Genomic DNA, 57,671 nt, shown 5'->3' with positions numbered 1-57,671 from the left:
ATATGTATAACGTTTTCAGAAAACGCTATAAGGAAAGAAGCGAGTACATTCAGGCGTTGCTGAAAGAGGAGAAGCCTTTCGACTTTACAGCGGACGAATCTATCAATACAGATCGTGAAAAAGCACCGTGGGCCAAGACCGATGAAGAGCTCAATGATACATGGCGGAAGTATCTTAAAAGTGAGGCGCTTGACCTGAAGCTATCAGGAAAGGCAGATTCATCTATTACAACAACACTTCGTGATCGTTACAAAAACAGAGATAGGGCGTTGGCGAGAATTCGTACCGAGCAGGTATTTCAAATGTTCATGAATTCGTATGCCGAAGCACTGGATCCACATACATCTTACCTGGCACCAACTGCGGCAGACCGCTTCAAGCAGGATATGAGTCAGTCATTGGAAGGTATTGGAGCATTACTTCAGGAAGAAGATAATTACATCAAGATTAAGGAAGTAATTCCTGGCGGTCCTGCTTTTAAAGGCAAACAACTTAAGAAAGAAGACAAGATCATTGGTGTAGCGCAGGGTGACGATGGCAAAATCGTGGACATCGTAGGGTGGTTTGTGGATGATGCCGTGAAGCTGATCAAAGGTCCTAAGGGAACTGTTGTTCGTTTGCAGATTAACTCAGCAGATGCTTTGCCTGGAACACCTCCGAAAGAATACCGTTTGGTGCGTGAGAAAATCAAAATTGAAGAGCAACGTGCTAAAAAAGAGATCGTATCCATTACTTCCGGCAAGAAGGATTATAAGGTGGGTGTGATAGATATTCCGCTTTTCTATCGTGATTTTGAAGGTGCGCAGCAGCGTGAGAAAGAGTTTTCGAGTACTACCCGAGACGTACAGAAGCTGATCACTGAACTGCAGGGCGAGAATGTGGATGGAATTGTGATTGATTTGCGAAACAACGGAGGCGGTTCACTAACAGAAGCAATTTCACTTACTGGTTTGTTTATTAACAGAGGTCCGGTGGTACAGGTGAAAGAAAGTAGGGGAGAAATCGATGTACAGTCGGATAATGATCCCATGATAGCCTATAACGGTCCGATGGCAGTTATGGTGAATCGCTTTAGTGCTTCGGCATCAGAAATCTTTGCTGCGGCTATTCAGGATTACAAACGCGGGATTATCGTAGGAGAACAAACATATGGTAAAGGAACCGTTCAGACGCTTATTAATCTGAATCAGTATGATACCAAATATCCTGAACCATTGGGTGAGGCGAAGTTAACAGTTGCCAAATTCTATAGAATCAATGGAAGCAGTACACAGCTGAAAGGTGTAATGCCTGACCTGGAACTGCCTACTGCATTCAAAGTAAACGAGTATGGAGAAGGTTCTCAACCAAGTGCTTTGCCATGGGATCAGATCGCATCATCCAGATATGAGACAACTAATGATGTCAATGAGAAAATTATTTCTCAGCTTAAAGACAAATACAATCACCGTCTGAAATCGGATGAAGAATTAAAGACATTGGTAAAAACACTAGATGACTTTAAAAAAGCACGCGAAAATAAGATTGTATCTCTGCAGGAAACAAAACGTAAAGTTGAACGCGAGGAAGCTGAGAAAAAACGTGCTGCCATGAAGCAACTGGGTGAACCTGATGAAGAAGAGGAAGAAACAGACGGAAAGGCGGTAGAGGCACCGAAAGAAGCGAAGAAGAAAAAGGATATTTATCTTAATGAAACTGGCAGAATGCTGGTAGATCTTATTCAGATATCCAAAGAACCAAGTTTGGCAGGAACTAAGAAGAAATAGTTTTGACCGACTTAAACAAAAAACCGGATAAGGTAAAACTTGTCCGGTTTTTTGTTGCTCTGATAGGGGTTGATTACTTCCAGCCACCACCTACCGAGCGATATAACTCAATCAATGCAAGGTATTGATCCGTCTGTACATTAGCAAGCGTTAATTCAGCCTCTAATACGCTTTTCTGAGCTGTTATGATCTCCAGGTAGGTGGCATAACCCGTTACGAATAAATCGCGGGACGTAGTTACCGCTTGTTGTAGCATTGCCACTTCTTCACGCTTTAATTCTGTAATCTTTCTGGAGTTTTCAATACGATTTAAACTCGTACTCACTTCCTGGAAGCCGGTCAGTATTGATTTATTATAATTGTATAACGATTCTTTAGTGGTAGCTTCAGCTCTCTTCTGTCCTGCTTTTAGTGCTTTCCGATTCAATAAAGGTGCAGTTAGTCCGCCCAGTGCATTGTATGCGATAGAGCCGGGATTGAAGATCAGGCTACTTTTAAAAGCGTTGAATCCAAGCATGGCCGTTATGTTTAACGACGGCATAAATGCCAGCCGGGCAACGTGTTGATCTTCGTAATTGGCTAGCATTTCAAGTTCTGCCTGTTTTACGTCAGGGCGGTTAAGCAGCATCTGAGTGGGAATACCGGCACGTATCTGCTGTGGAAATGACTGTTCAACCACTGTACTACGTGTGATTTTCTGAGGAAAACGACCCAGTAGTAAATTCAGCTGATTTTCGGCAGCAATAATGCGCTGGTTCACATCTATTTCCAGGCTTTGTGTATTTAATAACTGTGCTTTAAACTGGCGTACCGCTAGCTCATTAGCACGTCCTGCCTCTTTTTGAACACCGATTGTTTCTACAGCGGTCTGCTGTAAAGTGATGTTCTTTTTAATAATATTAAGTTCTGTGTCGAGATTGATCAGCTCAAAATACAAGCTCGCCACATTGGCAACAATACTTGTGGTGATTGCCTGCCGCGCCTTTTCAGAAGCCAGAAATCGCGTAAAGGCTGCTTTACGCTGAGTCCTTAATTTTCCCCATATATCTATTTCCCAGGAGCTACGTACTCCGGCAAAATAATCGGGTAGGAAAGGAGCGGGCAGTTTACGCTTATCGTCCAGGTTAGGAGAGAAATTGGTGTCATAGTTACCAACGCCATCCATGGTATAATCACCGAATTTTCTTCCTCCACCGGATACTTCCACATCCACCACAGGTAGCAACGCGCCTTTTGCAAACAACACATTTGTCTGCGCCATTTCAATTCTCTGTATGGCCATCTTGAGATCCAGATTGTTTTGGATGGCGGTGTCAATAATGGCAACCAGGTTTTGGTCTGTAAAAAAGGTCTTCCAAGGAATACTCCCAATGCCGGTTGTGTCTTTTAGTCCTGCAAATGTTTCGGGTGTTTGAATCCGAACCTGCGGCACGGGCTTAGATAGACGGCAGCTGCTCACTATCAGGGCCGAGGCAATCAGTACCGGATATACTTTAAATGTTCTCATTAATGTCTTTTTCTGATGTAAAATGTAGTTCAGCCTTCCGGATGCCGGAGGGCTGAACCCGGGAGTTTAATGCAATACTTTTTCCTGAGTTGCTACAGTAGGCTTTGGTGGCTTGGTTCCTCTTACCATACTGGCGAAAAGCACATAAAGCCCGGGGATTATAATTACTCCGAACAGGGTTCCGATAAGCATACCACCAGCTGCTGCCGTACCGATTGATCGGTTACCAATAGCACCAGCTCCTGAGGCTACTACCAACGGGATAAGTCCGGCAACAAATGCAAAGGAAGTCATCAGGATAGGCCGTAACCTTTCGGTAGCTCCTTCCAATACGGCGTCTACAACTGTTCGGCCTTCCTTCTGACGAAGTATTGCGTACTCGACAATCAAAATGGCATTTTTACCCAACAAACCTATGAGCATGACGAGCGAAACCTGCGCGTAGATATTGTTTTGCAGCCCCATCAGTTTCAGTGCAAGGAATGCTCCGAAGACACCTGTAGGAAGAGATAAAATTACCGGAAGTGGAAGCAGGAAGCTTTCATACTGAGCTGCCAGTAACAGATAAACGAAAATCAGACATATGGCAAAAATATAGATGGCCTGGTTACCAGACAGAATTTCTTCCCGTGTCATACCTGACCATTCATAGGTAAATCCTCTTGGAAGACTTGTAGCTGCTACTCTTTCAACGGCTTTGATCGCATCGCCGCTACTAAATCCGGGAGCAGCATCCCCATTAATCATAGCAGATGTAAACATGTTATACCTCGTCAAAAGCTCAGGTCCATACACTCGTTCCAGTGTAATAAAGGTAGAGAAGGGCACCATTTCACCACGATTGTTCTTCACATACAGTTTGAGGATATCTTCCGGGTTTTTTCGGAAATCCGGATCGGCTTGCACCATCACTTTATACATTTGTCCGAAACGGATAAAGTTGGAAGCGTACAAACTACCAATCAGCGTTTGAAGTGTACTCATAGCCATATCAACAGACACGCCTTTTTTAGAAGCAATATCGGCATCAACATGGATCATGTACTGAGGGAAACTTGCATCGAAACTGCTGAAAGCACTGGCAATCTCAGGAGTGTCCATCAGATCCTTTACGAATTTATTAGTGATATCGGCTGTTTTTTGCAGGTCATCACTTCCCGTTTTATCCTGAACCCTCAATTCAAAACCACTTGAGTTACCAAATCCGGGTACTGTCGGTGGTGGAAAAAACTGAATATCTGCATCGGTAATATGTTTGGTTTTACGCTCCATCTCAGAAATAATGTCCTGAACTGAGGCTTCACGTTCATCCCATGCTTTCAGGTTGATCATGGCCATACCATAAGAAGAACCAGCAGATTCGGTAATCAAGCTATATCCGGAAAGGGAAGAAACAGACTCTACGGGTTCCAGAGACTGAGCCACTTTTTGAATTTCATCTAATACAGCTTCTGTTCTTTCAACCGTAGATGCAACAGGAGTAGTAACGTTGACATTGATTACACCCTGATCTTCTGTCGGGATAAAGCCGGTAGGAAGGACAGTATTGATTCCATAAGTTCCTATGCAAAACGCCAGAAGTAAACCAATTGTGATCATCCGTCGGCTAACGATCATCGAAAGCAACTTACGGTACTTGCCGGAAATTTTATCATATCCATTGTTAAACCCTCTGAAAAACCGGTCAAGAGGAGTGTTTTTGGAGGGTTGACCATGGGTGTTTTTCAACATCAGCGCACAAAGGGCCGGTGTAAGCGTGAGCGCATTGATACCCGAAATAACAATCGAAATGGCGAGTGTAATGGAGAACTGTCGGTAGAAGATACCTACCGGTCCGGACATAAATGCTACGGGTACGAATACTGCCGACATCACAAGCGTTATAGCGATAATGGCACCACTCATCTCTTTCATGGATTCAATCGTAGCCTCTCGTGCATCCAGATGTTTCTCTGCCATCTTCGCATGGACGGCCTCGACGACGACAATGGCATTATCTACCACAATACCAATCGCAAGCACGAGTGCAAATAATGTAAGCAGGTTGATCGAAAATCCAAATAACTGCATAAATGCAAAGGTACCAACGAGTGCAACAGGAACTGCCAAAGCGGGAATGACCGTCGATCGGAAGTCCTGCAGGAAAAGATATACAATGATGATAACGAGGATAAATGCCTCAATCAGTGTACGCACCACTTCATGTATCGATGCATCAAGGAAGCGTGAGACATCATAAGATACGAAATAATCCATTCCCGGAGGGAAGGTGGTACCTTTCAGTTCAGCCACTTTGGCCTTGATGTTGGCAATTACCTCCTGCGCATTAGATCCAGGCCGCTGTTTGATCATGATGGAAGCAGATGGCTTTCCATTTGATTTGGAGGCCATATCGTATTCCAAGGTACCAAACTCAATGTCGGCAACATCTTTGAGTTTGAGCATGGAACCATCCGGATTAGATCGGATTATTATATTCTCATACTGCTGAGGCTGAAAAAGCTTACCCGTATATTTCAGTACATATTGCAATGCCTGTGTCTCTCTGCCCGAACTTACGCCGGTTTTTCCGGGAGCCGCTACAACGTTCTGATCGCGAATAGCCTGGACGACTTCGTCTGCAGAAACTTCATAACTATTCATGCGGTCGGGCTTAAGCCATACGCGCATAGAGTAGTCTTTGCTACCCATAATCTGTGCACGTCCTACACCGTCAATTCTTTTGAGTTCTTTCAGGATATTGATGTCGGCAAAGTTGTACACGAAATCTTCTCCAACTGTTGAATCTGAACTCATAATGTCCAGATACATCAACATACTGTTTACTTCTTTTTCAGTAGTAACCCCGGCTTTGATTACCTCTTCCGGCAGTTCGTCAATCACGGTCTGAACCCTGTTCTGCACATTAACCGCAGCAAGATCCGGGTCAATTCCTACATTAAAAGAAACTGTAATGGTAGTAACTCCATCATTACCGGATACACTGGTCATGTAAGTCATACCAGGTACACCGTTGATCGCTCTTTCAAGCGGAACAGCTACTGCATCCACACAAACCTCGGAGTTAGCTCCTGTATATGTGGCAGTTACAACGACAGAGGGAGGGACGATATCAGGAAACTGTGACACTGGCAGATCCAGAAAAGCCAGCAGTCCGAGCAAAGTAATAAAGATTGAGATGACCAGTGATAAGACCGGTCGTTCTATAAATTTTTGAAACATGATTGTTTATTCAGGTGGAACGAAAAGAGCTTAGCGGGCAGATAGTTCTACCTTTCCTGCTGGAGCTTTAAGACTGTCGAGTGAAATGGCTTTAGGATTGATGGTAGCACCATCCTTTAAGCCCTGCAATCCTTCATAGACAATCTTTTCACCAGGTTCCAATCCTGACTTCACTATATAATAATCACCCAGACGTGACTGCGGAGTAAATACGCGTGTTTTGATTTTATTATCCTCCTGAACTACGTATACAAAGCTCTTATCCTGTATTTCAAATGCAGCTTTCTGAGGAATAAGGATAGCATTATCCACTGAATTGGTTAGGCGTACTGTACCTGTAGAGCCATGTTTCAATAATTTGTCAGGATTTGAGAAACGTGCACGAAAAGCTATAGAGCCTGTACCTTCATCAAATGCGCCTTCCATGGTTTCGATAGTTCCTTTATGTTTAAAATAGGAACCATCAGCTAACTCAAGTTCTACCAATGAATGCTGACTTTCTGATTTTCCCCTGGCTTTCACATATTCCAGATATTCGTTCTCGGATACATTGAAATAGGCAAAAACATGCTTCGTATCGGAAAGCGTTGTCAGTAGCGTTCCTTCATTAATCAGACTTCCGGTTTTGGAAGGAATACGGTCGATAATTCCATCAAAAGGAGCGCGGATCTGCGTTTGGGCCAGCTGAAGAGCTGCATTTGCTTTTTCTGAGCGTGCCTCTTCAATTTTAGCGTTGACAGCTGCAAGTTTTGCTTCTGCTACTTCGACTTCGGTTTTGGAGATGACATTCTTTTCTACAAGCAATTTCACCCTCTTCAATTCCAACTCAGCTCCTTTAGCTTCAGCCACGGCACTTTGCAGTGTTGCTTTTGCTTTGGCAAGGTTAGCTTCGTATTCTTCATTGTTAATTCTGAAAAGAACCTGACCTTTTCTTACTTCCTTGCCTTCATCAACATATACCTCTTCGAGGTAACCTTTTACACGGGCGTAAATCTCAACATTTTTCACTGCGTGAATATCACCCACATATTCTCTATGGAGCTTCGTGCTTTGCGTTTTAAGCTCAGTCACAGGAATCGTCCTGATGCTGTCGCTGCTATCTGATGTATCCTTACTTTGCGTAGCGCAACCTGTAACGAATGCGCTGGCTAAAAGCAATACCGGCCAAATGTAATTTTTCATGATGAGTTGGTAATATTGATAATATTTTCTTGGTAATATCGAATAGGGGAGAGCAGACCGTTATGTATCAAGACGTTAAAAAACGAATGCCAGTTGAGGTAAGTGGCATGTATACAAACGGTTACAATGTATGCATGACGATACATAGTAATACTCAAATCAGAAAAGTGAAGTTGGCCTTAGAATGGGCAGAGACGGTGGAGAAAGCTGTAATAGTCGGGCAGAATATTTCTGCTCAGGTATACAGAAAATAGTGGTTTATGGACTTTAGCAAGTCCCTTGTGATTGGGAAGAAAGTCTATAAAGGCTGAAGGAGCAGACTCAAAAAGGGAAAATCTGTAGGAAGAGTGTCTGTGTCGAAGTAAATCCGTCAGATTCTCTTTCCATTCACATTCGTCCGCTTGGATAATAGGTGCATCTATCAATTCTTCCTCCTCACAGATCTCGAAATCTTCCAATACTTCCTGGTTCGCCGGCATGTAGGAAATGAACCTGGCTGTAAGACCATCTGGCTTGTACGATGCCCTTGACTGTCCTGAGAACAGCGATAAGACCACGGTATGTACCAGGAATAAAAACAATACAAAAGTTCTTTTTGTCATGATGCTGATTGGTATCAGTACATTAAAAAATTCATACTTTTATAATGAATTCAAGAATGATTGGAATTATTGGAGCGGAAATTTGATAAATGCCTGCTATATGTCAAATATAATAATTCAAATGAAGATTGCAAATTTTTAAGAATGTTAATAACTGTTAAGTGAGGCACGGTTGCAATGATCCCGGATTCTCCTATGTATAAAAAACAGCATAAAATTGAGTCATCGGGCGTGAAATGTTAACGTAAACTTCATTGTAATTTTGATTTTAAAAGGTTTTTGAGTTATTTAAACAGGATGAGAAGTAATAAGTATATTCTTCTGAAGAACATCGAGACACGGATATTTTATAATTCAAGAAATTTTTTAATATAAATGCAAGTTATTGATACCTATAAAGCGATGCCAACTACCCTTATTGCACCAATGAAGTTATTAATTATAGAGGACGAGCCCAGTGTAATTTCACTCATACAAAGAAGCCTGTCACCAGGAAATGAAATTACTGTGGCTATGGACGGTCAGTCCGGTTTGCAGATGTGCCTGCAACATGATTTTGATATGATTATCCTTGACCTGATGATTCCTTTGATCAATGGAATGGAGGTCTGCCGTAAAGTTAGAAGTGCTAACATCAGTACTCCTATCTTGATGTTGACGGCGCTTGGGACCACTGAGAATATTGTTTCCGGTCTGGATGCCGGAGCTGACGATTATATGACCAAGCCATTCAAGCTGGCAGAACTGGAAGCGAGGATACGTACACTGACACGACGTAATAAGGAAACAGAAAAAGAGAAGACGGTAAGTGGACTGCGAATTGGAGATCTGATCATGGATACAGTCACTAAAACAGTAACCAGGGCAGGACAGGCTATCGAATTGACTGCCACTGAGTTCAGACTGCTCGAGTTTCTGTTGATGAATCAGAACAAGGTACTTAACCGGATGGAAATTCTGGAAAATGTATGGGATATTAACTTCAATCTGGGTACCAATGTCGTAGATGTTTACATCAATTATCTGAGGAAAAAAATTGATAAAAAACATGCTGTGAAACTAATTCATACTGTCTTTGGAATGGGCTATGTAATGCGGCAAACCTATGAAGATCCAAAATAGGATAGCCCTGATATTTACCTTTCTCACAGCAGGAATCATTATTGCTCTGAGCATATTTGTATATACATTTTCCAGAAAAGGTGTTGAGAACAGCTTTTTTCATCGTCTCGAAGTACGCGCTGATATTGTGGGGCATGCATCCCTGCACGAAAACAAGTCTCAGACATCTATCTACTACGATATAAAGGAAAAGCATCTCGGAGATCTTCCGTATGAGCATCACACAATTATTCGCACCGGTGAGATAGAGAAGGTTAACTCGCTCAAGTCAAGTCTGCCGGTGCCCCCGTCATTTTATGATCAGATTGTAAGAAAGGAGCCGGCACGTTATTTCGATAAGGATACATCCTATGTAGGGCTGAACATCACACTTGAAGGGAAAAATATCATTATCATCTCAAAGGCAGTTGATTTATACGGATTGGAGGAGCTGGAAAACCTTCAAAATCTGATGGTTACCGGGTTTTTTATAGCCATGATCTTCGTATATACCTTTGGTAAATTATTTTCACATCAGGTCTTTGAACCTATACGGCGGATCATTCGAAATGTGAAAGGCATTAACGCCCATAATCTTAATCAACGACTTACCGTTGACGAACCGAAAGATGAAATGGATGACCTTTCCAAAACTTTCAATGACATGCTGGATCGGTTGGAGATTACCTTTGATATGCAGCATAATTTTGTTAGTAATGCAAGTCATGAGTTTCGAACGCCACTTACCATTATCAGTGGAGAAGCACAAATAGGTTTGTCATTACCTCAGTTGTCGTCCGAAGCCCGTGAATCTTTTCAGGTCATCTTTAAAGAAGTAGAAAAGCTGGAGCACCTGACCAACAGCATGTTGAACCTGGCGCAGACTGGTTTTGACGGAAAAAGGGAACAATGGGAAAAAGTACGGATTGACGAGCTCATATTTTCAGTAAAAAGTAGTATCGATCAAATCATGCCGACTAACGATGTCACGATTAATTTTGACGATCTGCCAGACGATGAAAGTAAACTGGAGGTGAATGGGAATGAAGCCTTGTTGAAAGCTGCATTTACCAACATTGTACTCAACAGTTGTAAGTATTCCGACAATAAGCCGGTATCAGTCATTATCAGAAACCAGGGACCTCATGTGGTTGTAGAAGTGATCGATCAGGGAATTGGGATTCCGGACAGGGAAATAGCTCAGATTTTTGTTCCTTTCTTTCGTGCATCCAATACAAATCGCTATAAAGGATACGGTATAGGACTGCCGCTCACAAATAATATCATAAAAATGCATCAGGGCAGCATTTACGTGGACAGTACTGTAGGAGTAGGAACTCATTTTATAACCTATCTACCGATAATTCGCTGATATTTCTTATCTCATTTTAATTTTCTTATTTCATTCTAAGAAATCACTTATTGTATTATAATCTTTCTTTTAGCCAGTGCTAATATCTTGGTTGTAACATTGTATTGTCAATTTATTGATGCAAATGCATTGTCAATCAAAACAGTAGGGTTATGAAGACTATAGTAATTCCGAGTGATTTTAGTAATGAGTCCATCCAGGTAGCGGAAACAATCCTCAGAAATGATAAAACAGATATCAGGTTTGTTTTTACTCACTTGTTCCATGTAGCAGACGATATCCAGGATTTGCTTTTTTCGAATTACAGAAAGAAAGAATATGAGTTTGTATCTGATGAGTTCGATAAGCAACTTCAGATTCTGAAAAGTGTATATCCTCATTTGGTAAGCATTAAGACAGAGTTTTTCTATGGGAGCAAACTGGCGGGTTTCAAAAACTTCCTGGATTACAATGATGCGGAAACGATTGCGTATTCGGAAAGCTATGGTGTACCCAAGCTAAGCAAAAGCAGCATTGAGGCTATGCCAGTCATCAAAAAGTGTGGCATGCATCTGATTAATACCGATACAATAAGGGAAACAGTGATGTCGGATGCCGGATAACAATTTATTCTGGTCTGCTGCACTGTTTCGGATTACACTTAAAGATTTTACACTATGTTGTTAAAAAAGAATATTCCGATCGGTTATATATTTGGGAAAATCAAATATGAGATACTGTTTGTAGCGATATATGGAATTGCTATTGAAATCATCTATCAGAATTTCCATATCACCAGTATATCCATTCCAATGACTATTCATACGGTCTTGGGGACAATCATATCTCTGTTGCTGGCTTTCCGTAGCAACCAGGCTTATGACCGCTGGTGGGAAGCGCGTATAGTATGGGGCGCTATTGTGAATGACTCGCGTACGTTGGCGAGACAGATACTTTTCCTGGTGGAGGATCCTTACGATCATGAGGGAATTAAACCATTCAAACATCGGATGATCAAGAGGCAAATTGCCTGGTGTTATGCTTTGGGAAAAGGATTACGTAAAAATGATCCTATGCCACTGGTTCGTAAATTTGTGTCCGCCGAAGAAGCAGAATTTGTAGATGAATTTGATAACAAACATATAGGCTTACTGCAACTACATGCCAGAGACCTTAATAATGCGTTGAAACAAGGCTGGGTTAATCCATACCAACAGGTTGAAATTGACAGTACACTTACACGTCTGTGTGATCACATGGGTAAGTGTGAGCGAATTAAAAATACTGTATTTCCGTCAACGTATAGTCTCTACATTCATCTGGCGCTCCATTTCTTTATTTTGTTACTGCCATTCGGTCTTGTGGAATTATTCGGTTTCCTCATGGTACCCGTTTTGGTTGTAATTACCGCATGTTTCTTTTTGATTGAAAAGATGGCAATTCATCTTCAGGATCCATTTGAAAATAAGCCAACCGATACGCCGGTACTATCTATTTCAAGAAATATTGAAAGAGATCTTAAACAAATGATGCGTGAAAAACACGATATGCCAACCGCTATGGCTCCATCACGTTTTTATATTTTATAAATTAGCGTTGAAGTAAAAGTGTCATGCAAAGGGCAGGCTGTTTGGCTTGCCCTTTCTTTATGCCGATATTTTTAAAAGTGGCCAGATTGCAAAAATTGGTGATTAGTTTTTCATTTTTCTAAAACTGCATGTAACTTGTTTTACATGAGCTCGAATCTTTTACATACAAAGCGGTTTGTGTTGGTTAAAATGGTTGATGGAGATCAATCCCTTTACCATAGTATCAGCTGTAATCAGAATGTAATGAAGTTTGTCACCGGGTATGCGCTTAGTAGATATGAATCTGACGAGATGTTCAGAGGCATTCTGGAGGACAACGAATCTGACGAGATCCTGGGGAGATATTTTATTAAGGACAGAAAAAATGGTGAGGTTATAGGAGCAGCAAAGCTGGATCAGATAGGATCAGAAATTGAGATTGGTTACAGAATTAGAGAAGAGTACTGGGGGAAGGGTATTGCTACAGAAATAGCAAAAGGTTTGATTCATTTCTCAAAAGATGTACTGGGTATTCGGAAGGTGATCGCGTTTGTTAACGTTGAAAATTACGCGTCCATACGTGTTCTCGAGAAAGCGGGTATGCTTAATACTGAATTGATTGAAGATATTGATGAGGTGAAGTATAAATTCACTTATGTAAATAAAATCAGAATTACTTTAAAAGGAATACTTTTCGTCATCCTTAGTCTGATTGGTATCTTTCTTTTCATAGCTCTGATCATCCGAGGGTTTTAATAAGTCGGCCATATAGCCACTTCGGGTTGGGCCAGGCGATTTGATATAGCTGCGGAACGAATGAAAAAGAGCTATAACCACAAAAACCCATTTTGGTAAGAGGTCTTTGTGGTTATTTTCTTAGAACTTACCACTTTCGTCAGCCAGACTATAACGGAATGTAAAGTAGCTTGATTCTTCCGTTGGGACATCTTCCGGAGCTCCTTTGTAATAGCTGAGGATTTCCACTTTAGCGAATTTTCCCTCGGCCGTCTTGACAACAATGGTTCTGCCAACTATTGGCAAAATAGCGTGAACACTCATATCATATTTATACCAGGAGTTCCCACTCCCGCCAGGGATCGCATTTCCATTTTCTCCGTCTGTTTTATAACCTTCCTGCGGAGCTTCATTTACCTGATCAAAAGGTTTTCCGAGTACAATAGCAGCACCCCTGCCCGGGCCGCTTGTTCCACCGTTGACCACAATGGTGGTTTTACTGAAAGCCAGATCCCATTTTGTAGTTTTTGCATCGTCAGCAGATGCTTCCTTCCCTGTATTCAAATTGAAGTAGATGAAAGGTTTTGTATTCGCATCCAGGTCTTTTATAACGACTATTTCAGACTTTGAAGTTGATATCATGCTGTTGATGCGTGGTGTCGAATTGATGTTTGTGTTCATGGGCTCCATCAGCGAAAGCATTGAGCCAAGCAATATATGTATCATCATGTTTGATGTTATGGAAAAGACCAGAAAAAAGTATTGATCTCCTTTCCGGTCTTTCAGTAGATTATGCTCCTTTTTTTACTAGCTCATATTTCAAGGTTGGCTTACCTCTTTCTCCTCCATCCGTATTGGTGTAGCTTAGGAACTGGAGTTTGTAAACATTGCCCGCCGCATCTTTAATCACATAAAAACGATCTGCACGTACACCTGCTGGTGTTGTACTACCCGGAGCAGCTGCTGCACGCCATTTCGTTCCGATTACATCGGCGGCAGTAGACCATGTAACGGCTGCGATGTTGGCTTCTTTGAAGTCTGCATAGGTGACAGACGTTGTCATAATCTGAGCACCTGAAACTCCACCAAGCTTGTTGATGGCGACATAATCCTGTACCCAGTAGGGGGTATTCAATCCGGAATTATAAGTGCTATAGCTCCATGAGATATCCCAGCTCTTTGCCCGGGGCTCTACAGAAACGACCTTGTCTGTTTCAAGAGATGCGAATATGAAATTGAAATCAGCGTTTTTAGCTATGTCAAGTGTTTTGATCGTGGTAGAACCAAGACGTGCATATTGTACTTTGTATCCCGTTCCGTTGCGTGTAATTTTTACTTTAAACCATTTGTCTGCAGACTTATTTCCCTCGAAGGAATACACATATACTTTGTTTTCAGCTTCCGTCGCCGAGACTTCAGCAATAGCGGTTTTGGTAATATCTCCAGTCCAGTCATCAGCAAGCGATACAGTCGTTGGGTCTTCCACGTTGTGATTGAGTGCAATACCTGCTGAATCTGCCAGGGTCACTGCTGTGATGTCTGTCTTAGATGTTGCTTTCGCGGTGGACTGGTATGCCGGATTCAATATTACCCTGAAATCTGCACCACTATAAAATCCTAAATTCCAGCTTTTGCGGTCAACGCCGGTTTGATTGCTCCCACTCAGATCGAAGTAAACCGAGTTGGCATATGTCACTTCTCCGACCTTTCCATTCAATGTTACGTTGGCACCTGTAGAGGTGATGGCAGAGAAGGATAGTTTCAGATCTGAATTTGTTCCGGCAATGGCAGGAGAACCAACAGAAGATATTTTTAATCCGATATTTTCATCACCGTTGAGTGTGATGCCGGTTGCTTTTTTAACTTTGATGGTCGTCGATGTCTGTCCGGCAGGTATGCTCACACTGATACTGTTGGCTGTTGCTGCGGGTTCAGTAGTGAAATCTGTTCCATAAGCTAGTTTTGAAGGAGTTAAGTCCACTTTAATGGCTGTCGCTGCGCTTTCTGCACGGCTTAGTGTGACTTTTATCTCCACTTCGTTCTTTGTGTTATCAAAGCCAAGTTCCTTACTTTCAAAACCTGCTACATTATCCGGCAATGGTGGTTCGTCGTCTTTGCAAGCGTTGAAGGAAAATAATAATGCAATGATTAACAGGTATTTAGATAATTTGTTCATAATTGTTTTATTTGTTTAAAAAGGGTATTAACTAATGTTTTGTCCACTGAATATTAAGCCCGATAAAGTAAGACCTGCCATAGGAGGTAGGTACTGAGTTACCCGGATCGTGCGCGCCAATTCCCTGGGCAGTACTCATGATGTCAGTGATGTTGAAAAGGTTTTTTGCGCCACCAATCAGATTGACATACTTTGAAACCGTTTTGGTAATGGTCAGATCTGCCATATGGTAGGCATCCATTTCTGCCAACCTTGCCACAATCTCATTATTTGCTGATGTAATCGTCTGATAACTCGGACGCTTACCGGTGTATTTGTAAAAGAGGTTAATTGTTCCCCGTAGTTTTGGGAGTGTATATAAAATGTTTGTATTGATTTCAGAAGACCATGTAAACTCTGGCAATGCTCCCAGCTCCACAGGAGATTCCGAAAGCCGGTTGTATCTTCCCAGGTAAGATCCTCCCAGCGTTGCCGTCATGTTCTTCCAGTATACTTTGTTTTCAAGTGTTAATCCTTTGACTTTAAATAAATTAAGGTTGAAATAGGTGGATACTGATGCATCTCCCGGAGTTGTTCCGGTTGTAATTTGATCATGAAAAACATTATACAGCGCGCCCAGTGTGGAAGTCAGTCTTAGGTCAGTCTGTTCAGCCAGTTGCAGAGCCAGTGAAGCATTAAAGCTGTTGGAGTATTCTGCTTTGAGATTTGGATTGCCAACAATGTCGTGGGAAGCATCTTTAAACTTGAAATATAGCTCACGCAAAGCGGGGGAACGAAATCCACGCGCATAACCAAATCGCAGATCAAGCCTTTTGGTCAAGATAAACTTTCCATTCAGCGATGGGATTACAGGAGGTGCATCATAAACCGAATTCTTGAGAAAGCGTAGTCCGGGGCTTAGTTTAACGGCAGGTATAAACTGTATCTCCGGTGCCAGAAATAATGCATATTCATTGATCGTAGGTGAACCCAGTATCCGGTCTCCTGAACTATTGTTATTGGTTACATCAACTCCTGCAAGCAATGCTATTTTGGATGAAATTCTGTACTGCGTGGTGCCTCTGAAAAACGTTGTTGTAAATATGGATTTGTCCTGTGATGCACCCAGTGCAAGTGTGCGTTTGCCGGTATCAAAGTCTATTTGTGTATTTAAGGTTCTTCTACTGTAATCTGTATACGACAACGCTGCGTTAAAATTTAGTTTTTCAGTCAGTTTCAGCTCGGCCTGCGCCTGGTGAAACCAACGTTTGGATATATAGTCGGTATCACCTGCCTTGTTACTGTTAACCGGTCCTAAAAATTTGATAGTCTCATCCGTGCCATTGAAGCGGTACCAGGCATTCCACTTGCTGGCATTGTATCCGATTGAAGCGGTATACAGACTTTGATTTTTAGGCATCCAGGCCTTGTCTCGTCCCGATGATTTTCCCTGCCAGCCACCAAAATCATTTCTTGTGAAATTACCTGACAGCTGAAGCCCTTTCTTTTGCCAGGTAGCACCGATGTTTTGGTTATGTGATCCGTTCTTTGTGAATGCGTTATATTCTTTACCTACTGTTTCTTCTTGTATCCGTGCAGTAATCATCAGGTTGTTGGTATGTACACCTTTTTTAGAGATGATGTTGATTACACCTGCCAGAGCATCCGTGCCGTAAATGACGGACATCGGACCTTCTACAATTTCAATTCTTTCTACTGTATTAATATCTATTTGTCCCAGGCTTTCACGTGTCCCTCCACGGTCTACCATCGGGATTCCATCCAGTAGGATTTTGACATTCTGCCCGGTCATGCCCATCAGCTCGATATCGGTGGTGCCTGTTGCCATGTCATTGGTGAAGCGCATGCCTAATTCGGTATTCAATACAGTCTGTACATTGGCAGCACCGCGCAGCCTTATACGTTCACTGTCAATCGTCCTTACCTGATACACGGATTTTTTTAGCGACTGGGCTTCAAATTGTCCTGTAACGACAAAGTCCTGCAGCATGGTCGGCGTTTCATGGAGAATGATATCCTCCTCAGTGTGCGTTTCACCGCTCTTGACATGTATTGCTCTTTCTATTTTATCGTTACCCACACTTGTAACTACGAGTTTATAAGAACCTTCGCGGGCCTTGATCGTGTAGTTACCATCTTTTCGGGTAGCCTGACCTACTTCCGATGGATGCAAAACTACATTTACTCCTTCTACTGGTTTCCCATCCTTGGTTACTACTTTTCCTGTGATAATTATCTTATTGGTTTGAGCATGAGAGACATCATGAATGCATGTACAGCAAATTGCCAACAGAAAAAGGTATTTCATGGGTGTTAATTACAATTTAGACCAATTATAAGTTTACAAATAAAATAGTATTTAGACTAATTACAAAGTAATGGTCCTGGAATTATTTATGCCTGGATCGAATGCTGATTAAAATCGGGGTGAAAAACTCTTTTACGCAAACTAAGAGCCTGCTAACTATCGGATTTCAGCACGTAATTTGACTGTCACATTATCTTTGAGTTTCCAGTCTTTTGTGCCGATATGATAGTCCAGACGGTTGACATCGAACTGACTGCTCAGAGCGTATCCGCCGTTTGGGATTTTTTTTGCCTCAAACGGAAGCGTAACTGTTTTGCTGACGTCCCGAATCGTTAATGTTCCTGTTGCACGGTAAGCATTTCCGGACTTTTCCACTTTGGAGGATTTAAACAGGATCTCAGGGTATTTGGATACATGGAAGTACTTCTCTCCCTTCATGTCTTTATCACGGGTGTTGTTTCCGGTATTGAATGATGCCGTAGCAATGGTTACGTTAAATGAAGCTTTGGTGGGATTGTTCTCATCAAAAATCACTGATCCTTTCGGTGCGTCAAATGTACCGTCGCAAGTGCCAAGTACAAATTTTACACTGAAATTAGTAGAGCCTGAAATGATGCGGCTTGTTTGGGCAGTAGTAGTTAGGATGCTGAGAGTGTATACGATGCCCAGATAAAGAAGATGCTTCATCATAAAATGAGATATAGATAAATTAAAGTACTTACGAATTATTGTTCTTCCAAAACAGATTCCCCTTCAGAAAGATCTCCGCTTGTCCATTTCCACTTTTCATAGAGCCGGATTTTGCCATTCGGAAGAATTTCAGGTATTGACTTACATATTCCCGACATTATTTCGCCATTAGAATTAATTTGGTGATAGCGCATATCCAGCCCACCATTTTCATCCACGAGGGCAATCAGGTGTCCGGATACGATACGTCCGCCTGCATAGGAGGAAGTGACGATGTTGCCGGTTTGTTTGTATACAAATTGCATGGTCAAATCTACTTCACCATTCTCTGAATTGGATATCGGATTGAAAACTTTGTTGTTATAATTGATTTTCATCTGAAGTGTTTGTTTTTAAGTATACTATCTGTTTAATAAAGATTCGATCTTTTCATCCAGTTGTCTAAGCATTTCCAGCTGCTTTCCCTGAATTTCAAATAAAGTCTTGATCTGCTCTTCCAGCAGTAGGTCCACTTTCTGGTGCAGGCTTCGTACCTCTAATTCCGCTTTCAAATTCACCATGTAATCATTTTCGGCATCAAGTCTGTCTTTTTCTTCTTGTCTGTTTTGACTCATCATGATGATCGGAGCCTGGAGTGCTGCAACAGATGACAGAACCAGATTCATCAGAATAAAAGGGAACGGATCGAATTGTGCTGATGCCGGAACGATCGAATTGTAGGCAATCCAGGCAATAAGTATAATAGAAAAAGTGATGATAAATGTCCAGCTACCTCCAAACTTTGCCACTTGATCTGAGATTCTTTGCCCGACTGTAGATTTTTCGGCAGGAGGGTGTAGTAAGTTGCTCATCAACAGATCCTGATCTTTGATTGATTGAAGTACAATGTCATGTAGTTTCTTGATCTGGACATTTTGTGCTTCGAGTATATCCTAAACTCTTGTTTACCGGTATCCATGTTTTCTGTTTGGATGTTCAATTTACAAATATGTTTGACGATGCATCACGATATCCTAAATATCATGAAGAATTCATAGCTGATTGAAAATAGTTGCCTATACGATGTCAGCTGGTACCTAAAACCCCGATCTTGTAATATTTATAAAATAGATAGTCTATAAACTTAGAGTACATAATTTTACATTAACTATTAAAATTATGTTGTTTCTCAAATCTCTTTAATAAATTTGAACCGGATTTCGACCAGAGTAAGTATCCGGGCTCAAAGCTGTTTTCAGTTGGAGTGATTAGTATAATTCTTATTCTGTCAGAATAAAGGTTCGGTGGAAACGAACTTCAATTTTAGTAATCCTTCATATTAGTAGCTTATCATTAATTCCGTTTCTGTTATGAAATTAGTGCCCATAGAAAAGCGTAGTGGACTGACCCGCGAGGAGTTCATTGAGAATTATTTGAAACCAAGCCGTCCTGTTGTCTTTACTGACCTGATGAAGGATTGGCCGGCCATGCAAAAGTGGACTTTCGATTGGCTCAGAGAAAATCACGGACAAATAGAGGTGCCTTTGGTGGATAACCACGTACACGATGCTGATAAGTATTTTCAAACTGCGAAAACAATGAAGTTCGGAGAGTACCTTTCAGCGATTGAAGCAGGTCCTACCGATCTTCGCTTATTTTTATTTGACATTTTTAAGAAGGCGCCATCTCTGGAAAAGGATATTATTTTTCCAACGATTATGGACGGGTTTTTAAAATCCTACAAATTTGTATTTTTCGGAGGTCAGGGTGCAATTACAAATCTGCACTATGATATGGACTGCTCTAATGTATTCCTTACTCAGTTCCATACAAGAAAGCAGGTGATATTATTTTCTCCCGAGGATAGTGCAAAACTTTATCATCATCCGTTTACTGTAATGAGCAAGGTCAACCCTATTGATCCGGATTACAGTAAGTTCCCTGCAATGAAGAATTTGACAGGTTATGAAACAACATTGATGCACGGGGAAACAATCTTCATTCCATCACTTTGGTGGCATTATATACGCTATATTGACGGTGGTTTCAGTTTAGCATTACGCGCAAATAACTCTGTATTTACTGCCATGCGTGGGGGGATGAATATCGTCCGTCATACTTTCGTAGATAAAAGTATGACTAAAATATTCGGTTTGGGATGGCAGCATTGGAAGGAAAAACAAGCGCAGGAAAAGGCGCAGCAGGTTCTTCAGCACTGAGCAGAAGACGAGTACCAGCATTTATCATACCCCGGCAACACTTTGCCGGGGTATTGTTTTTATATGATACAAGCTATATAAATAAAACACGTTTTGATGGCGCCATCAGATAAGAAACTATTCTATATTTAATCTGCGTTATATAAGACATAATTTACCATCAGGTTATGAATTTTGAACTGACTTCTGAATACAAACCAACCGGTGACCAGCCGGAAGCGATAAGACAACTTCTAAACGGAATTAATGCCGGGGAGCCAGCTCAGACTCTTTTAGGAGTAACAGGTTCCGGAAAGACGTTCACGGTGGCTAATGTGGTCGCAGAGATCAACCGGCCTACATTGGTTCTGAGTCATAACAAAACACTTGCAGCGCAGTTGTATGGAGAGTTTAAGCAATTTTTTCCTAATAATGCTGTAGAGTATTTCATTAGCTATTATGATTATTACCAGCCGGAAGCATTCATTTCCACTACCAATACCTATATCGAAAAAGACCTGATGATCAATCAGGAGATTGATAAATTAAGACTCCATACAGTTTCATCACTGATGAGTGGCAGACGTGATGTGCTTGTGGTTGCTTCAGTATCCTGTATTTACGGAGCTGGTAACCCCAATGAGTACAAAAAGAGTATTGTGAGTGTGAAGTTGGGAGATATTGTAAGTAGAAATCAGTTTTTGTTCAGGTTAGTGGAGATTCTGTACAGCCGGACAGACCTGGAATTCAGTCGGGGGACATTTCGTGTGAAAGGCGATACCGTGGATATTTATCCTGGCTACGCCGACTTTGCCTACCGGGTCATTTTCTTTGGGGATGAGATTGAGGAGATACAGCGTATTGAGCCGGAAAGCGGCAAAAAGATTTCAAATGATAAGGCAATAGCGATTTTTCCAGCTAACCTTTTTGTAACCGGTCGAGATGTGCTCAATCAGTCCATTAAAGAAATCCAGGACGATTTGGTGCAGCAAATCAAATATTTTACGGCGGAAGGTAGGCTTGCGGAAGCAGAACGGGTCAAAGAGCGTACGGAGTTCGATATGGAAATGATGCGTGAACTAGGGTACTGTTCGGGTATAGAAAACTATTCGCGTTATTTTGACCGCCGTTTACCGGGGCAACGACCATTCTGCCTGCTGGATTATTTTCCAGAAGATTTTCTGATGGTGGTAGATGAAAGTCACGTTACGATGCCCCAGATCCGGGCCATGTGGGGTGGCGACAGATCCAGAAAAGAATCATTGGTGGAGTACGGCTTCAGATTGCCCTCCGCAATGGACAACAGGCCCCTTACTTTTCAGGAGTTCGAAGACATGACGCCGCAAACGATATTTGTGAGCGCGACACCATCGGAATACGAGTTAAGGAAATCGGAAGGTGTTGTAGTAGAGCAAATTATACGGCCTACCGGTTTGCTGGATCCTGAGATCGAAGTACGGCCAAGCTTAAATCAGATCGATGATTTGCTTGAGGAGGTAAATAAGAGAATAGAAATGGGTGACCGCGTGCTGATCACCACGCTTACCAAACGGATGGCAGAGGAGTTAAGCAAATACCTTGATCGGGTAGGTATTAAATGCCGGTATATTCACTCGGAAGTAAAAGCGTTGGATCGTGTAGAGATTTTGCGCGAACTCAGACTCGGTGTTTTTGATGTTTTGGTGGGTGTCAATCTTTTAAGAGAAGGGTTGGATTTACCGGAAGTTTCGCTGGTAGCCATCATGGATGCGGATAAAGAAGGTTTTTTACGTGATGTACGTTCCATGATTCAAACGATTGGACGCGCTGCCCGGAATGATCGCGGAAAGGTAATTATGTATGCGGATGTGATGACTGGGTCGATGGAGCAGGCCATTGATGAGACGAGCCGTCGTAGAAGCATACAGTTGGAATACAATCTGGCACACGGAATTACGCCCAGAACAATCCTTAAGTCGAAAGAGGCTATTATGGAACAAACTTCGGTTGCCGATTCAAAGCCTAAAAAGATATATGTTGAACCGACTGAGATACGTATTGCAGCGGATCCTGTTGTGCAGTATATGGGTAAAAGTGATCTTAACAAGCTCATTGCTGAAACCCAGCGCAAGATGGAGTCTGCAGCAAAAGATCTCGACTTTCTGGAAGCAGCCCGTTTACGCGATGAGCTGATGCAATTAAAAGAGAGAGTAAAGGAAAAAGCTTAACAGAGAATTATTTAATAAAAGAGGAATCTAATCACCAGATTCCTCTTTTGCTGCCAACTGATCAAAAGCTATCTTTCGTCAATTCATAGAAGTACTCAGTGTAGTTTCTTCAAAAAAATGAAGTGCTTCCTGCCAGTTGTTGACCCTGTGGTGCCTGTTCACATTGATGTTATGTGATGCGGTGAATAGAATGGGTGTTCCTTTGCAGAAATCCAGATTTTTGAGATGGTCGTCAATGAGAAAATCGGTCACTACCACGCTTTTATCTCCACAAAATATGATGTTTCTCCAGGAAATAAAGGGAAGGTGTTCAGCCAGCCAGTCATATTTTTCGGTAAGTGAGGTTGGAAATTCCATCGCAGCGGACACAATGTAGATTTCGAAGTTTTTGCTCAGTTGTAAAAGTGCTTCAACAGCACCTGGCATAACCGGGGCATTACGGAAAAAGCCTGGTTTGGATAACAAACTTCTTGCCGCCACAGGATCCGGAAACGCTTCTTCTTCAGGTTTGCCCAATAAGTCTCGCTTATCAACTTTCACACTGAAAGCTTCGTGGTATATCCTGATCCAGTTGGTCTCAATATCGACAATGACATTATCCATGTCAATTGCAATGGTCTTTTTCATACGAATCAATTTATATTTGCAATATTATGCGTCAAATATATTTAAAATATTGCAAAATACTGCATAGTGTTTCAATTCATTATCTTAAATTGCAAGATAATTATGAGGTTATGTTAAAAGAAGAGCGTTTTCAAGTTATTCTCCATCAATTAAATATTGATCAGAAAGTACAATTGGCCGGACTTAGCAATATGTTGCAGGTTTCGGAAGATACTGTACGAAGAGATATCAAAGAATTAGCAGAGCAGGGTTTGCTGAAATCTGTACGTGGAGGAGCTATTCCTCATTCTCCGGGTCCGCATCATTTTAAAGACAGGATAGGATATGGAAATGAAAAGAAGCAAATTATTGCAAATAAAGCACTGAGCTTTTTGCAGGACGATCAGTTAGTGATTTTTGATGGGGGGACATCAGCGCTGCTGATTGCTCAGTCGCTACCTAAGGATATCAAGCTTACTGTCGTAACCAATAGTTTTCCGATTGCTAACATCCTGGAAGAGCATGAAAAGGTTGAAGTTTTGTTTGCTGGTGGACGCCTTATGAAGAATTCATTTGTAACAGTTGGAAGTGATACCCTCCGGTTTTTTAGAAACTTCAGAGCTAATATATGCTTTATGGGAATATGTAGCATACATCCCGAGTTGGGTGTTACAGGTCCGGACTTCGAAGAAAGTGAAGTAAAAAGAGCAATGGTAGAATCATCACGCGTCGTAATTGCATTATCGACTGTTGAAAAACTGGGTACAGCAGAAGGTTTTTATGTGTGCCCGACCGGTCAGTTGACAACGATTGTAACGGACCAGCCAGGCGATGGTAGTGATTTTAAGGTTTATCGTGACATGGGTATCAATGTGATCTAGAAACTTCTTTATGAATGCTCATCTTTATCCTCAGAAGTTTGCTCTGTACGGAAAAAGGTGTCATCAATCATTCTGGTTTCTTGATTCAACACATTAGAAAATCCCAAAATAAATGCCATAACAAATCTTCTCAACCACTTTCCCGTCGAAGAGATGAAAGTTGTTTTCATTTTTAGCCATTAAAAATATGGATATACCGCTTCGTCTCGACAATGAATGTCAGAAGTGGTATTTATTAAAACCGAAATGCAAGGTTATGGACGAAAAATGAAGTCAGGCTCAGCAGATGCAGTTGTGCATCTGGGTAGGATGGAGGGAAAACAAAACAGAGTGGAAGGACTTAAAATTGTATCACGGAGAAACGAGAGTTTATGAAGTGTTTCCAGCTTCTGAGCCAGAAATTGTAAAGTCTGAATTTGAAGATTTATTGCTGATGAATGAATTTCCGTTGTCTCCTGAGCGGATAAACACCAATTTTGGTATTGGCTATTTTATGACGACTTCTGCAAAGAATGTTTTCAGTTCGTGCAAGTGGCCTTACCGACTGGTAGTAAAATGAAGAATTGACCAATCCAGCCGACAAAAATGCCAGAAACAACCATTGTAGAATGGGTAATTTAAGTCGGTACAATTCTGTGCAATTCATCATCATATTTATCTTGGTCCCATTCTTATAGCTCCGTCAAGGCGAATCACTTCACCATTCATCATAGGATTCTCAACGATCGACTTGGCCAGAAGTGCGTACTCGTGTGGTTTACCAAGACGTGGCGGGAATGGGACCTGTTGTCCCAGAGAAAGCCGTGCTTCTTCGGGAAGTCCTAGCATTAAAGGTGTTTCAAATAGACCAGGAGCGATGGTCATCACCCTTATTCCGGATTTGGAAAGATCACGTGCAACAGGTAAAGTCATGCTAACGATCCCGCCTTTACTGGCTGCATAGGCAACCTGTCCGATTTGCCCGTCATAAGCCGCCACAGAAGCGGTGTTGATAATTACGCCTCGTTCTCCTCCACTATTAGGCTCATTTTTTTCCATTGCGAAAGCCGCAAGTCTGATGACATTGAATGTACCGACAAGGTTTACTTTAATGGTTTTCTCAAATGCTTCCAGTGAATGAGGACTGTAGATACCATCAATCTTACCAATCGTTTTACCTACGGGTGCGACACCTGCACAATTCACGACAATATTGATGAAGCCAAATGTTTCCAGTGCCTTATTGATAGCAAGTTTTATATCTACTTCATCGGATACATTGGCTTTGATGAATTTCAGTCTGTTAGGAAACTCATTTTCCAAAGCTTTACCTGTAGTCTCGTTAAGATCAAGAATCACAATATTAGCTCCTTCAGAAAGGAACAGCCTGGCAGTGGCTTCTCCGAGTCCGGAAGCACCTCCCGTGATCAATGCTGTAGCGTTTTGTAGTAGCATATTGTTCAGGCTTTTACAAGGTCAAAACAATACAGTTTTATTTCCTGAGCAGGTGTTCAGGGATAGGATGCTTTTTTAGGAATTCCTTTGCTGCGGTGACTTTCTTTAATTCAGCTTTCGAAATTGTTCTGTTATTTAGGGAATTGTCAATAATCAAATCCTTCGTCACTGAACTTTTAGCTGACTTCTTTTTCTCTAGCGTTTTCATAGCAGAGGCGTTATGTGAATGTCTAAGTTAACTTCTTTTTTGCAATTAAGAAACTCTCAAATTGAATGTTTGTTTCAAAGATCTCCCAACTTTGATTTCGTTGTCCCATTACAGTAAGCTCATCGTCTATCATGGAATATACTTTGCTTATCGCAATTTGATAAAGCCTTGTACGCGATTTTGTAGTTGCTTTAAAGTAAATTAATTTTTCAGGATTCTGATCAAGAAACAAGCGGATTGCTTTCATTACGGTAACCATGATTTCGTGTAAATCACCATTGTCTGTCACAGACAAGTCATTTTCTTCACCTGTCGAAGGATTGTAGTCTAATAAAGCAAGATTAAAAACAACATCATTAAGAGGGGAGAATGAAATGACTTTTTCGTAGATTCCTCGTTTCCCAATACTTTGGAACTGAAAGCGAGTGTTTTGATCAGTAGCTCTAAGAGGATAAGGTTCGTAATTCATCAGAGATCATCAGTCAGTTGCAACACATCATTAAGACTGGCAGAATATTGTAAGTCACAATGGTTTAATGATGAGTAAAAGTAAAAGAGGTCCACAGAGAAATTAATCTCGGTGAACCTCCTATAACCTCTGTGGCTCTCTGTGTAATCTATCTTACGCCACCACTTCAATCTTCATTTTCAAGTTAAACTCATCCATTTCAATCTCACTGGCTTCGCCATTCAGATCTCCTACCAGATCAAGATCCAATGCCTGAACCTCCTGACAGATGTAGTCTTTATTGGCAGTGACTGCGCTCGCCAATAACTCGTCATTGTTCTGAAGCGTGATTTTGATTTTATCAGTTACTTCAAATCCGCTGTCTTTACGCAGATTCTGCACACGATTTACAAAGTCGCGGGCAATACCTTCCAGTCTCAACGTTTCTGTAACGGTAATATCCAGTGCAACGGTCAAGCCGTTTTCACTTGCTACAAGCCATCCCGGAACGTCTTCTGTGTAAATCTCCACTTCTTCCGGAAGGATAGCTGCGACCGGCTGCAGATCTGTAATCAGATACTGTCCGTCTTTTTCAAGTTGTGCAATTTCTGTATTTCCCCAGAGTTTAATTTTCTCAGCTACAGCCTGCATATTTTTCCCGAATTTCTTACCCAGAACCTTGAAGTTTGGCTTCGCTTTTTTATGGAAGAAACCTTCGCTGTCGTTGATGGCATTCACATCTTTTACGTTCACTTCCGATAAGATAATAGCAGCAACCTGACTGATCTGACGGCTTGTTTTCTCTGTCAGCGCCGGGATTAGTATCTTAGAAAGAGGCTGACGAACTTTCAGTTTATGTTTCTTACGGATCGAGTGAACCAGTGAACTGATCGACTGCGCCATTTCCATAGATTCTTCCAGATCCAGGTCAATGGTATTGTATTCTACCAAAGGCCAGTGTGTCAGATGAACCGAGTCAAATCGTAGCAACGAGTTTGCCTGTTTGGCCTCTTCTCTGATTCCATCGGTAAGACTTTTATATAACCACTCTCCAAAGAATGGAGCAATAGGTGACATTAGTTGAGATACCGTAACCAGACAGTGCTGCAATGTTTCGTATGCTGCCTTTTTATCATCTGTTAAGCCGGTGCCCTGGTCACTTGAAGGGTTCCAAAAGCGGCGACGGTTCAGACGGATATACCAGTTAGACAACTGATCGGTAACAAAGTCCTGAATCAGACGACCCGCTTTGGTTGGGTTGTAATCATCCAGTTGCTCGCCTACTTCTTTAATCAGAGTATTTAGTTTGGACAAAATCCAGCGATCTAATTCAGGTCTTTCTGAAACCGGTACAGATGCTGCTTCGTGGAAGTTATATCCGTCCAGATTTGCATAAAGTGCGAAGAAATTATAAGTATTTACCAGTGTTCCGAAGAACTTGCGCTGTACCTCCTGGATACCGTCGATGTTGAACTTCAGGTTGTCCCAGGGCTCAGCATTGGTGATCATGTACCAGCGAGTTGCATCAGGACCATACTTGCCAAGTGTCTCAAACGGATCCACTGCATTGCCAAGTCGTTTCGACATTTTGTTCCCGTTTTTGTCAAGAACCAACCCTGTAGAAACTACATTTTTAAATGCTACGGAATCGAAAAGCATACCCGCAATCGCATGTAGCGTAAAGAACCAGCCGCGCGTCTGATCCACTCCTTCTGAGATAAAATCGGCAGGGTAACTTTCGTTGAATATTTCCTGATTTTCAAACGGATAGTGCCACTGTGCATAAGGCATAGCTCCCGAATCAAACCAAACATCGATCAGATCGGGCTCCCGATGCATCACATGTCCGGATGGTGAAATCAAGACAATGGTATCTACATAAGGGCGGTGCAAATCGAAATCACCGTGCTGTAATTTCAACAGGTATTCCGAATTATGTGCTGCCTGTTCTCTGGTCAAATGGCCTGAAATAATTGCTTCTTCAAGCAGGTCTTTCAGTTCCTCGATAGAGCCGATACATCTTTCTTCACCATATTCACTACGCCATATCGGCAGGGGAGTTCCCCAATAGCGAGAGCGTGAGAGATTCCAGTCTACCAGGTTTTCCAGCCAGTTGCCAAAACGACCTGTACCTGTACTTTCAGGTTTCCAGGTGATTGTCTTATTCAATTCTACCAATTTATCCTTAACGGCAGTCGTTTTGATAAACCAGCTGTCAAGCGGATAATACAATACCGGTTTGTCTGTTCTCCAGCAGTGTGGATAAGGGTGCTCGTATTTTTCAACTTTGAAAGCCTTTCCTTCCTCTTTTAGTTTGATCGCGATAAGTACGTCAGTAGCACGGAACTCAGGATCGCTCTGTTCTGCCTGAGAGTAATATTCAGGTTTTACATAACGTCCGGCATAATCCGTAATCTCCTTTACAAATTTTCCCTGACGATCCACGATAGGCACATCCTTTCCGTTTTCGTCTTTTACCATAATGGCAGGTATACCATTGGCCTGGGCTACACGGAAGTCATCCGCACCAAATGTAGGAGAGGTATGTACCACACCTGTACCATCTTCAGTTGTTACAAAATCTCCAACTATTACACGGAAAGCAGGCAGATCCGGCTGTATATAAGGCATGAGTTGTTCATACTCAACCCCTTCAATAGCCTTTCCTTTAAATTCTGCAACAACGGACCATGGAAGATGTTTTTTGTCGCTTTCCGCGAAGCCATCAAAATCGCCATCCTGGTATTTTTCGGAGAAGTATTTACCTACCAGATCCTTAGCCAGTACAACATGAACCGGTGTATAAGTATAAGGATTAAAGGTTTTAACCAATACATAGTTAATGTTTGCCCCAACAGTTAATGCCGAGTTGGCAGGCAGAGTCCAGGGGGTAGTCGTCCAGGCAAGAATCCGGATGTCCAGTCCTGCAGTATTGGCAAACACAGGATATGATTCCTGATTTTTGACCTTGAACATCGCTACAATCGTCGTGTCCTTTACATCCTTATAGGTGCCGGGCATGTTAAGCTCGTGGCTCGACAAACCGGTTCCCGCTGCAGGTGAGTAAGGCTGAATCGTGTAACCTTTATAGAGTAATCCTTTGTCGTAAAGCTTTTTCAGTAAGCTCCAGAGACTTTCGATATAGTCGCTTTTATAGGTGATATACGGATCATCAAGATCAACCCAGTAGCCCATCTTTTCAGTCAGGTCGTTCCACTGGTCGGTAAACTTCATGACGGTCTGGCGGCATTTCTCATTGTAATCCTCAATAGAAATGGTTTTACCGATATCGTCTTTGGTGATGCCTAATTCTTTCTCAACCTGCAATTCTACAGGCAGGCCGTGTGTATCCCAGCCACCTTTGCGTTTCACTTGAAAGCCCTGTAAGGTTTTGTAACGGCAGAAAATATCTTTGATAGATCTGGCCATAACGTGGTGAATACCAGGTGTTCCGTTGGCAGATGGCGGTCCTTCAAAGAAAGTAAAGGATGGAGATCCTTCACGCGTCTCTACCGATGCTTCAAAGATTTTATTGTCTTTCCAGAATTTCAGTACATCGTCTGCAATCTGCGGGTAGCTCAGGTTCTTAAACTCGTTGTATTTCATATAGCAGTGAGCTTTCAGCGGTTCGCTTTCAGCTTATTGATTATAACAGAATTTGTTCTTCTAGTTTTCGGAGTGCAAAATTACGGATTTTTTCGGTGAAAGGATAAGCAGCTTTTATAGTAATAACAGGGTAAGAGTGAATACTATTCTAAAAGAAATCGGATGAGGTAAGTTCAACATCCCAAACTACAGGTATTTTGTTGTTTAGAATTAGTATAGTTAGATTTGCGTCCTCATCACGATCTATAATGTAATCGACCAGCCATGACTTTTAAGAAGTTAATAGGAAAGCTCCATTTATACCTTGGACTTATTTCCGGAATCGTTGTATTCATGGTATCCATCACTGGCTGTATCCTGGCTTTTGAGCAGGAAATAAAAAGCTTTACAGAGCCGTACAGATATACGGAGGTGCCGCATAATGGCAAGGTGTTGCCTCCCTCAGTATTGAAAACCAGTGCGGAGAAAGTGATGTCCGGCAAAAAAGCCAATGGGGTTTTGTATGGAGTAGCTGGTAGAAATGCAGAGGTCGGATTCTATAATATTAATCCCGAATACTACTATGTGGTTTATGTTAATCCCTACACTGCGGAAGTAAAGAAAGTGTGGAACGAAGATGAGGATTTCTTTCATTGGATACTCCACGGACATTTCTATCTATGGTTACCTGCAGAGGTTGGCCAGACGGTAGTGGCTTCATCCACATTAATTTTTGTGGTGATGCTGATTTCTGGCTTGGTGCTATGGTGGCCCAAAAATAAAGCTGCGGCAAAACAACGGTTCTCGGTAAAATGGGATGCCGCATGGAGACGAAAAAATTACGACATGCATAACGTCTTTGGATTTTATGTCATGGCAATCGGTCTGATTCTCGCACTAACAGGTTTGGTTTGGGGATTTCAATGGTTTTCGCAGTCGGTGTATACAGCGACAGGGGGAGAGGGTTCCGATGTCTATTACAATCCTACTTCAGATACGACCAGCACCCGCCTGGTATCGCAGCCCATCGAATCTGTTGACCGGGCCTGGGTGACGCTTGTAAAGCAGTATCCTCACAATGAGGGGATTAATATTTCAATACCACATCTAAAGTCCGAGTCCATTTTTTCTTATGTGAATTTCCGGTCAGGAACTTACTACAACGTAGACTATACCTATTTCGATCAGCATACCCTGAAACCAATTAAAGCAAACGGTCCTTATTCAGGGAAATACAGTGAGGCAGATTTTGCAGGAAAACTGAGACGTATGAATTATGATATTCACGTCGGTGCTATTTTAGGATTGCCGGGGAAAATTCTGGCATTTCTGGCAAGTCTTGTTTGCGCAAGTTTGCCGGTTACAGGTTTTATGATCTGGTGGGGAAGAAATAAAAAGAAGAAGCCTGCGAAGAAAAAGCTAAAGACACTCAAACCAGAATTGGCAGTGAAAAGATAAAAATGAAGCCGGAGGCAAGTTGATTGCTTCCGGCTTCATTACTTATGAATGTGCTATTTTTTCTGATATACCCTTACGTAATCAATCTCGTATTTGGCAGGAAATTCGGTGTTAGACGGATCTCCGCCATTGTCCCCGCCAATCGCCATTCCCAAAAGCATATAATGAGGCTGGCGGAAGGGGTTCTTCTTAGGCTCTTTGTCGTTGTAAGTTTTTTCAAGATCCACATCACTCAGCAAAATATCATCTACATATAGCTTGATGCTTTTCTCATCCCAATCCATGCGCCATATATGAAATTTTTCTGACCATTTTGGATCGTTAAATTCTGATATTGGCTTTTTGGTGGTGTGCCAGTTTCCTTTCCATTTTTGCATGGATCCGTGTACTGTATTGGCCAACAAATCGCCACGGTAATATTCCATAATATCAATTTCCCCATTCTCAGGCCATTCGCCGTCGTTACCCAAGGTCCAGAATGCCGGCCACATTCCGGGACGCGTATCAATTTTTGCTTTCATTTCAAACCGACCATATTGCCAGCTTTGCTTTCCTTGTGTAATAATGCTTGCTGAAGTATACTCAGAAAGCTCCCTATTCTCTTTCCAGTTTTCGCTACCCGATTTGTACTTTGGATTTTTAATAGCCTCACGCTTTGCTTCTATGATCAGTTTTCCATCCTTGCAATATGCATTTTCAGCCTGATACCATTGCTGTTCATGGTTTCTGACAAATCCATGCTCTGCTTTCCAGTTTTTCGGGTCAGGTTTTCCATCCTTATTGAATTCATCGGACCAGACTAGTTTCCACTGCGCCTGAGAAGGCGCTAGGGAGATCATAAAAAAAGCGCTGAGTAATAATTGTTTTTTGAAATACTTCATTTTAAGATTTAAAGAACAGAAGTGAGAAACTCAGGCAAAGAAAAACAATAACGCGGAAAGTAATCTACAAAATACACCGATTTAGCCGTTTGAAGCAATATTGGCCAAATCCTTGAATAGTCATTTTATTTAATATACTTTTAACTGACATCAGTTAGCCGTAAGTTTCAGATGACTTACATTTACCCGAATTTGAAGTTTTGAAGAATGGCCAAGGTATTTGATATCGCGAAAAAAGCAGGATTGGATGGATTTATGTTATTGCTGCTCAGCATGATCGGGCTGGCCTATATCTGGCCTGAGCCTGGCATGAGCGAAAGTCCTGTTCCGCTCATTACCATATCCACTTATGCTGTATCGGTGATTTTCTTTTTTTATGGTTTGAGACTAAGTCCCGATAAGCTTAAAGCTGGCCTGGCCAATTGGAAACTGCATACCATGGTGCACTTGTCCACCTTTGTACTTTTCCCTCTTTTAGCCTTAGCATGCCGCCCGTTCTTTCATGGTGAAGATCATCAGATGATGTGGCTTGCTATTTTCTTTCTGACCACACTTCCATCCACCGTTTCTTCTTCTGTTGTGATGGTTTCCATTGCTGGTGGGAATATACCTGCTGCCATCTTCAATGCAAGCATTTCCAGCTTGATGGGTGTTTTTATCACTCCTCTTTGGATGGGTGTTGTACTGGATACGGGATCTGGTCAATATGATATTATGTCAGTAGTAGGTAAATTGTCTTTACAAGTTCTCCTACCCGTTGCACTGGGGATTTTACTTAACAGAAAGTGGGGAGCATGGGCTGAAAAAAATAAAACCTACATCAGGTATTTTGATCAGTCATCTATATTACTAATTGTATATACCTCATTCTGTGAGTCATTTGGAGACCATTTGTTCAGTGAGTTCGAAATGAAAGATATTTTATTTTTGGGAATAGGGATGCTCGCCATGTTCTTTGCGGTTTACTTTTTGTTAACCTTTTTCTGCAGAATGCTGAGATTCAGCAAAGAAGACGAAGTGACAGCTGTATTCTGCGGGTCCAAAAAATCATTAATACAGGGTGTTGTTATGTCGAAAGTATTGTTCTCCGGAGCACAAGCTGGCATTATGTTATTGCCGATCATGTTGTATCACGCCTTGCAACTCATTTGTGCCAGTATCATTGCACAACGAATCGCCAGACAGCAAAGAGAGAGCCAGTTAGTTAAATAGAAAAATAGTTATGAGGATAGTGTCGTGGTTGGTACGTTTAGCGATAATTATAGTATTAGTCATCGGAGTTCGTACTATATGGAATTCAGTGATGCATGGTGGTGGGTTGAAAAGCTTATTTTCTTCGCAAGATCAAACAGAGACTGTTCATACCATTGTACTACAGGAGATTACTGCTATGGGAAAACTTGAATTGGTCAAATACAATTTCAAAGACGTAGTGGAGCAGGAAATCGTGAAGATGTGGTTGCCTAATGCAAAAGCAGTTTTGATTGTGCAGGGGGAAGCAATAGGTTGTGTGGATCTGACCAAAATTAATATTGCTGACATATCCTCTGAGCAGGAGACATTGGTTGTTCATATGCCCGAACCGGAGTTGTGCGTGTTTAAAATTGATCACGAAAAATCAAAGATATACAATACAGAATATGCCTTTATGGAAGAGGCAAAGCTGGTTCAGGATGCTTACAAGCAAGCTGAAAAACAGATTCAGAAATCCGCCCTTCATATGGGAATACTGAAACAGACAGAAGAAAATGCAGCTAAAATCCTGACTCCTATTTTGGAAAAAGCGTCGGGGAAAAAGGTGATTCTGAAATTTCCGATGAATGCAAGTGTAGAGAAGTTGAGATGATACAATTGAACAAGTCCCGGTAAATAACCTATTATGCTTACACTGGAAAGATTCAGACAATTACTGCAGGATGATCAGCTGGAAACAGTAATCGTTGCCTTTACCGATCATTACGGCCGGCTCCTTGGAAAAAGAGTGGACGCTGAATTTTTTCTCGATAGCGTTTATGAGTCGGGTACACATGGATGTAATTATTTGCTGACGACAGATATAGCAATGGAGCCAGTGCCAGGTTACGATTATGCAAACTGGGAACTGGGTTACGGTGATTTTCACATGGTTCCAGATCTGTCGACGCTACGCCTTGCATCCTGGCTTGATAAAACGGCGGTCATACTGTGCGATCTGCACAATGAAAAAACGCATCAGCAGGAAAATATCGCACCTCGATCTGTACTTAAAAAGCAGATCGATGCACTTGCCTCGCATGAACTGAACTGTCAGGCCGCTTCTGAGCTGGAATATTACCTCTTGGAAAATAGCTATCGTCAGGCATTTGAACAACACTATCAAAATTTGAAACCAGCCGGGTATTATCTTGAAGACTATCATATTCTGCAAGGAACCCGTACGGAAAACTATACCTCAGTTGTTCGCCGACATTTGAAAAAATCAGGTATTCCTGTTGAAACTTCAAAAGGAGAATGGGGATTGGGACAGCACGAAGTGAATATTCGGTATTCGGAAGTGTTGGCCATGGCAGATCACCATGTTGTATACAAACAGTGTCTCAAGGAGATCGCTGATTCGATGGGACTTTCCGTGACGTTTATGGCCAAGTTTGCTACAGATCAGGCGGGTTCAAGCAGTCATTTGCACCTGAGTTTGTGGAAAGATGGCAAAAACGCCTTTGTGGGAGACGAGGAAATCGGGCCTGTCAAAGGTTCGTCCATTTTTAAATGGTTTCTCGGAGGTTGGATTAAGCACGTTCCGGATGTGATGCCATTTTATGCACCAACTATTAATTCCTATAAACGTTATGTAGATGGTTCCTGGGCTCCGACCCGGCTGGCCTGGAGTTATGACAACCGCACAGCGGGATTCAGAGTTGTAGGAAAAGGCGATGGGCTTCGCATAGAATGTAGGATTCCGGGGGCCGATTGCAATCCTTATCTGGCGTTTGCGGCATCGATGGCATCCGGACTGGATGGTATTAAAAATAAAATCGAACCACCAGAATGTTTCATTGGAGATATTTATGCGGCTGCTCATTTGCCGCGAGTGCCTTATTCCCTGGCTGAAGCAACAACCCTATTTGAGAACAGTGCTTTTGCAAAAGAAGCATTCGGAGAAGATGTGGTAAAGCATTACAGCCATTTTTTCAAGACGGAGCAAAAGGCTTATGATAAATCGGTGACCGATTGGGAGAGGAAGAGATATTTTGAACAGATATAGTTTTTTAGGTTACACAGAGGAATAAAAGAGAGCCGCAGAGTTTGTATTATTATTAAAGATTCATTGCGTAGAAATAGCGTCTTTGATTGAACAAGGCTTTAAGGACAAAAATAAAACTCCTTGTACCTCATGTAATCTCCGTAGCTCTCTGTGTAATAAAAATATATACACCCATACATATTAACACCCAACAAAAATGCGCCTAGAAGACAAAGTTGCACTTATTACCGGCGGTAGCGGAGGGATTGGCCGGGAAACCGCACTGCTTTTTGCAAAAGAAGGAGCGAAAATTGTAGTTACTGATATAAATGATGAAGCCGGACAAGCTACTGCCGACGAGATTAATACAGCAGGCGGTGAAGCGTTCTTTATTCATTCAGATGTTTCCAAGGCAGTTGACTGTGAGGCTGCTGTTGCCTTTTCTGAAGAGAAATTTGGTAAGCTAAATATCATATTCAACAATGCTGGTATCATGCACAGTGATGACGACAATGCGGTTACAACAGAAGAGTCTATCTGGGATCTCACCATGAATATCAATGCCAAAGGTGTATTTTTGGGATGTAAATATGGTATTCCTGCGTTGAAGCGTGCTGGTGGCGGTTCTATTATCAATACAGCATCCTTTGTTGCTATTCTTGGAGCTGCCACACCGCAGATTGCCTATACGGCAAGTAAAGGTGCTGTCCTGGCGCTTACAAGAGAATTGGCAGTTATTCACGCACGTGAAAATATTAGGGTTAACGCGCTATGTCCCGGACCTTTACGTACTGAATTGCTGATGAAATTTCTGGACACTGAAGAAAAAAAGCAGCGTCGCCTGGTTCATATTCCGATGGGCAGATTTGGTGAGGCGAAGGAAATGGCTTATGCTGCGTTATTTCTGGCCTCAGATGAATCTTCATTTGTTACAGGAACTGATTTCCTGGTTGATGGCGGTATAACATCTGCATACGTAACACCGGTATGAGAGCATGGGGCAGGGGGGCATAGGGTATAAGGAAGGATCTTCTTAACACTTAACCCTTTGCCCCAAGCCCTTTGCCCTAATCCCCAAGTCCATAGTTCCTATGCCTATTCAAAAAACTATAAGTCCTATTGATGGTTCGGTTTATGTTGAACGTGAACTAGCCACAGAATCGCAGATTTCCTTTACATTGGCGAAGGCTGCGGCTGCTCAATCCGAATGGAGAAAAACTGCCTTAGATGAGCGGAAGGCCATTTGCGAGAGATTCATCACTTATTTTCTGGACCATGCTGATGAGATCGGATTAGAACTGACACATCAGATGGGGCGGCCAATCCGATATACAGCTAATGAGATTCGAAAGGGTTTTCAGGAAAGAGCAAGGTATATGATAGCTGTGGCCGAACAAGCATTGGCCGACGTACAAGTTGCTGAACTTGAAGGCTTCATACGTTTTATACGACGCGATCCACTGGGTGTCGTCTTTGTAATAGCTCCTTGGAATTATCCGTATCTTACTTCGGTCAATACAGTTATTCCGGCTATTCTTGCTGGTAATGCGGTTGTTCTTAAACATGCTCAGCAGACACCTTTATGTGCAGAACGTTACGCTGCGGCATTTGAATATGCAGGTTTACCCGAAGGTGTTTTTCAATATCTGCATATGAGTCATGATCAGGTTGCTGAAGTGATTGCTGATGAACGTATTGACTATGTAGCTTTTACTGGTTCTGTAGAAGGAGGGCAGGCGGTTCAGAATGCAGTGAATAAAAGATTTATTGTTGCAGGTTTAGAGCTGGGCGGTAAAGATCCTGCGTACGTGAGGGCAGATGCTGATATTGCGGATGCAGTTGAGAATCTGGTGGATGGTGCTTTCTTTAATTCAGGGCAGTCATGTTGCGGAGTGGAACGAATCTATGTTCACGAAGATATCTATGATAAGTTTGTTCATGGCTTTGTAGCTCTTATCAAAACCTACACACTTGGTGATCCGCTCAATCCCGAAGTAACATTGGGACCTATGGTGAAAGCTTCGGCTGCAACATTTGCTCAGAAGCAGATTGATGAGGCAGTTGTACAAGGTGCGAAGGCGCTTATTGACCCCGATTTGTTTCCTGCCAATACGCCGGGGTCACCATATCTCGCCCCTCAGGTATTGATAGAGGTTAATCACTCCATGCGTGTGATGACCGAAGAGACTTTTGGTCCGGTAGTAGGAATTATGTCTGTTAAAAGTGATGAAGAAGCAGTTCGTTTGATGAATGATAGTGCTTACGGACTCACTGCATCCATATGGACGAAGGATACGGAAAAGGCGTTGGAAATTGGTGAACAGGTGCAAACCGGAACATGGTTTATGAACAGATGTGACTATCTGGATCCTGCTCTTGCCTGGACCGGCGTTAAGAATTCGGGCAGAGGTTGCACCTTGTCGATAGTTGGATATGAAGCTTTGACGCGGCCAAAATCCTTTCATTTGAAGATAGTTGACAGCTGATAGCTGTTGGCAAATCTCTTGCTGTAAGTTTTGAACTAAATGATGAGGAGTTTTGATTAATAGGTCAAAGTCAGCTTCTTGAAGATTAACCTTAAAACTATACCTGCATGGAAATTAAACAAATAAAGATTTATTCACTTGCTGAAATGAAAGATAAATATATCGGTAAAATCGGAGGGAATGAACGTGATAAATTTGAAAAAGTTCTCCGTGCAGATGTTGAAAGGAGGAAGGGTAAATCAAAGACGAAGTAGTAGTCAGTAATGTCAGTTTTTAAAAAATCAATACCAACCGCTCAAAGCTAACTCATGAAAGTCGGTCTTCTGGAATGTGATCATGTACGGGAGGAGTTGGTGCATATTGCCGGTGATTACCGTCAGATGTTTCCAGCGTTATTTTTGCAGGTTGCTCCTGACTGGGATTTTAATTTCTACGATGTATGTAACGGGCATTTTCCGGAGTCTGCTGGGGAGTGTGATGTATACATCTGTACAGGTTCCAAAAGTTCGGTTTATGACAACGAGCCATGGATTGAGAAACTGAAAGATTTTGTACAAAATATATTTCATTCACGAAGTGTATATATCGGTGTGTGCTTTGGGCATCAGTTGCTCGGAGAAGCCTTGGGAGGAAAAGTGCAGAGGTCTGACGGGGGGTGGTGTGTAGGTATGCATACATTGAAACTGTTGCAGGAAGAACCGTGGATGCAACCTGCTCAGTCGGAGCTTAATCTGCTGATGATGTGTCAGGATCAGGTGCTGCAACTTCCTGCGGATAGCACACTTTTGGCTTATTCCAGCCATTGTCCCAACGCTATGTTCTCTGTTGGAAAGAGCATGTTAGGAGTTCAGGCACATCCTGAATTCCCCCGTGCCTACAATAAAGCACTAATGGAACTGCGTGCGGAAAGGATAGGCCACGAAAAAGTACAACAGGGAATTATCAGTCTTGATCTGGTTTCTGATGAGCTGATTTTCGCCCAATGGGTTCGGAAATTTGTATCAGATGCTTTGAAATAGTTAAGAGATGATTGTTACTTTTACAAGTACATTTATTACATACCAGTAGTTGACATGACCGAAATCAGTACAGAGTCCAGGCGCCAGATACTTAGTTCTCATCAGACAAACCAGAAGATTCGTCGTATTGCCTTTGAGATTTATGAACAAAATTTCGAAGAAAAGAGCATTATCATTGCAGGTATTGCAGGACAGGGATATGCGTTTGCACAGCGACTTACTGCTGAATTGAGCACTATTTCGCCATTGGACGTGCAACTTATAGAATTACGTTTTGACAAAAATATTCATCATCAAAGCCCTATTCACTTTGATAAGGAAACGGATGTAGAAGGCAAAGTCGTGGTAGTGGCAGATGATGTACTTAACACCGGAAGAACGCTGGCTTTTGCATTGGAGCCTTTTCTGAAGGTAAGAATGAAAAAAGTGCAGGTAGCGGTGGTAGTGGACAGGAGTCATCACCTTTTTCCGGTTCATGCGGATTATGTAGGTTATGCATTGAGTACAACCATTAGTGAGCATGTTCAGGTGATATTGACTGACTCCGAGAAAGAAGGCGTATATCTGAAGTAAATATCTGGAATAATAAATATAAAGACCCTGATCGCTGCCGGCAATCAGGGTTTTTCTGTTAGTTATAAACCCGTCTGAGTTTGATGTTCTCAACTGGCCTGATAATCAAAGGTACTTTTTCAATCTTCACCGAGCTGCTGTCGAGCCCGAACCATTTGTCTTCCGCGGTAGTAAAGTCCTTTACAAAGAAGTATGTTTTCATGACCATCTGCTCGAAGAATGGAAGGTCGTTCTCAAAAGACAGGAAGCGCTCCAATACAACGAATCGGAAATCACCGGTAATATTCTGCCGGTTTAGGGATTCGTAACGACTGGTAATATCAACCTCTTTATTGAGTACCATATCTTCAACCACTTTCCTGAAAAACAGGTTAATACGTTGTTCGACCCGGAAGCCTAAACGAAAGTTGATCTTGATCACGTTGTCATCATCATCGTCATCTGCCATTACTTTGTATTCCATTGTATAGGGATCATCGGTAGTATCTACATGAAGAAACCAGTAAATGTCCGCTCGCTTTGGTCGTTTCTGAAATATGGAATAAATGACCTTGGTTTCGATCTCGGTCGCGCGGGAAGCATTGGTCATAAAAACCAGGTGCGTAGCATATTTCGGAATACTGATGTCCCGGCTCAGCTCGTGTAAGGCTGGCAGAAATTTGTCGATTTTGGTATATTCCGTAAGTCGTAGTTTGATATAAAAAGCGCGGAGCCATACCGTCATCAGTCCTGCGACTATAGCACCCACAAGAATCGTAAACCAGCCGCCATGTGTAAATTTGAGCAGGTTTGCTCCAAGGAAACTCATCTCTATACATAAATAGAACAGCATAAATGCTATCACAATATATAGATTCACCCTTTTCAAATACAGGTAATAAGAGAAGAGGATCGTCGTCATGATCATCGTTAAAGTGATAGCCAGACCATATGCCGCCTCCATATTTGACGATTTCTCAAAATACAACACTACGCCCGTGCAGCCCAACCACAGTAGCCAGTTAATACTTGGCACGTAAAGCTGTCCTTTCTGATCACTAGGATAATTAAGGCGAACCTTAGGCCAGAAATTAAGCCGGATTGCCTCTGATATCAATGTGAAAGAACCCGTAATTACAGCCTGACTGGCAATAACCGCTGCCATTGTTGCAATCACTACACCTGGAAGCAACCACCATTCCGGCATAATTTCATAAAAAGGCTTACGCCCTTCTAGCGTGTTGCCGAGCTCTGAGAGCAGCCATGCACCTTGTCCGAAATAGTTAAGCAAAAGGCATATTTTAACAAATACCCAGCTTATACGTATATTTTCCCTTCCGCAGTGCCCCAAATCGGAATACAATGCCTCCGCTCCGGTAGTACATAGGAATACTGCTCCAAGCATCCAGAAACCACCAGGATGTTCCGTAAGCAGGCGTATGCCGTACATCGGATTAAATGCTCTGAGAATCTCAGGATGTTTGATCACCTGGAAGAACCCTAATACACCGAGCATCATAAACCAGGTCACCATGATAGGCCCGAATGCACGTCCGACAACCTTTGTTCCGAAAGCCTGTATGACAAAAATGACCGTGAGGATAGAAATAACAATCGGGATGGTCTGGATATCCGGGTAAATGAGCTGCAAGCCTTCCACTGCCGACGATACGGAGATGGGAGGAGTGATAATACCATCTGCAAGCAGCGTACTCCCACCTATGACGGCAGGTACAGTAAGCCATTTGGCATGTTTCCTGACCAACGCATACAAAGCGAAAATCCCACCCTCGCCGCGGTTGTCTGCACGAAGGATCAGAATTACGTATTTAATGGTAGTCAGAAGAGAGAGCGTCCAGAAAACACAGGAGATAGAACCATAGATCAACTCTTCTGTAATGACTTCATTTAATAAAATCGCCTGCATGGCATACAACGGCGATGTACCTATATCACCATAAATAATCCCGAATGCGACAAGCACGCCAGCGGCGGAAATTTTATCAATATTATGCTTCGATTCCATCTACATTTTTTAAAAAAACGGCGAAAGGTAGGAAACGGCAAGCAAACTATTATCAGCCCAGCAAAAAATTAATATTCAAGGCTTGATTAATACTTAAAAAAAGGTTTTGTAAAGAAGGAAAATGTTTAATCCGATGATCACAAGTGTTATAATCCAGCTGATTACGGTAAGTGAGCGAGAGTTGGCAAACTTACCCATAATCTTCTTGTTAGATGTGAAAAAAACAAGAGGAACCACCGCAAAACTCAGTTGCAGAGAAAGGATTACCTGGCTAAGCACCAGCAGTTCTGCAGTTCCTTTTTCTCCGTAAAGTGATGCAACGATCAACGCAGGCACAATAGCGATTCCACGCGTAATCAAACGACGTACCCACGGTTTTAACCGGATGTTGAGAAATCCTTCCATCACGATCTGTCCTGCCAGGGTTCCTGTGAGCGTAGAACTCTGCCCGGATGCCAGAAGCGCCAATGCGAAAAATATACCTGCAAAACCTACGCCGAGTATGGGATCAAGTAAATGGTAAGCATCTGTAATGTCTGCAACTGTAAAATGCCCGTTTTTATGAAAAGCACTTGCAGCCAGAATCAATATAGAACCATTGATGAAAAAAGCGAGTCCGAGTGAAACTGTCGAGTCAATCGTTGCAAATTTAATCGCAGATTTTTTGCCGGCTTCGTCTTTGTTGAAAGCTCTGGTCTGAACGATACTGGAATGGAGATAAAGATTATGGGGCATCACCGTGGCTCCCAAAATACCAATGGCAATGTAAAGCATACCGGGATTGGTAATAATTTCCGCTTTCGGGATAAGTCCGTCGAGCATACCGGCAACAGATGGCTGGGAAACAATCATTTCATACGCGAAACAAAGAAGTATAATTCCCATCAATCCGGCCACGATGCTTTCAATAATCCGGAAACCTTTTTGCTGGAAATATAAGACTAACAATACATCCAGCGCTGTGAACAAAACACCTACGGGTAGTGGCAATCCGAAAAGGAGGTTCAAGGCAATCGCTGAACCGATTACTTCTGCTAAATCCGTAGCAGCGATGGCTATCTCTGATAAAATCCACAACACAAAAGACACCGGGCGGGAGTAGTAATCGCGGCATGCCTGCGCAAGATCCCGACCCACTGCGATACCCAGCTTGAGCGACAAATGCTGCAGCAGCATGGCAAACAAATTGGAAATCAGGATCACTGACAATAATGTATATCCGAATCTTGATCCTCCTTCAATATCTGTAGCCCAGTTTCCGGGATCGATATAACCCACTGCGACCAGTAAACCTGGGCCGGTGAAGGCCATCATTTTCTTCCAGAAGCCAGCTCCTTCAGGAACTGATATTGATGAGTGCACTTCCGACAGCGAGGCCAGCAGTTCTGGTTGTTGTATATTTTTTTTTGGAGATTCTTCCACTTTGTACTTTTCCGATATTCGTTCACTATACCCGGTAAGGGCTATTGAAAACAAATATAAGATATGCTTTAAATATATTTTTAGATTAATCTAAATTTTTTTAAGATGATTTGAAAATTGTACTTTTGCCAATTAGGTTATACAATAGGGAAGTACGTGAGAGATTTCTTTCGTACCGATGGTTTTATCAACAGATTACCTTTCAGTTGAGGCTTGGTTGCCAGAAGCTGATATCTGATAAATATGCAGAATTCTTTCACTGAGGAAAATTATTTAAAAATCATCCATGCTCTTTCAGGCAGAGACGGGCTTGAAGTGACCACCAACGCGCTGGCCGAGAGTACTTCCACACGTGCGGCCTCCGTCACTGATATGTTGCGCAAACTAGCGGAAAAAGGTTTGATTCACTATAAAAAATATCAGGGTGTAACACTTACGGAAGCAGGTGAAAAGGTGGCGATCAGTGTGATCCGAAAACACAGACTCTGGGAAGTTTTTTTAGTTGAAAAACTGGGATTCGGATGGGATGAGGTTCATGATATAGCAGAGGAACTGGAACATGTGCCGTCCAATGAATTGGTAGAACGTCTCGATGCATTTTTGGGACATCCCCGCTTTGATCCGCACGGAGATCCTATACCGGACGCGAAGGGGAATCTGACCGATCCTGATTACCTGATACTTACCGACGTAGGGGTAGGAGAGAAAGTACTGATGATGGGTGTGCTGGACCACGCACCTTCTTTTCTTCAGCATTTGGACAGATCAGGCATTACATTGGGCAGCGTACTTGAAATAACAGAAATTAACGAATATGATAAGTCCGCTTCTGTACGGATCAACGGGAGTCAAACGTTGTTCATTAGTCTTGAGGTGTCTAAAAATTTATTAGTTCAGCGCCGATGAGACTTAACCAGCCATGAGACTAAAAATACTCGATCGTTATCTGATCAAAAATTTCCTGATAACCTACGTTTTCGTTGCCTTCGTCATCGTGCTTATCATCTGTATGATCGATTACACGGAGAAGGTGGACAACTTTCTGGAAAAGAAAGCACCTCTGAATGCGATTATTATAGATTATTACCTCAATCTGATTCCTTACTGGATCAACTACATCAGTCCGCTGATGGTGTTCATTGCTACTGTTTTCTTCACATCCCGAATTGCAGCAAGAACTGAAGTGATTGCTATGCTGAGCAGCGGGATCAGCTTCGGACGTATGTTGCTGCCGTATATGATCGGTGCTTCCGTTCTGGGCGCGGTGACCTTTCTTCAGGTGGGCTGGATTTTGCCGTTAGCTAATAAAGTGCGAAATACGTTTGAGAAGACCTATGTTAAAAACGAGTTCTATTTTAGCGGAAGAAACGTACATATTACCATTGCGCCGGATGTATACGCCTATCTGGAAAGCTACAATACGGCATCCAAGACAGGAAATAAATTCACGATGGAAACGGTCAAGGATAATAAACTGGTGCAAAAATTTTCTGCAGACAAAATTGTGTGGCAACCTAAAAAGGGCAAATGGACGCTGCAAAACTATCAGATCAGAACTTTGGATAGCCTTAGTGAGAAAATTAAAACCGGCGTGGAGATTGATACAACTATTAATCTGTTTCCGCGTGATTTTGAAAGTGATTATAACCTTTTTGAGACTTTCACACTGCCGGAACTCAATGCCTATATTGATCTGCTGAAAAGCCGTGGTGCCGACGGGCTGGAGGTGTATATGATTGAGAAATATACCAGATTTACGCAACCATTCGCCATCCTGATCCTGACAGCTATCGGCGTAATTGTATCGGCCCGAAAGAGCAGGAAAGGGGTAGGTTGGCAAATTGCGCTGGGTTTCATGCTGGCATTTATATACATACTGTTTTTCCTGTTATCAAAAGGCGTTGCAGAAGCAGGTACGATCAATACATTATTTGCGGTGTGGTTGCCCAATATTGTTTTCTCTTTTATAGGTTTAATTTTGTACAAAACCTTGCCGAGATAGTGCGTGAAGCCCTTAATCGGGTCCTAAAATTGAAATCAAATAATTACACTACTTTTGTCCGCTAACTAAAATTACGATTGAATGAAGCCAGCACGCCTACTCCTGGTAATACCATGTTATAATGAGGAAGCTATCTTGCATTTGACATACACTACATTAAAACGGTACTATGATGAAATTAAAAGCAAAGGATTAATTGCTGCTGACAGTAAACTATGTTTCGTGAACGATGGTAGCAGAGATAAAACCTGGGAAATTATTGAAGAACTGGGAGCTGTTGACAATCAGGTGATTGGCGTAAAGCTTTCTCGTAACTTCGGACATCAGAGTGCTATTATGGCCGGATTGGATAACCAGGTGGACGCTTTCGATTGCTTTATCACCATCGATGCAGATCTGCAGGATGATATTCAGGCTATCACCGGGATGATTGAAAAACATCGCGAAGGTGCTATGGTTGTTTATGGTGTTCGCGGAGACCGCAGTAGCGACAGCTGGTTTAAGCGCTCCACCGCAGAAGGATTTTACGTATTGATGCAAAAAATGGGTGTTCCTGTTGTTTTTAACCATGCTGATTTTCGCCTTATGGATCGCCGGGTGTTGCAGGAGCTGGGTAATTTCAGAGAAATTAATATGTTTCTGAGAGGTATTGTACCCCTTATTGGTTTCAGAAGCGACAAAGTTGTTTACAGCCGATTAGAACGGCAGGCAGGAGAAACTAAATACCCATTGAGTAAAATGCTCCTTTTTGCCTGGAATGGCATTACGTCTTTTTCTACATTTCCCATGCGGCTTGTGTTATACTTTGGAGTGTTCAACTTCATTATGGCTATGCTGATAGTGGTTTATATACTGTTCTCCTATATTGTTGGTTTTACTGTACCTGGCTGGACTTCCACCATGTTGCCACTTACCTTCTTCAGTGGCTCCAATATGATGGCACTCGGTCTGATCGGAGAATATATAGGAAAGATTTATGAAGAGGTCAAAGGTCGTCCTCGTTACATCATCGAAAAAATTGTAAATGAATAGGTTTTATAGAAAGTACCGGGTTTTTGGAAACTGGATCAACGTCCTGCTGATGATCAGTGTTTTGTTGCCGCTGCTTATTTTGTCGTATTATAATCATCCTTCTCCTGCGGACGATTACTGCTATATTGATACAGTATTTAAATTTGGATGGCTGGAGGCCATGAACTATTATTATTCCGGCTGGACAGGACGTTACTTCGGTATTTTTCTCAATCATTCCAATCCACTTCTTTTTCACTCCATAGCAGGTTTTAAAATACTACCTGTTGTATTGTTGTCAGGTGTGGTATTTGCTTTATATAACCTCTTCAGGCACCTCACACCTACCTTGTCGCGTCTTGCTCATCTTGGTTTTGCAGGAGTAGTGTTTTTTCTATATCTGTTGAAAATGGCAAGTATATCAGAGGCATTTTACTGGATGGCTGCTTTTGTGACGTATACAATCCCCAATATTTTTACGCTGTTATGGGTTGTGCTGGTGTTACGCTATTATCGTCAGGATAATCCTACGGCAAGAATCGTTGCTGCCTCGGGCTCCGCGTTTCTGATATTTGCTGTGATAGGAAGCAGCGAGACAAATCTGCTGATCATGGTATTGCTGGTAGGAGCATGGTGGGTTTACCGGCTTTTGTTCCATCGCAAAGTAGATGTGTTTATGGTAGCTATGCTGGCTGTTACAATGATATCCTGCTATTTATATTTCAGTTCCGCGGGAAACCAGGCCCGCATAGGTGGAAATCCCTTGGGAGGCGATGTGGTTTTCTCATTCGTGAGTTCTTTCAAAAAGTTAGGTTTGTTGAGTCTTGACTGGATCTTACGTACACCACTTCTTTTGTTTTCCCTTGCATGGCTAATAGTTCTGTCCCGTTTATCAACAGGAGCCCGCAATTACTTTTCAGTGCCAGTTTGGTATGCAGTGTTACTTTACGTTGGTATTTTGGCCGCTCAGCTTTTTCCATCGTATTACGGAGTTGGAATAGAGCCGACTCCACGCGTAATTAATTGTGTTTATTTCTTCTTCCTGATTGGCTGGTTCTATATCATTGGTGTGTTATTTCACTACTTGCAAAAAGGCAAGACCGGACGTTCGGATTTTTCATTTACCAGATACGGAATTCTGTATGTTCTGTTAGTAGTTTCATCTTTCCTCGCTTTTTATTCAAGCAGTAACGTGCGCTTGATTTATACCGATTTATTGAAAGGAAAAGCAGCCGCATTTGACAAAGAGATGGATAGCCGGTATGCGTTGCTGCGTACTTCCAAGGATGATATTGTGTACCTGCCTGCTATTGAATCAAAGCCATTATCTATTTTTTATGATGATGACATCAAGACAGAAAAGGACCATTGGTGGAACAAGTGTCTTGCAGGTTATTATGGAAAGAAAGCAGTTATTTTAAAGGAATATGGTCGTGAATAAGAGTTTATTACGGATAGGAATTCTGTTGCCCGTTCTGATCTGGATAGCTGTTGTCTATTATTATGCTGTGGACGTACCATGGTTTGATGACTTTGACCCGTTTCCCGACTTTCTGAGAAGCTGGATCGATTCCAAATCGGTTTCAGAAGCGTTAGGCTATCTGTTCCAGCCTAATAATGAACATCGTATGGTGATCGGCAAGCTTGTTACACTGCTTTATTATAAAGTAACAGGTAAGCTCAGTGTCAATTTCGTATTATTTTCAGGTGTCTGTTTTACACTGAGCACTTTCGTGTTATTCTGGTCCGCATTTAAAAGAAGCAACCTGAGTTTATACTATTTTTTACCTGTAGCTTTTCTTCTGTTCCAGGTGCAGTATCACTTGGTTTTTCTGTGGGCGATATGCAGTATGCAACATCAGGCTGTAGTGTTCTTCGTTACACTTTCGATGTTAATGCTATCCCGGAATAAATTCTGGTTTGCTATTGCGGCAGCTTTGCTGGCCAACTATAGCATGAGCAATGGCATTTTTGTGTGGGCGGCCGGAGCAGGAATTCTTATTTTACAGTCGTCGTACAAAAATCTTGCTATTTGGTTGGTAGCCGCTGTAGCTGCTGTCACATTTTATTTTATTGGCATGTCTCCGCAAGGTAACGAGTCAAGTGTTGAGTTCTTTCTGGCACACCCTCAATTATCTGTTTTTGGCTTTTTTGCTTTTTTGGGTGGACTGGTTGATTTCTTTCCTGAAAAGGATATTGTTACCAGATCTGTATTACCGGTTTTGTTAGGCCTGGCTGCCACAGTTTGGATAAGTGTATGGGGATTTGCCAACACACGCCCATGGCTGACCAGAACATTCGGTGTGGCTTTCAAGAAGAAATCAGTATTGAAAGTAGCTGATGAAAGCACTCCGGGCGAAAAGTCGTTACAGGAGTTCTTGATAGGTATACTTCTGTTTTTGCTTGCTAATGCTTTAATCATCGGGTTTTTAAGACCGCGATTCGGATTTTTTGTCATGATTGTCAGCAATTACAAAATGTATCCTGCCCTGTTTTTAATTATTACTTATTTATCTGTACTCCTGTCTGTAAAAGTCGCGACTGGTAAAAGGATATTCCGCTTTGGTCTGATCATTAGTATAGGCATATGGGCTATTTCGATGGTCACCTATATCCCGGTTATAGCAGAACGAAGTAAGTACCTCATGGTTAATTCTTACAATCAGGAACATAATGGTTTTGGCTTAGGCCATATTGCATTTTCTAAAACCGCAGTTTATGTGGATAATCTGATGAAAAGAATGACATCGGATGATATCTATCACTTTCCGCAGGAGGCGGATTGGCTGGTAAATGAAATCAATAGTCAGCATGGAGAAAAACTGACTGCAAACGATGTCCGGTATCGGGTAGAGAATAATTCCATTTTTGTGGAGGATGAGACTTCTGAGTATACTCTGAAACGAAAAGGGGGGCAGTATGCTTATCTGAAACAAAATGGAAAGTTGTTGCTTTTTAAATTAGCACAGAACCGATACGACGGACGCAACTTATTCCGGCAGTTTGATAAGGGTTCTGTGGTTGAAATCCCATTTTCTACCCTGAGGCAGGGAGAGTATGAGTTAGGTATTGTGCGGAGTTTCGATCATGTTCCGGCCAGCCGGGTTTTGGGAAAGGTAAAGATCCCTTAAATAATCAGTTCTCCGATAATTGTCGTAAAGGTGTATTTTTGCCTCATTAAATAATCACACAAAGTAAGAATTTTGAAAAGTCCTCAAATATCTATTGTTGCACCGCTATATAATGAGTCAGAAACCTTTCCATTACTTGTAGAGCGTATCAGTGCATTGATGGATTCCAGTGATCTGTCAATCGAGGTAGTTCTAGTAGATGATGGAAGCAAAGACGATACCGCTATAAAGATTCGTCAGCTTGCATTGGTTGATCCGCGTTATCACGGCGTATTGCTGTCGCGTAACCATGGCCATCAGCTGGCATTAACAGCTGGCCTCAGCAAAGCAAGAGGAACAGAGGCAATATTTGTAATCGACGGAGATCTGCAGGATCCACCCGAATTATTACCTGAATTTTATAAATTGTATAAGGAAGGAAATGATGTGGTGTATGCGGTGAGGAAAAAAAGAAAAGAGGGCTGGATCAAAAAGACAGGTTACTATCTGTTTTACAGATTACTACGCTCCATTTCTTATGTGGAAATTCCATTGGATAGCGGTGATTTTGCACTTGTCAGCCGTCGTGTGGTGGATGTTCTGAATAAAATGCCGGAAGAAAGCCGATACCTGCGAGGGATGCGCTCCTGGATTGGATTTAAGCAGGTAGGATTTGAGTATGAACGTGATGCGCGCGCGGCCGGAGAGTCGAAATATTCCTTTGCGCAACTATTTAAGCTGGCCTATAACGGCATATTCAATTTTAGCGAATTTCCGATCAAATTTATGTCACGAACAGGAATGGTATCCATATTGATCGCATTGGTCTATTTCCTCATCGTTGTGGTTAAAAAAATGTTTTTCGCACATGTAATAGAAGGATTTACCTCCCTCTTGTTCGTGATTATCTTATTTAGTGGAGTTCAGCTTCTTGCCTTGGGTATTATAGGTGAGTATGTGCTGAGGATCTTTTTTCAATCCAAAGGTCGTCCTTTGTTTATCGTTAAAGAGGAGATTGTAAACTGCGAGTACATTAGCTGATGCTGTTTAATTCTATTCAATTTATACTGTTTTTTATTGTCGTCACGCTGGCTTATTTCAGTCTGTCGTGGCGGGGGCGTTGGATGTTATTGCTGGCAACCAGCTGCTATTTTTACATGGTATTCAAGCCGGTATTCATTCTGATTCTTTTCGGAACGATTGTCATTGATTACTATGCCGGTATCTGGATCGCGCAAACGCAGGATAAGAAGCAGAAAACACTTTTGCTGATCCTTAGTCTGATATCCAATATTGGCATTCTCGCCTTCTTTAAATATTATGATTTTGGAAGAAATTCGGTGAATGATCTTCTGAATATGGTGGATATCAGATCCATTATTCCGCCCTTGGAGCGACTACTTCCCGCTTCTATCGCTCAGTGGATGGTGAATGGAGGTGGAGAGGTGATCCTGCCGATAGGCCTTTCTTTTCACACATTTCAGGCCATGAGTTACACCATTGAAGTGTACCGCGGTAATCAGATTCCCGAACGTCATTTTGGGATATACGCATTGTATGTGATGTTTTATCCGCAATTGGTTGCCGGGCCTATTGAGCGGCCACAAAACATGCTGCATCAGTTTCATTCCTATTTTAAGTATGATTTCGAGCTGGTCAAATCGGGATTAATGCAGATGGCTTTCGGTCTGTTTAAAAAGATTGTCATCGCGGATCGCCTGGCCGAAGTGGTGAACTTCGTGTATGATAATCCGTCTGAGCAGAATGGAATTTCGTTGCTGGTAGCTACAGTATTTTTTGCGTTTCAGATTTACTGCGATTTCAGCGGTTATTCCGATATGGCCATTGGTGCGGCACGTGTGATGGGTTTTACATTAATGGATAATTTCCGTTCTCCCTATGAGGCCGCTTCCGTGTCGGAGTTCTGGGGGCGCTGGCATATATCTCTTTCTACCTGGTTCAAAGACTACCTCTATATACCATTAGGTGGAAACCGTAAAGGAGAATTCGCCAAATACCGGAACCAATTTATCGTTTTCCTCGTCAGCGGGCTGTGGCATGGAGCAAGCTGGAATTATGTGATATGGGGAGCGCTGCATGGTACATATCAGGTAAGTGCATCCATTCGTGATAAATGGATGAAAAGAGCGGGTATAGAAATTCCGAAAAATCGTTTTACACGAATTATTGGGACCGTTATCACTTTTGTGCTGGTTACCGTTGCCTGGGTATTTTTCAGGAATCACCTTTCACCGGTGAGCAGATCATTCACAATTCTGTATAAAATCATGACCTTATCATGGAGCGATCAGCTCCATACTCCTTTCAACAATATTGAGATGTGGTTTTGTGTATTTTTGGTGGTCTTCTTGCTTGTCAAAGAGCATTTCATGGAAAAGATTCCCACCCGCAACACCTTGATGTTTTATCTGCTTTTCGGAGTAATTGTTTTCTTTACTTATTTCCTAGGAGTAGTTACTGAAAATCAGTTTATCTATTTTCAATTTTAAATATTTTACACAAACATTTTACTCTGATATGTGTTATCAGACAAAGGGTATTGTTGTGTGAATTCTGACATCCTGCTTAATAACATATTTAGTTTAATAATAACATGTACGAAGTGACAGCTGACAACCGATTAAAGAAACTGATTATCGTTGGAGATCGTGTTTTGATAAAACCCAAAAGTCCGTCGGACAGAACCAATAGTGGGCTGTATCTGCCACCAACTGTAACTGAAAAGGAACAGGTGCAAAGCGGATATGTGATCAAGGTGGGACCGGGTTATCCCATACCGGCAGCAACAGAAGATGAGCCTTGGAAAGAAACAGAGGAAAAGGTGAAATATATGCCTTTGCAGTCAATGGAAGGCGATGTAGCTATATACCTTCAGAGAAATGCTATCGATCTTGAATATGATGGAGAGAAATATGTGATCGTGCCGCAATCATCTATTCTGATGTTGGAGCGGACAGAAGATTTATATTAATTCTTCAAAATGTCTGACGTTATATGGTAATTGAAAAACGGGAGTATTAACTTGGTAAATCCTGACAAAGCAGTCCACGCAGGACTGCTTTATTTTTTACCTAAAATCAACGATATGCTGTATTTACTCTTGACTCTTCTGAATTTTGGGTTACTGATCTGGTTCATATTTATCTGTTTCAGCGTATTTAAACTGGTCAAAGAAAGCATGGGAATACCCGCTCTGATCGTATTTATACTTGGATGTTTTTCTTTTACTAAAGAACGGATCACAAACAAAGATGCTCCAATATATAGTGGAGGGGACAGAACGATTGGCTGGCAAACTTTGGAAAGCGGGATTTCTCATGAAATCGCGCTCAGTTATTCATATCCTAAAGACACGCTTGATCGTGCAGAAGGTAAAATTGTACAAAGTGGACTTATGGGTGGGCATCAATGGGAGACTACAAATGTGACTTTTTACGAAAGCAAAGGAAAGATATATTATCTGGTGTCGGGTACTCATAACTGGAAACTACTCGGACTGACACTTTACAATGAACCGAAGCAGTTTAGCGGAGAAGTTAAACAATAAAAAATTTGTTCGCAATTTGCCTGACCGAAGCAGTACCTTTGCATTATGTCGGATTTTGAAAAAATAGAAAATACACTTGCAGGAATGGGTATTGACGCCCTGAATGAGATGCAGGTGGCTGCCCGCAAAGCAATTACAGAAAGTGATGAAGTACTACTTTTGTCACCAACAGGTTCAGGAAAAACGCTTGCTTTTTTGCTGCCTCTCGTATCATTAATGGAAAAGGAGCATGATCAGGTACAGTGTCTCGTAATTGTACCTACACGGGAGCTTGCCTTACAAATTGAACAGGTATGGAGAAAGATGTCCACTGGATATAAAGTGACTTGCTGTTACGGCGGGCATGATATGCAAACGGAAATACGAAGTTTGGTGGAGCCTCCTGCATTGTTAATTGGAACGCCGGGCCGTCTTTTGGATCATATGCATCGTAAATCTTTCTCATATAGTCGTGTGCGTACACTTGTATTGGATGAATTTGATAAGTCGCTGGAAATGGGTTTCCAGGAAGAGATGACAGAGATTATCCAGAATGTGCGTTGGGTTACTAAAAAGGTGCTGGTTTCTGCTACAGCCGGGCCCAAAATTCCATCATTTGTTAAGTTTAAAAATCCGGTAGAACTTGATTTCATTTCCAACAAGAATGAAGCAAGCGGGCTAACGGTGGTTCAGGTGATCAGTCCGGACAGTAACAAGATGAATAGTCTGGTTCGGCTTCTTGGTGCTATAGGCAGTGAATCCGCTATGATTTTCTGTAATCAACGTGATACTGTTGTGCGCATCAGTGAGATATTGAAAGAGGAAGGCTTAGAATGCGCGTTTTTTCATGGAAAACTGGAGCAGGAGGATCGTGAACGGACATTAATCAGGTTTAGAAATGGCTCTGTGCGTTACATTGCAGCCACTGACCTCGCAGCTCGCGGACTGGATATTCCGGAAGTTAAACATGTGATCCATTTTGAATCTCCTATGAGGGCCGATGAATTCCGCCACCGAAACGGGCGAACTGCACGTATGCAATCGGAAGGAACAGCATATGTGATGCTCAATTCGGATGAAACAATTCCTGATTACATCACTATCAAACCTAAGGATTTTACTTTACCTTCCAAATACGTAGCACCTGAAGCTCCTTTGTGGACCACGATCTATATCAGTGGGGGAAAGAAGAATAAACTCAATAAAATGGATATTGTAGGTTTTCTTTTACAAAAAGGAAAGCTGGAGAAACAGGACCTGGGATTGATTGAGGTTAAGGATACTATCTCATTTGCTGCAGTGAATAAAACAAAAGTTCGTAAAATGCTGGATCTGATCACCTCAGAAAAAATGAAAGGTAAAAAATACAAAATTGAAGTGGCAAGGTAACGGAGATTCAGATATTTCTTAAAATTGTAAATCCGAGCAGTATGACAAATGCTGAAACAGCAATAGCTTTTTTTCTGAAAAATGTGTAAGATGGGGCACGCATCAAAACTTCAGATAACGCTATATAGATCAGGATCATCGTCACCGGATATACCAGCGCGTTGAGCTGAAAGGCATTCAGGAAGTGGCCATGTAAAAGCTGATGAAAAGCACGCTGTCCACCACAACCCCAGCAAAGCCAGTTTGTTGTCGCGTGCAACAGACAAGGAGGTCCCCAGGAATGTTCTGAGGGATCAAAGCTATAATAGATGGTCACGGTAGCAAGTACCGTGACCAAAATGGTTAACTTTTTGATGGTAACCAAGTGGCGCTGGTTCGTCATGCCGACCTAGTCTCTTACAACAAAGACCCTGACAATAAGATCGTGAAGAGCCTGTTCCTCTTTGTTAAAAAGTGGCCACAACCACAATAAAAAGCAAAAGTTAAGTGTCAGGTATTTAATAAGGGTACGACCAATCGCAGCTCCCAGCGTAAGTCCGTTGCCGTATTCATCCCGGACCTGTATTTTCATCAGGCTCTTGCCTAATGTAGCACGACGTGGGGAACTGAGCATGAAGACTTCATAAATGATTGGCCCCAAAAAGCTAATCAAAAGTAGTGGTAATATTGCGAGTCCACCTAGCAAAGCTGCAAAGTCATTATCAAATGTGCGTGTTAATCCGCCTATTCCGAATAGGGGGACAATAAGGACTGACATTGCGACTCCAACAATAAGTGTATCAATGATCTGAGCTACGAGTCTGTTACCAAATCCTGCGAGTGTAAAATTTTGCATAGTCAGGTTGCTTGAATGGTTGTGAAGTACCTAAGTAAGCATCAAGATAGCAAATAGGAAAGAAATTTAGGCTGAAAGGTAAAACAATCGGATAAATGTAAAATTTGGGCAACAAAAAAAGCACCCCACTTCGGCAGGATGCTTTCAAAAATGCTGTTATGACTTAAACTTAGATAACGCGAACGTTAACTGCGTTTAGACCTTTTTTGCCATTTTCTACGTCATAAGACACTTTGTCGTTTTCACGGATATCGTCCTGAAGACCTGAAACGTGTACGAAAATGTCTTTTTCACCGCTTGACGGTTGGATGAAACCAAATCCTTTGGAATCATTGAAAAACTTAACTGTGCCTTCTGCCATTAGTATTGATCTTATATTTTTTAAAGCTCAAATGTAGATAGAAAATAGAGATATACAAGAAAAATAATTAAAAAGGTTTAGAATTAATCTATTTAGTTAGGCGTTCAAAACCAGAGTTTTAAGAATAATTATATCTTTTATGTTGTTTCAAGATGTTGGTCGCTCTTGGTATTTTACAATTTGACAGTGCTTATTTAAATCCTTTGTATTGTTTTTCTGTTTTTAATTTACATTTTATGAATGTAGGAAAATGATTAGCTTTACTTCGATTATTTCTATTTCAAAAAAATGCCGGTTTTAAAAGAAACTGATTTTATTTCTCCCTTCTGGTTGCCCAACGGGCACATGCAGACCATTTATCCTGCGCTTTTCAGGAAAGTAGCGGGTGTTATATACCGGCGGGAGCGAATAATTACGCCTGATCAGGATTTTCTCGATCTGGACTGGTCGCCGGCAAGCCATGGTCATTCACGCAAAATTGTAATCCTTTCTCATGGTCTTGAAGGAAACAGCACCAAGCAATATATAGTAGGTATGGTGAAGTTGCTGAATAGTGCAGGATATGATTGTCTGGCTTGGAATTTTCGTAGCTGTAGTGGTGAGATGAATAGCACTCATGTTTTTTATCACAGTGGCGCTACGGATGATCTTGATCTTGTTGTTGGGCATGCCGTTTCGAGAGGCTATCAGGAAGTCTACCTTATGGGTTTTAGTCTGGGAGGAAATCTTACACTCAAATATCTGGGGGAAAAGGAGAGGCAGCGCAGTAAACTTATTCGAAAAGCTGTTGTATTCAGTGTTCCTATGGATTTGAAGCAATGCAGCCTGTCCATTATCAAAAGAGAGAACCGTATCTATATGCATCGTTTTCTCAACACGTTACGCCCTAAAGTAAATACCAAATCACTTTCGTTTCCTGATAAAATAAGTCTGACGAAAGATCATCTGGTGAAAACGCTCTACGACTTTGACGACGTTTACACAGCACCTTTACATGGATTTGATAGTGCATCACACTATTATGAAATGTGCAGTTCCATGTTTTTTGTAGAGCATATTGCAATCCCAACCTTGATTGTAAATGCTGATAATGATCCGATTGTACCGGGATCCAGTTTGCCTCTTGATCTGATCAGTTCACTTGACCATGTGCATCTTGAATTAACCAGCCAGGGTGGTCATTGTGGTTTCCGGCAGTCACAATTATTGAATGGCGTTTATTGGTCTGAGAAAAGAGCACTCGATTTTATACAAAAAAGTGATTTTTTGTAAATAAATATATATCCCAGGATAATTAAATGCTTGCACCGGATATTTTGTTAGCGACATAGTAAACAGATTTGTAATTTTGTCTCCTTATCAGCAAGCTATCGGATTGAGTATTTTTGATTTGTATACTTTTAAATTGGTAATTAATAAGTTATCTGCCGCTTCATGCCCACATTAACACTTAACAGCCCGTACATTATCATTGATTTTGACAGTACTTTCAGCAAAGTTGAAGGTCTGGATGAATTAGCTGCCATTGCGCTTGCAGGGCATCCCGAACGTGAAAGGATCGTTCAGGAAATAGTTGATCTTACAAACAAAGGTATGAACGGAGAGATGTCGTTTGCCGAAGGACTTCGCCAGCGCATCGGTCTGCTGAAAGCAAACCGCTCTCATATTGAAGATCTGATTGTATTCCTAAGAACCAGGGTTTCGGATTCATTCAAAAGAAATCAACATTTTCTCACTGAGAATACTGACAATATATTTATTGTATCGAGCGGTTTCAAAGAATTTATTGTACCCATCGCTACCGAACTGGGTATTCGTGCAGACCATGTATATGCCAATGAATTCCGGTTTGATCAGGACGATAATATTATTGGTCTAGACGAAAACAATGTGTTGTCAACCGATGGGGGAAAGATAAAGCTGCTTGAAAGTTTAAAACTGGAAGGTGAAGTCTTTGCCATTGGCGACGGATATACGGATTATCAATTGAAAGAATCTGGTCTTGCAAGTCGTTTTTATGCTTTTACAGAAAATGTAGAACGACCTAAGGTTGTTGCAGTTGCTGATCATATTGCTACTTCTTTTGATGATTTTCTTTATGATAATAAGTTAAGCAGAAGTCAATCCTATCCGAAAAGCAGGATCAAAGTCCTTTTGCTGGAAAACGTTCACCCGGTAGCACTTCGCGCATTTGAAGAGCAAGGGTTTAACGTAGAGTTTGTAAAAGGCGCATTGGATGAGGATGAGCTTTGTGAGCGTATCAAAGATGTATCAATCATCGGTATTCGTTCCAAAACCAACATCACAAAACGTGTACTTGAGCATGCGAATCGTCTGATGGCGATCGGTGCATTTTGCATAGGTACGAATCAGATTGATCTTGATGAAGCTGCCAGCCGTGGTATTGCAGTATTCAACGCTCCTTATAGTAACACGCGTTCTGTAGTGGAACTGGCGGTCGGTGAAATGATTTTGCTGATCCGTAACATTGTTACCAAAAGCAACCAAATGCACGCAGGTATATGGGACAAGTCGGCCAACGGAAGTTTTGAAGTGCGTGGTAAAAAACTGGGAATGGTAGGATACGGAAGTATTGGT

Annotated in this window: 53 protein-coding genes (2 of these 53 only partly in view); 31 read left to right on the top strand and 22 right to left on the bottom strand. The window is 41.9% G+C overall.

Translation table 11 applies throughout. The annotated features are described in order from the left end of the window. Positions 1-1,766: the 3' portion of a carboxy terminal-processing peptidase gene (locus AC1XUE_RS09850; RefSeq protein ID WP_483355760.1), read on the top strand. 349 nt of this gene lie to the left of the window's left edge; only the last 1,766 of its 2,115 coding nucleotides appear in the window; its start codon lies beyond the left edge, outside the window; its stop codon occupies positions 1,764-1,766. A gap of 73 nt (positions 1,767-1,839) precedes the next feature. Here the strand turns inward: AC1XUE_RS09850 and AC1XUE_RS09845 are convergent, their stop codons facing one another. From AC1XUE_RS09845 to AC1XUE_RS09830, 4 genes are all read right to left on the bottom strand, one after another. Further along, positions 1,840-3,273, bottom strand: a complete 1,434-nt coding sequence (locus tag AC1XUE_RS09845; protein WP_483355759.1) for a TolC family protein — start codon at positions 3,271-3,273, stop codon at positions 1,840-1,842. A 66-nt stretch (positions 3,274-3,339) separates the two neighbouring features. Further along, complete coding sequence (locus tag AC1XUE_RS09840) at positions 3,340-6,495, bottom strand: efflux RND transporter permease subunit (protein ID WP_483355758.1); 3,156 nt, start codon at positions 6,493-6,495, stop codon at positions 3,340-3,342. A gap of 30 nt (positions 6,496-6,525) precedes the next feature. Further along, entirely contained in the window at positions 6,526-7,677 is a 1,152-nt protein-coding gene (locus tag AC1XUE_RS09835) for an efflux RND transporter periplasmic adaptor subunit (RefSeq protein ID WP_483355757.1), read from the bottom strand. A gap of 179 nt (positions 7,678-7,856) precedes the next feature. Then, a complete protein-coding gene (locus AC1XUE_RS09830) occupies positions 7,857-8,279 on the bottom strand; it encodes a hypothetical protein (protein WP_483355756.1) in 423 nt (140 codons plus the stop codon). Between the two features lie 426 nt (positions 8,280-8,705). Between AC1XUE_RS09830 and AC1XUE_RS09825 the strand changes: the two genes are divergently transcribed. The 5 genes from AC1XUE_RS09825 (at position 8,706) to AC1XUE_RS09805 (ending at position 13,055) form a co-directional block, all read left to right on the top strand. Then, positions 8,706-9,401, top strand: a complete 696-nt coding sequence (locus tag AC1XUE_RS09825) for a response regulator transcription factor (protein WP_483355755.1) — start codon at positions 8,706-8,708, stop codon at positions 9,399-9,401. Next, complete coding sequence (locus AC1XUE_RS09820; RefSeq protein WP_483355754.1) at positions 9,385-10,752, top strand: HAMP domain-containing sensor histidine kinase; 1,368 nt, start codon at positions 9,385-9,387, stop codon at positions 10,750-10,752. The genes AC1XUE_RS09825 and AC1XUE_RS09820 overlap by 17 nt, the downstream gene beginning before the upstream one ends. A gap of 152 nt (positions 10,753-10,904) precedes the next feature. Continuing rightward, positions 10,905-11,354, top strand: coding sequence for a hypothetical protein (locus tag AC1XUE_RS09815; protein ID WP_483355753.1), 450 nt, complete (start codon positions 10,905-10,907; stop codon positions 11,352-11,354). Positions 11,355-11,408: 54 nt separating this feature from the next. Beyond that, positions 11,409-12,320: a bestrophin family protein gene (locus AC1XUE_RS09810; RefSeq protein ID WP_483355752.1), complete on the top strand. Its 912-nt coding sequence runs from the start codon at positions 11,409-11,411 to the stop codon at positions 12,318-12,320. A gap of 144 nt (positions 12,321-12,464) precedes the next feature. Next, positions 12,465-13,055: a GNAT family N-acetyltransferase gene (locus AC1XUE_RS09805; protein ID WP_483355751.1), complete on the top strand. Its 591-nt coding sequence runs from the start codon at positions 12,465-12,467 to the stop codon at positions 13,053-13,055. Between the two features lie 120 nt (positions 13,056-13,175). Here the strand turns inward: AC1XUE_RS09805 and AC1XUE_RS09800 are convergent, their stop codons facing one another. From AC1XUE_RS09800 to AC1XUE_RS09775, 6 genes are all read right to left on the bottom strand, one after another. Beyond that, positions 13,176-13,763: an HmuY family protein gene (locus AC1XUE_RS09800; RefSeq protein WP_483355750.1), complete on the bottom strand. Its 588-nt coding sequence runs from the start codon at positions 13,761-13,763 to the stop codon at positions 13,176-13,178. Between the two features lie 61 nt (positions 13,764-13,824). Next, positions 13,825-15,210, bottom strand: coding sequence for an HmuY family protein (locus AC1XUE_RS09795; protein WP_483355749.1), 1,386 nt, complete (start codon positions 15,208-15,210; stop codon positions 13,825-13,827). A 31-nt stretch (positions 15,211-15,241) separates the two neighbouring features. Continuing rightward, complete coding sequence (locus tag AC1XUE_RS09790) at positions 15,242-17,518, bottom strand: TonB-dependent receptor (RefSeq protein ID WP_483355748.1); 2,277 nt, start codon at positions 17,516-17,518, stop codon at positions 15,242-15,244. A 156-nt stretch (positions 17,519-17,674) separates the two neighbouring features. Then, entirely contained in the window at positions 17,675-18,208 is a 534-nt protein-coding gene (locus AC1XUE_RS09785) for a YceI family protein (protein WP_483355747.1), read from the bottom strand. Between the two features lie 35 nt (positions 18,209-18,243). Beyond that, entirely contained in the window at positions 18,244-18,585 is a 342-nt protein-coding gene (locus AC1XUE_RS09780) for an avidin-fold protein (RefSeq protein ID WP_483355746.1), read from the bottom strand. Between the two features lie 24 nt (positions 18,586-18,609). After that, a complete protein-coding gene (locus AC1XUE_RS09775) occupies positions 18,610-19,059 on the bottom strand; it encodes a DUF1003 domain-containing protein (RefSeq protein ID WP_483355745.1) in 450 nt (149 codons plus the stop codon). A gap of 498 nt (positions 19,060-19,557) precedes the next feature. On the opposite strand from AC1XUE_RS09775, the gene AC1XUE_RS09770 reads away from it, so the two are divergent. Together AC1XUE_RS09770 and uvrB are read left to right on the top strand one after the other, a co-directional pair. Next, on the top strand, positions 19,558-20,406 hold the full coding sequence (locus AC1XUE_RS09770; protein WP_483355744.1) for a cupin-like domain-containing protein: 849 nt from the start codon (positions 19,558-19,560) through the stop codon (positions 20,404-20,406). Positions 20,407-20,573: 167 nt separating this feature from the next. Beyond that, positions 20,574-22,592 carry an excinuclease ABC subunit UvrB gene (gene uvrB / locus AC1XUE_RS09765; RefSeq protein WP_483355743.1) on the top strand — a complete coding sequence of 673 codons (2,019 nt, stop codon included), beginning with the start codon at positions 20,574-20,576 and terminating at the stop codon, positions 22,590-22,592. 78 nt (positions 22,593-22,670) lie between these two features. Here the strand turns inward: uvrB and AC1XUE_RS09760 are convergent, their stop codons facing one another. Beyond that, positions 22,671-23,219 carry a 5' nucleotidase, NT5C type gene (locus tag AC1XUE_RS09760; protein ID WP_483355742.1) on the bottom strand — a complete coding sequence of 183 codons (549 nt, stop codon included), beginning with the start codon at positions 23,217-23,219 and terminating at the stop codon, positions 22,671-22,673. A gap of 110 nt (positions 23,220-23,329) precedes the next feature. On the opposite strand from AC1XUE_RS09760, the gene AC1XUE_RS09755 reads away from it, so the two are divergent. Next, the gene (locus AC1XUE_RS09755) at positions 23,330-24,079 is read left to right on the top strand and encodes a DeoR/GlpR family DNA-binding transcription regulator (protein WP_483355741.1); all 750 of its coding nucleotides are present in this window, start codon (positions 23,330-23,332) and stop codon (positions 24,077-24,079) included. A gap of 8 nt (positions 24,080-24,087) precedes the next feature. Here AC1XUE_RS09755 and AC1XUE_RS09750 read toward each other — a convergent pair whose 3' ends face one another. Beyond that, the gene (locus AC1XUE_RS09750; protein ID WP_483355740.1) at positions 24,088-24,249 is read right to left on the bottom strand and encodes a hypothetical protein; all 162 of its coding nucleotides are present in this window, start codon (positions 24,247-24,249) and stop codon (positions 24,088-24,090) included. A 116-nt stretch (positions 24,250-24,365) separates the two neighbouring features. On the opposite strand from AC1XUE_RS09750, the gene AC1XUE_RS09745 reads away from it, so the two are divergent. Then, the gene (locus AC1XUE_RS09745) at positions 24,366-24,638 is read left to right on the top strand and encodes a hypothetical protein (RefSeq protein ID WP_483355739.1); all 273 of its coding nucleotides are present in this window, start codon (positions 24,366-24,368) and stop codon (positions 24,636-24,638) included. A 95-nt stretch (positions 24,639-24,733) separates the two neighbouring features. Here AC1XUE_RS09745 and AC1XUE_RS09740 read toward each other — a convergent pair whose 3' ends face one another. From AC1XUE_RS09740 to ileS, 4 genes are all read right to left on the bottom strand, one after another. Continuing rightward, complete coding sequence (locus tag AC1XUE_RS09740) at positions 24,734-25,513, bottom strand: 3-hydroxyacyl-CoA dehydrogenase (RefSeq protein ID WP_483355738.1); 780 nt, start codon at positions 25,511-25,513, stop codon at positions 24,734-24,736. Between the two features lie 37 nt (positions 25,514-25,550). Further along, positions 25,551-25,721, bottom strand: coding sequence for a hypothetical protein (locus AC1XUE_RS09735; protein WP_483355737.1), 171 nt, complete (start codon positions 25,719-25,721; stop codon positions 25,551-25,553). A 22-nt stretch (positions 25,722-25,743) separates the two neighbouring features. Beyond that, the gene (locus AC1XUE_RS09730) at positions 25,744-26,190 is read right to left on the bottom strand and encodes a DUF6934 family protein (RefSeq protein ID WP_483355736.1); all 447 of its coding nucleotides are present in this window, start codon (positions 26,188-26,190) and stop codon (positions 25,744-25,746) included. A gap of 153 nt (positions 26,191-26,343) precedes the next feature. Then, entirely contained in the window at positions 26,344-29,775 is a 3,432-nt protein-coding gene (gene ileS, locus AC1XUE_RS09725) for an isoleucine--tRNA ligase (protein WP_483355735.1), read from the bottom strand. A 264-nt stretch (positions 29,776-30,039) separates the two neighbouring features. On the opposite strand from ileS, the gene AC1XUE_RS09720 reads away from it, so the two are divergent. Next, positions 30,040-31,212 (top strand): PepSY-associated TM helix domain-containing protein, encoded by a 1,173-nt coding sequence (locus AC1XUE_RS09720; protein WP_483355734.1) that lies wholly within the window; start codon positions 30,040-30,042, stop codon positions 31,210-31,212. 53 nt (positions 31,213-31,265) lie between these two features. On the opposite strand, the gene AC1XUE_RS09715 is transcribed toward AC1XUE_RS09720, so the two are convergent. Next, complete coding sequence (locus AC1XUE_RS09715; RefSeq protein WP_483355733.1) at positions 31,266-32,093, bottom strand: glycoside hydrolase family 16 protein; 828 nt, start codon at positions 32,091-32,093, stop codon at positions 31,266-31,268. Between the two features lie 207 nt (positions 32,094-32,300). Here AC1XUE_RS09715 and AC1XUE_RS09710 point away from each other — a divergent pair, with 207 nt between their 5' ends. The 8 genes from AC1XUE_RS09710 to AC1XUE_RS09675 all read left to right on the top strand — a co-directional run bounded on the left by AC1XUE_RS09710 (position 32,301) and on the right by AC1XUE_RS09675 (position 39,391). After that, complete coding sequence (locus AC1XUE_RS09710) at positions 32,301-33,305, top strand: bile acid:sodium symporter family protein (protein WP_483355732.1); 1,005 nt, start codon at positions 32,301-32,303, stop codon at positions 33,303-33,305. Positions 33,306-33,315: 10 nt separating this feature from the next. Next, positions 33,316-33,939, top strand: a complete 624-nt coding sequence (locus tag AC1XUE_RS09705; protein ID WP_483355731.1) for a DUF4230 domain-containing protein — start codon at positions 33,316-33,318, stop codon at positions 33,937-33,939. A 33-nt stretch (positions 33,940-33,972) separates the two neighbouring features. After that, positions 33,973-35,334 carry a glutamine synthetase family protein gene (locus AC1XUE_RS09700; RefSeq protein ID WP_483355730.1) on the top strand — a complete coding sequence of 454 codons (1,362 nt, stop codon included), beginning with the start codon at positions 33,973-33,975 and terminating at the stop codon, positions 35,332-35,334. 196 nt (positions 35,335-35,530) lie between these two features. Next, on the top strand, positions 35,531-36,304 hold the full coding sequence (locus AC1XUE_RS09695) for a glucose 1-dehydrogenase (RefSeq protein ID WP_483355729.1): 774 nt from the start codon (positions 35,531-35,533) through the stop codon (positions 36,302-36,304). Between the two features lie 100 nt (positions 36,305-36,404). Beyond that, positions 36,405-37,799 carry an aldehyde dehydrogenase family protein gene (locus tag AC1XUE_RS09690; protein ID WP_483355728.1) on the top strand — a complete coding sequence of 465 codons (1,395 nt, stop codon included), beginning with the start codon at positions 36,405-36,407 and terminating at the stop codon, positions 37,797-37,799. A 107-nt stretch (positions 37,800-37,906) separates the two neighbouring features. Next, complete coding sequence (locus tag AC1XUE_RS09685; protein WP_483355727.1) at positions 37,907-38,053, top strand: hypothetical protein; 147 nt, start codon at positions 37,907-37,909, stop codon at positions 38,051-38,053. 54 nt (positions 38,054-38,107) lie between these two features. After that, positions 38,108-38,818 (top strand): glutamine amidotransferase-related protein, encoded by a 711-nt coding sequence (locus tag AC1XUE_RS09680; protein WP_483355726.1) that lies wholly within the window; start codon positions 38,108-38,110, stop codon positions 38,816-38,818. A 54-nt stretch (positions 38,819-38,872) separates the two neighbouring features. Further along, complete coding sequence (locus tag AC1XUE_RS09675; protein WP_483355725.1) at positions 38,873-39,391, top strand: phosphoribosyltransferase family protein; 519 nt, start codon at positions 38,873-38,875, stop codon at positions 39,389-39,391. Positions 39,392-39,449: 58 nt separating this feature from the next. Here AC1XUE_RS09675 and AC1XUE_RS09670 read toward each other — a convergent pair whose 3' ends face one another. Both AC1XUE_RS09670 and AC1XUE_RS09665 read right to left on the bottom strand, forming a co-directional pair. Next, entirely contained in the window at positions 39,450-41,396 is a 1,947-nt protein-coding gene (locus tag AC1XUE_RS09670; RefSeq protein WP_483355724.1) for a KUP/HAK/KT family potassium transporter, read from the bottom strand. 93 nt (positions 41,397-41,489) lie between these two features. Then, a complete protein-coding gene (locus tag AC1XUE_RS09665) occupies positions 41,490-42,818 on the bottom strand; it encodes an Nramp family divalent metal transporter (protein WP_483356020.1) in 1,329 nt (442 codons plus the stop codon). 243 nt (positions 42,819-43,061) lie between these two features. Between AC1XUE_RS09665 and AC1XUE_RS09660 the strand changes: the two genes are divergently transcribed. From AC1XUE_RS09660 to AC1XUE_RS09615, 10 genes are all read left to right on the top strand, one after another. Further along, entirely contained in the window at positions 43,062-43,724 is a 663-nt protein-coding gene (locus AC1XUE_RS09660; protein WP_483355723.1) for a metal-dependent transcriptional regulator, read from the top strand. A 13-nt stretch (positions 43,725-43,737) separates the two neighbouring features. Then, complete coding sequence (locus AC1XUE_RS09655) at positions 43,738-44,820, top strand: LptF/LptG family permease (RefSeq protein ID WP_483355722.1); 1,083 nt, start codon at positions 43,738-43,740, stop codon at positions 44,818-44,820. 81 nt (positions 44,821-44,901) lie between these two features. Further along, positions 44,902-45,852 (top strand): glycosyltransferase family 2 protein, encoded by a 951-nt coding sequence (locus AC1XUE_RS09650; protein ID WP_483355721.1) that lies wholly within the window; start codon positions 44,902-44,904, stop codon positions 45,850-45,852. Next, entirely contained in the window at positions 45,845-47,272 is a 1,428-nt protein-coding gene (locus AC1XUE_RS09645; protein WP_483355720.1) for a DUF6056 family protein, read from the top strand. The genes AC1XUE_RS09650 and AC1XUE_RS09645 overlap by 8 nt, the downstream gene beginning before the upstream one ends. After that, positions 47,265-48,962, top strand: coding sequence for a hypothetical protein (locus AC1XUE_RS09640; protein ID WP_483355719.1), 1,698 nt, complete (start codon positions 47,265-47,267; stop codon positions 48,960-48,962). Before AC1XUE_RS09645 ends, AC1XUE_RS09640 begins: the two co-directional genes overlap by 8 nt. Before the next feature lie 72 nt (positions 48,963-49,034). Beyond that, on the top strand, positions 49,035-49,982 hold the full coding sequence (locus AC1XUE_RS09635) for a glycosyltransferase family 2 protein (RefSeq protein ID WP_483355718.1): 948 nt from the start codon (positions 49,035-49,037) through the stop codon (positions 49,980-49,982). Continuing rightward, complete coding sequence (locus tag AC1XUE_RS09630) at positions 49,982-51,451, top strand: MBOAT family O-acyltransferase (protein ID WP_483355717.1); 1,470 nt, start codon at positions 49,982-49,984, stop codon at positions 51,449-51,451. Before AC1XUE_RS09635 ends, AC1XUE_RS09630 begins: the two co-directional genes overlap by 1 nt. 104 nt (positions 51,452-51,555) lie before the next feature. Next, positions 51,556-51,933 (top strand): co-chaperone GroES, encoded by a 378-nt coding sequence (locus tag AC1XUE_RS09625; RefSeq protein ID WP_115831292.1) that lies wholly within the window; start codon positions 51,556-51,558, stop codon positions 51,931-51,933. Positions 51,934-52,047: 114 nt separating this feature from the next. Continuing rightward, the gene (locus AC1XUE_RS09620) at positions 52,048-52,509 is read left to right on the top strand and encodes a hypothetical protein (RefSeq protein WP_483355716.1); all 462 of its coding nucleotides are present in this window, start codon (positions 52,048-52,050) and stop codon (positions 52,507-52,509) included. A 45-nt stretch (positions 52,510-52,554) separates the two neighbouring features. Further along, positions 52,555-53,877: a DEAD/DEAH box helicase gene (locus tag AC1XUE_RS09615; protein ID WP_483355715.1), complete on the top strand. Its 1,323-nt coding sequence runs from the start codon at positions 52,555-52,557 to the stop codon at positions 53,875-53,877. A 7-nt stretch (positions 53,878-53,884) separates the two neighbouring features. On the opposite strand, the gene AC1XUE_RS09610 is transcribed toward AC1XUE_RS09615, so the two are convergent. The 3 genes from AC1XUE_RS09610 to AC1XUE_RS09600 all read right to left on the bottom strand — a co-directional run bounded on the left by AC1XUE_RS09610 (position 53,885) and on the right by AC1XUE_RS09600 (position 55,073). Continuing rightward, the gene (locus AC1XUE_RS09610; RefSeq protein WP_483355714.1) at positions 53,885-54,259 is read right to left on the bottom strand and encodes a DUF2752 domain-containing protein; all 375 of its coding nucleotides are present in this window, start codon (positions 54,257-54,259) and stop codon (positions 53,885-53,887) included. Positions 54,260-54,265: 6 nt separating this feature from the next. Then, positions 54,266-54,712, bottom strand: coding sequence for an RDD family protein (locus AC1XUE_RS09605; protein ID WP_483355713.1), 447 nt, complete (start codon positions 54,710-54,712; stop codon positions 54,266-54,268). 169 nt (positions 54,713-54,881) lie between these two features. Continuing rightward, on the bottom strand, positions 54,882-55,073 hold the full coding sequence (locus tag AC1XUE_RS09600; RefSeq protein ID WP_115831287.1) for a cold-shock protein: 192 nt from the start codon (positions 55,071-55,073) through the stop codon (positions 54,882-54,884). A 288-nt stretch (positions 55,074-55,361) separates the two neighbouring features. Between AC1XUE_RS09600 and AC1XUE_RS09595 the strand changes: the two genes are divergently transcribed. Both AC1XUE_RS09595 and serA read left to right on the top strand, forming a co-directional pair. Then, positions 55,362-56,345 (top strand): YheT family hydrolase, encoded by a 984-nt coding sequence (locus AC1XUE_RS09595; RefSeq protein ID WP_483355712.1) that lies wholly within the window; start codon positions 55,362-55,364, stop codon positions 56,343-56,345. A gap of 162 nt (positions 56,346-56,507) precedes the next feature. Next, on the top strand, positions 56,508-57,671 hold the 5' portion of the coding sequence (gene serA / locus AC1XUE_RS09590) for a phosphoglycerate dehydrogenase (protein ID WP_483355711.1). The gene runs 741 nt beyond the window's last position; the window shows 1,164 of its 1,905 coding nt (coding positions 1-1,164); the start codon lies at positions 56,508-56,510; its stop codon lies off the right edge, out of view.

The organism is Dyadobacter sp. HNCC25DJ187 (assembly GCF_056895255.1).
This window is presented reverse-complemented; position numbering and strand designations above follow the sequence as displayed.

Excerpts from the sequence above, each read along its gene's own strand:
- AC1XUE_RS09845 (WP_483355759.1), bottom strand. The coding sequence starts at position 3,273 with ATGAGAACATTTAAAGTATATCCGGTACTGATTGCCTCGGCCCTGATA.
- AC1XUE_RS09840 (WP_483355758.1), bottom strand. The coding sequence starts at position 6,495 with ATGTTTCAAAAATTTATAGAACGACCGGTCTTATCACTGGTCATCTCA.
- AC1XUE_RS09835 (WP_483355757.1), bottom strand. The coding sequence starts at position 7,677 with ATGAAAAATTACATTTGGCCGGTATTGCTTTTAGCCAGCGCATTCGTT.
- AC1XUE_RS09830 (WP_483355756.1), bottom strand. The coding sequence starts at position 8,279 with ATGACAAAAAGAACTTTTGTATTGTTTTTATTCCTGGTACATACCGTG.
- AC1XUE_RS09825 (WP_483355755.1), top strand. The coding sequence starts at position 8,706 with ATGAAGTTATTAATTATAGAGGACGAGCCCAGTGTAATTTCACTCATA.
- AC1XUE_RS09820 (WP_483355754.1), top strand. The coding sequence starts at position 9,385 with ATGAAGATCCAAAATAGGATAGCCCTGATATTTACCTTTCTCACAGCA.
- AC1XUE_RS09815 (WP_483355753.1), top strand. The coding sequence starts at position 10,905 with ATGAAGACTATAGTAATTCCGAGTGATTTTAGTAATGAGTCCATCCAG.
- AC1XUE_RS09810 (WP_483355752.1), top strand. The coding sequence starts at position 11,409 with ATGTTGTTAAAAAAGAATATTCCGATCGGTTATATATTTGGGAAAATC.
- AC1XUE_RS09805 (WP_483355751.1), top strand. The coding sequence starts at position 12,465 with ATGAGCTCGAATCTTTTACATACAAAGCGGTTTGTGTTGGTTAAAATG.
- AC1XUE_RS09800 (WP_483355750.1), bottom strand. The coding sequence starts at position 13,763 with ATGATGATACATATATTGCTTGGCTCAATGCTTTCGCTGATGGAGCCC.
- AC1XUE_RS09795 (WP_483355749.1), bottom strand. The coding sequence starts at position 15,210 with ATGAACAAATTATCTAAATACCTGTTAATCATTGCATTATTATTTTCC.
- AC1XUE_RS09790 (WP_483355748.1), bottom strand. The coding sequence starts at position 17,518 with ATGAAATACCTTTTTCTGTTGGCAATTTGCTGTACATGCATTCATGAT.
- AC1XUE_RS09785 (WP_483355747.1), bottom strand. The coding sequence starts at position 18,208 with ATGATGAAGCATCTTCTTTATCTGGGCATCGTATACACTCTCAGCATC.
- AC1XUE_RS09780 (WP_483355746.1), bottom strand. The coding sequence starts at position 18,585 with ATGAAAATCAATTATAACAACAAAGTTTTCAATCCGATATCCAATTCA.
- AC1XUE_RS09775 (WP_483355745.1), bottom strand. The coding sequence starts at position 19,059 with ATGAGCAACTTACTACACCCTCCTGCCGAAAAATCTACAGTCGGGCAA.
- AC1XUE_RS09770 (WP_483355744.1), top strand. The coding sequence starts at position 19,558 with ATGAAATTAGTGCCCATAGAAAAGCGTAGTGGACTGACCCGCGAGGAG.
- uvrB (WP_483355743.1), top strand. The coding sequence starts at position 20,574 with ATGAATTTTGAACTGACTTCTGAATACAAACCAACCGGTGACCAGCCG.
- AC1XUE_RS09760 (WP_483355742.1), bottom strand. The coding sequence starts at position 23,219 with ATGAAAAAGACCATTGCAATTGACATGGATAATGTCATTGTCGATATT.
- AC1XUE_RS09755 (WP_483355741.1), top strand. The coding sequence starts at position 23,330 with ATGTTAAAAGAAGAGCGTTTTCAAGTTATTCTCCATCAATTAAATATT.
- AC1XUE_RS09750 (WP_483355740.1), bottom strand. The coding sequence starts at position 24,249 with ATGAAAACAACTTTCATCTCTTCGACGGGAAAGTGGTTGAGAAGATTT.
- AC1XUE_RS09745 (WP_483355739.1), top strand. The coding sequence starts at position 24,366 with ATGCAGTTGTGCATCTGGGTAGGATGGAGGGAAAACAAAACAGAGTGG.
- AC1XUE_RS09740 (WP_483355738.1), bottom strand. The coding sequence starts at position 25,513 with ATGCTACTACAAAACGCTACAGCATTGATCACGGGAGGTGCTTCCGGA.
- AC1XUE_RS09735 (WP_483355737.1), bottom strand. The coding sequence starts at position 25,721 with ATGAAAACGCTAGAGAAAAAGAAGTCAGCTAAAAGTTCAGTGACGAAG.
- AC1XUE_RS09730 (WP_483355736.1), bottom strand. The coding sequence starts at position 26,190 with ATGAATTACGAACCTTATCCTCTTAGAGCTACTGATCAAAACACTCGC.
- ileS (WP_483355735.1), bottom strand. The coding sequence starts at position 29,775 with ATGAAATACAACGAGTTTAAGAACCTGAGCTACCCGCAGATTGCAGAC.
- AC1XUE_RS09720 (WP_483355734.1), top strand. The coding sequence starts at position 30,040 with ATGACTTTTAAGAAGTTAATAGGAAAGCTCCATTTATACCTTGGACTT.
- AC1XUE_RS09715 (WP_483355733.1), bottom strand. The coding sequence starts at position 32,093 with ATGAAGTATTTCAAAAAACAATTATTACTCAGCGCTTTTTTTATGATC.
- AC1XUE_RS09710 (WP_483355732.1), top strand. The coding sequence starts at position 32,301 with ATGGCCAAGGTATTTGATATCGCGAAAAAAGCAGGATTGGATGGATTT.
- AC1XUE_RS09705 (WP_483355731.1), top strand. The coding sequence starts at position 33,316 with ATGAGGATAGTGTCGTGGTTGGTACGTTTAGCGATAATTATAGTATTA.
- AC1XUE_RS09700 (WP_483355730.1), top strand. The coding sequence starts at position 33,973 with ATGCTTACACTGGAAAGATTCAGACAATTACTGCAGGATGATCAGCTG.
- AC1XUE_RS09695 (WP_483355729.1), top strand. The coding sequence starts at position 35,531 with ATGCGCCTAGAAGACAAAGTTGCACTTATTACCGGCGGTAGCGGAGGG.
- AC1XUE_RS09690 (WP_483355728.1), top strand. The coding sequence starts at position 36,405 with ATGCCTATTCAAAAAACTATAAGTCCTATTGATGGTTCGGTTTATGTT.
- AC1XUE_RS09685 (WP_483355727.1), top strand. The coding sequence starts at position 37,907 with ATGGAAATTAAACAAATAAAGATTTATTCACTTGCTGAAATGAAAGAT.
- AC1XUE_RS09680 (WP_483355726.1), top strand. The coding sequence starts at position 38,108 with ATGAAAGTCGGTCTTCTGGAATGTGATCATGTACGGGAGGAGTTGGTG.
- AC1XUE_RS09675 (WP_483355725.1), top strand. The coding sequence starts at position 38,873 with ATGACCGAAATCAGTACAGAGTCCAGGCGCCAGATACTTAGTTCTCAT.
- AC1XUE_RS09670 (WP_483355724.1), bottom strand. The coding sequence starts at position 41,396 with ATGGAATCGAAGCATAATATTGATAAAATTTCCGCCGCTGGCGTGCTT.
- AC1XUE_RS09660 (WP_483355723.1), top strand. The coding sequence starts at position 43,062 with ATGCAGAATTCTTTCACTGAGGAAAATTATTTAAAAATCATCCATGCT.
- AC1XUE_RS09655 (WP_483355722.1), top strand. The coding sequence starts at position 43,738 with ATGAGACTAAAAATACTCGATCGTTATCTGATCAAAAATTTCCTGATA.
- AC1XUE_RS09650 (WP_483355721.1), top strand. The coding sequence starts at position 44,902 with ATGAAGCCAGCACGCCTACTCCTGGTAATACCATGTTATAATGAGGAA.
- AC1XUE_RS09645 (WP_483355720.1), top strand. The coding sequence starts at position 45,845 with ATGAATAGGTTTTATAGAAAGTACCGGGTTTTTGGAAACTGGATCAAC.
- AC1XUE_RS09630 (WP_483355717.1), top strand. The coding sequence starts at position 49,982 with ATGCTGTTTAATTCTATTCAATTTATACTGTTTTTTATTGTCGTCACG.
- AC1XUE_RS09625 (WP_115831292.1), top strand. The coding sequence starts at position 51,556 with ATGTACGAAGTGACAGCTGACAACCGATTAAAGAAACTGATTATCGTT.
- AC1XUE_RS09620 (WP_483355716.1), top strand. The coding sequence starts at position 52,048 with ATGCTGTATTTACTCTTGACTCTTCTGAATTTTGGGTTACTGATCTGG.
- AC1XUE_RS09615 (WP_483355715.1), top strand. The coding sequence starts at position 52,555 with ATGTCGGATTTTGAAAAAATAGAAAATACACTTGCAGGAATGGGTATT.
- AC1XUE_RS09610 (WP_483355714.1), bottom strand. The coding sequence starts at position 54,259 with ATGACGAACCAGCGCCACTTGGTTACCATCAAAAAGTTAACCATTTTG.
- AC1XUE_RS09605 (WP_483355713.1), bottom strand. The coding sequence starts at position 54,712 with ATGCAAAATTTTACACTCGCAGGATTTGGTAACAGACTCGTAGCTCAG.
- AC1XUE_RS09600 (WP_115831287.1), bottom strand. The coding sequence starts at position 55,073 with ATGGCAGAAGGCACAGTTAAGTTTTTCAATGATTCCAAAGGATTTGGT.
- AC1XUE_RS09595 (WP_483355712.1), top strand. The coding sequence starts at position 55,362 with ATGCCGGTTTTAAAAGAAACTGATTTTATTTCTCCCTTCTGGTTGCCC.